This window comes from Burkholderia sp. Ac-20353 (assembly GCF_017104785.1).
Lineage (GTDB): Bacteria > Pseudomonadota > Gammaproteobacteria > Burkholderiales > Burkholderiaceae > Burkholderia.
The window spans coordinates 1-57671 of record NZ_JAAGPL010000022.1 but is presented as its reverse complement, the minus strand read 5'-3'; the positions used below and the strand labels follow the sequence as shown (position 1 = coordinate 57671).

General features: G+C 62.7%; 51 protein-coding genes and 2 pseudogenes (1 of these 53 running past the window's edge). 19 read left to right on the top strand and 34 right to left on the bottom strand.

Annotation, left to right across the window (positions count from 1 at the left end):
* From G3N94_RS10615 to G3N94_RS10605, 3 genes are all read left to right on the top strand, one after another.
* A protein-coding gene (locus tag G3N94_RS10615; RefSeq protein WP_205792333.1) for a DUF4147 domain-containing protein crosses the window boundary here: on the top strand, positions 1 to 336 show its final stretch. It extends 1074 nt beyond the left edge of the window; the window shows 336 of its 1410 coding nt (coding positions 1075-1410); its start codon lies off the left edge, out of view; its stop codon occupies positions 334 to 336.
* 1 nt (position 337) lies between these two features.
* Positions 338 to 1612: an enolase gene (locus tag G3N94_RS10610; RefSeq protein ID WP_205792332.1), complete on the top strand. Its 1275-nt coding sequence runs from the start codon at positions 338 to 340 to the stop codon at positions 1610 to 1612.
* A gap of 66 nt (positions 1613 to 1678) precedes the next feature.
* A complete protein-coding gene (locus G3N94_RS10605) occupies positions 1679 to 2800 on the top strand; it encodes a tyramine oxidase subunit B (protein ID WP_205792331.1) in 1122 nt (373 codons plus the stop codon).
* 252 nt (positions 2801 to 3052) lie between these two features.
* Here G3N94_RS10605 and G3N94_RS10600 read toward each other — a convergent pair whose 3' ends face one another.
* Together G3N94_RS10600 and G3N94_RS10595 are read right to left on the bottom strand one after the other, a co-directional pair.
* A complete protein-coding gene (locus G3N94_RS10600) occupies positions 3053 to 4780 on the bottom strand; it encodes a dihydroxy-acid dehydratase (RefSeq protein ID WP_205792330.1) in 1728 nt (575 codons plus the stop codon).
* A gap of 78 nt (positions 4781 to 4858) precedes the next feature.
* Positions 4859 to 5311, bottom strand: a pseudogene (locus G3N94_RS10595) (ATP-binding cassette domain-containing protein); the annotation flags it as partial.
* A gap of 337 nt (positions 5312 to 5648) precedes the next feature.
* Between G3N94_RS10595 and G3N94_RS10590 the strand changes: the two are divergent.
* Positions 5649 to 6335 carry a TetR/AcrR family transcriptional regulator gene (locus G3N94_RS10590; protein WP_346778684.1) on the top strand — a complete coding sequence of 229 codons (687 nt, stop codon included), beginning with the start codon at positions 5649 to 5651 and terminating at the stop codon, positions 6333 to 6335.
* A gap of 117 nt (positions 6336 to 6452) precedes the next feature.
* Here the strand turns inward: G3N94_RS10590 and G3N94_RS10585 are convergent, their stop codons facing one another.
* The 13 genes from G3N94_RS10585 to G3N94_RS10525 form a co-directional block, all read right to left on the bottom strand.
* Positions 6453 to 7589 (bottom strand): porin, encoded by a 1137-nt coding sequence (locus tag G3N94_RS10585; RefSeq protein WP_205792329.1) that lies wholly within the window; start codon positions 7587 to 7589, stop codon positions 6453 to 6455.
* A gap of 104 nt (positions 7590 to 7693) precedes the next feature.
* Positions 7694 to 8572 carry a ThiF family adenylyltransferase gene (locus G3N94_RS10580; protein ID WP_205792328.1) on the bottom strand — a complete coding sequence of 293 codons (879 nt, stop codon included), beginning with the start codon at positions 8570 to 8572 and terminating at the stop codon, positions 7694 to 7696.
* Positions 8573 to 8633: 61 nt separating this feature from the next.
* Positions 8634 to 9665, bottom strand: coding sequence for a proline racemase family protein (locus tag G3N94_RS10575; RefSeq protein WP_205792327.1), 1032 nt, complete (start codon positions 9663 to 9665; stop codon positions 8634 to 8636).
* A gap of 72 nt (positions 9666 to 9737) precedes the next feature.
* On the bottom strand, positions 9738 to 11018 hold the full coding sequence (locus G3N94_RS10570; protein WP_205792348.1) for an FAD-dependent oxidoreductase: 1281 nt from the start codon (positions 11016 to 11018) through the stop codon (positions 9738 to 9740).
* Positions 11019 to 11023: 5 nt separating this feature from the next.
* Complete coding sequence (locus G3N94_RS10565; RefSeq protein ID WP_205792326.1) at positions 11024 to 12040, bottom strand: 4-hydroxyproline epimerase; 1017 nt, start codon at positions 12038 to 12040, stop codon at positions 11024 to 11026.
* A 19-nt stretch (positions 12041 to 12059) separates the two neighbouring features.
* A complete protein-coding gene (locus tag G3N94_RS10560) occupies positions 12060 to 12725 on the bottom strand; it encodes an amino acid ABC transporter permease (protein WP_205792311.1) in 666 nt (221 codons plus the stop codon).
* Positions 12726 to 12736: 11 nt separating this feature from the next.
* Complete coding sequence (locus tag G3N94_RS10555) at positions 12737 to 13408, bottom strand: amino acid ABC transporter permease (RefSeq protein ID WP_205792310.1); 672 nt, start codon at positions 13406 to 13408, stop codon at positions 12737 to 12739.
* Between the two features lie 10 nt (positions 13409 to 13418).
* Positions 13419 to 14120 carry an amino acid ABC transporter ATP-binding protein gene (locus G3N94_RS10550; protein ID WP_205792346.1) on the bottom strand — a complete coding sequence of 234 codons (702 nt, stop codon included), beginning with the start codon at positions 14118 to 14120 and terminating at the stop codon, positions 13419 to 13421.
* A gap of 268 nt (positions 14121 to 14388) precedes the next feature.
* Positions 14389 to 15276, bottom strand: a complete 888-nt coding sequence (locus G3N94_RS10545) for a transporter substrate-binding domain-containing protein (protein WP_346778683.1) — start codon at positions 15274 to 15276, stop codon at positions 14389 to 14391.
* Between the two features lie 329 nt (positions 15277 to 15605).
* Positions 15606 to 16073, bottom strand: coding sequence for a RidA family protein (locus tag G3N94_RS10540; protein ID WP_205792324.1), 468 nt, complete (start codon positions 16071 to 16073; stop codon positions 15606 to 15608).
* Between the two features lie 14 nt (positions 16074 to 16087).
* Positions 16088 to 16927 carry a sugar phosphate isomerase/epimerase family protein gene (locus G3N94_RS10535; protein ID WP_205792323.1) on the bottom strand — a complete coding sequence of 280 codons (840 nt, stop codon included), beginning with the start codon at positions 16925 to 16927 and terminating at the stop codon, positions 16088 to 16090.
* A gap of 10 nt (positions 16928 to 16937) precedes the next feature.
* Positions 16938 to 18665, bottom strand: a complete 1728-nt coding sequence (locus G3N94_RS10530) for a hydantoinase B/oxoprolinase family protein (RefSeq protein WP_205792322.1) — start codon at positions 18663 to 18665, stop codon at positions 16938 to 16940.
* Between the two features lie 16 nt (positions 18666 to 18681).
* Entirely contained in the window at positions 18682 to 20763 is a 2082-nt protein-coding gene (locus G3N94_RS10525; RefSeq protein ID WP_205792321.1) for a hydantoinase/oxoprolinase family protein, read from the bottom strand.
* 498 nt (positions 20764 to 21261) lie between these two features.
* Here G3N94_RS10525 and G3N94_RS10520 point away from each other — a divergent pair, with 498 nt between their 5' ends.
* Positions 21262 to 21468 carry a tautomerase family protein gene (locus tag G3N94_RS10520; protein ID WP_205792320.1) on the top strand — a complete coding sequence of 69 codons (207 nt, stop codon included), beginning with the start codon at positions 21262 to 21264 and terminating at the stop codon, positions 21466 to 21468.
* A gap of 59 nt (positions 21469 to 21527) precedes the next feature.
* Here the strand turns inward: G3N94_RS10520 and G3N94_RS10515 are convergent, their stop codons facing one another.
* Positions 21528 to 22292 carry a GntR family transcriptional regulator gene (locus tag G3N94_RS10515; RefSeq protein WP_205792319.1) on the bottom strand — a complete coding sequence of 255 codons (765 nt, stop codon included), beginning with the start codon at positions 22290 to 22292 and terminating at the stop codon, positions 21528 to 21530.
* Between the two features lie 251 nt (positions 22293 to 22543).
* On the opposite strand from G3N94_RS10515, the gene G3N94_RS10510 reads away from it, so the two are divergent.
* Complete coding sequence (locus tag G3N94_RS10510; protein WP_205792318.1) at positions 22544 to 23293, top strand: SDR family oxidoreductase; 750 nt, start codon at positions 22544 to 22546, stop codon at positions 23291 to 23293.
* Between the two features lie 72 nt (positions 23294 to 23365).
* On the opposite strand, the gene G3N94_RS10505 is transcribed toward G3N94_RS10510, so the two are convergent.
* From G3N94_RS10505 to G3N94_RS10455, 11 genes are all read right to left on the bottom strand, one after another.
* Positions 23366 to 24073, bottom strand: a complete 708-nt coding sequence (locus tag G3N94_RS10505) for a GntR family transcriptional regulator (protein WP_205792317.1) — start codon at positions 24071 to 24073, stop codon at positions 23366 to 23368.
* Positions 24074 to 24135: 62 nt separating this feature from the next.
* The gene (locus G3N94_RS10500; RefSeq protein ID WP_205792316.1) at positions 24136 to 25173 is read right to left on the bottom strand and encodes a proline racemase family protein; all 1038 of its coding nucleotides are present in this window, start codon (positions 25171 to 25173) and stop codon (positions 24136 to 24138) included.
* A gap of 15 nt (positions 25174 to 25188) precedes the next feature.
* Positions 25189 to 26670 (bottom strand): aldehyde dehydrogenase family protein, encoded by a 1482-nt coding sequence (locus G3N94_RS10495; RefSeq protein WP_205792315.1) that lies wholly within the window; start codon positions 26668 to 26670, stop codon positions 25189 to 25191.
* The gene (locus G3N94_RS10490) at positions 26667 to 27743 is read right to left on the bottom strand and encodes a proline racemase family protein (RefSeq protein WP_205792314.1); all 1077 of its coding nucleotides are present in this window, start codon (positions 27741 to 27743) and stop codon (positions 26667 to 26669) included. Before G3N94_RS10490 ends, G3N94_RS10495 begins: the two co-directional genes overlap by 4 nt.
* Positions 27744 to 27772: 29 nt before the next feature.
* On the bottom strand, positions 27773 to 29059 hold the full coding sequence (locus G3N94_RS10485) for an FAD-dependent oxidoreductase (protein ID WP_241021742.1): 1287 nt from the start codon (positions 29057 to 29059) through the stop codon (positions 27773 to 27775).
* Positions 29060 to 29256: 197 nt separating this feature from the next.
* Positions 29257 to 30135: a dihydrodipicolinate synthase family protein gene (locus G3N94_RS10480; RefSeq protein WP_205792312.1), complete on the bottom strand. Its 879-nt coding sequence runs from the start codon at positions 30133 to 30135 to the stop codon at positions 29257 to 29259.
* Positions 30136 to 30198: 63 nt separating this feature from the next.
* Positions 30199 to 30864, bottom strand: a complete 666-nt coding sequence (locus G3N94_RS10475) for an amino acid ABC transporter permease (RefSeq protein ID WP_205792311.1) — start codon at positions 30862 to 30864, stop codon at positions 30199 to 30201.
* Between the two features lie 11 nt (positions 30865 to 30875).
* Complete coding sequence (locus G3N94_RS10470) at positions 30876 to 31547, bottom strand: amino acid ABC transporter permease (protein ID WP_205792310.1); 672 nt, start codon at positions 31545 to 31547, stop codon at positions 30876 to 30878.
* Between the two features lie 10 nt (positions 31548 to 31557).
* Positions 31558 to 32391, bottom strand: a complete 834-nt coding sequence (locus tag G3N94_RS10465) for an amino acid ABC transporter ATP-binding protein (protein ID WP_241021741.1) — start codon at positions 32389 to 32391, stop codon at positions 31558 to 31560.
* Positions 32392 to 32764: 373 nt separating this feature from the next.
* A complete protein-coding gene (locus G3N94_RS10460; protein WP_205792309.1) occupies positions 32765 to 33601 on the bottom strand; it encodes a transporter substrate-binding domain-containing protein in 837 nt (278 codons plus the stop codon).
* A gap of 479 nt (positions 33602 to 34080) precedes the next feature.
* Positions 34081 to 34953, bottom strand: coding sequence for an amidohydrolase family protein (locus tag G3N94_RS10455; protein ID WP_205792308.1), 873 nt, complete (start codon positions 34951 to 34953; stop codon positions 34081 to 34083).
* Between the two features lie 571 nt (positions 34954 to 35524).
* Between G3N94_RS10455 and G3N94_RS10450 the strand changes: the two genes are divergently transcribed.
* Together G3N94_RS10450 and G3N94_RS10445 are read left to right on the top strand one after the other, a co-directional pair.
* Positions 35525 to 35815: a DUF3331 domain-containing protein gene (locus G3N94_RS10450; RefSeq protein WP_205792307.1), complete on the top strand. Its 291-nt coding sequence runs from the start codon at positions 35525 to 35527 to the stop codon at positions 35813 to 35815.
* A gap of 398 nt (positions 35816 to 36213) precedes the next feature.
* The gene (locus G3N94_RS10445) at positions 36214 to 36516 is read left to right on the top strand and encodes a DUF4148 domain-containing protein (RefSeq protein WP_124599126.1); all 303 of its coding nucleotides are present in this window, start codon (positions 36214 to 36216) and stop codon (positions 36514 to 36516) included.
* Between the two features lie 221 nt (positions 36517 to 36737).
* Here the strand turns inward: G3N94_RS10445 and G3N94_RS10440 are convergent, their stop codons facing one another.
* The 5 genes from G3N94_RS10440 to G3N94_RS10420 form a co-directional block, all read right to left on the bottom strand.
* Complete coding sequence (locus G3N94_RS10440; RefSeq protein ID WP_205792306.1) at positions 36738 to 37667, bottom strand: alpha/beta hydrolase; 930 nt, start codon at positions 37665 to 37667, stop codon at positions 36738 to 36740.
* Positions 37668 to 37689: 22 nt separating this feature from the next.
* Complete coding sequence (locus G3N94_RS10435) at positions 37690 to 38178, bottom strand: thioesterase family protein (RefSeq protein ID WP_205792305.1); 489 nt, start codon at positions 38176 to 38178, stop codon at positions 37690 to 37692.
* Positions 38179 to 38192: 14 nt separating this feature from the next.
* Positions 38193 to 39158 (bottom strand): L-carnitine dehydrogenase, encoded by a 966-nt coding sequence (locus tag G3N94_RS10430; protein WP_205792304.1) that lies wholly within the window; start codon positions 39156 to 39158, stop codon positions 38193 to 38195.
* 76 nt (positions 39159 to 39234) lie between these two features.
* A complete protein-coding gene (locus G3N94_RS10425) occupies positions 39235 to 40164 on the bottom strand; it encodes a 3-keto-5-aminohexanoate cleavage protein (protein ID WP_205792303.1) in 930 nt (309 codons plus the stop codon).
* A 103-nt stretch (positions 40165 to 40267) separates the two neighbouring features.
* Entirely contained in the window at positions 40268 to 41221 is a 954-nt protein-coding gene (locus G3N94_RS10420) for a choline ABC transporter substrate-binding protein (RefSeq protein WP_205792302.1), read from the bottom strand.
* Positions 41222 to 41583: 362 nt separating this feature from the next.
* Between G3N94_RS10420 and tssI the strand changes: the two are divergent.
* The 4 genes and pseudogenes from tssI to G3N94_RS10400 all read left to right on the top strand — a co-directional run.
* Positions 41584 to 42876: pseudogene (tssI, locus tag G3N94_RS10415) on the top strand (type VI secretion system tip protein TssI/VgrG); the annotation flags it as partial.
* Positions 42877 to 42902: 26 nt separating this feature from the next.
* Positions 42903 to 43364: a DUF1795 domain-containing protein gene (locus tag G3N94_RS10410; protein ID WP_205792301.1), complete on the top strand. Its 462-nt coding sequence runs from the start codon at positions 42903 to 42905 to the stop codon at positions 43362 to 43364.
* Entirely contained in the window at positions 43361 to 47683 is a 4323-nt protein-coding gene (locus G3N94_RS10405) for an RHS repeat-associated core domain-containing protein (RefSeq protein ID WP_346778682.1), read from the top strand. Before G3N94_RS10410 ends, G3N94_RS10405 begins: the two co-directional genes overlap by 4 nt.
* Positions 47684 to 47692: 9 nt before the next feature.
* Positions 47693 to 48250: a hypothetical protein gene (locus tag G3N94_RS10400; protein WP_205792300.1), complete on the top strand. Its 558-nt coding sequence runs from the start codon at positions 47693 to 47695 to the stop codon at positions 48248 to 48250.
* 397 nt (positions 48251 to 48647) lie between these two features.
* Here the strand turns inward: G3N94_RS10400 and G3N94_RS10395 are convergent, their stop codons facing one another.
* On the bottom strand, positions 48648 to 49289 hold the full coding sequence (locus G3N94_RS10395; protein ID WP_205792299.1) for an HD domain-containing protein: 642 nt from the start codon (positions 49287 to 49289) through the stop codon (positions 48648 to 48650).
* Positions 49290 to 49541: 252 nt separating this feature from the next.
* On the opposite strand from G3N94_RS10395, the gene G3N94_RS10390 reads away from it, so the two are divergent.
* The 6 genes from G3N94_RS10390 to G3N94_RS10365 all read left to right on the top strand — a co-directional run bounded on the left by G3N94_RS10390 (position 49542) and on the right by G3N94_RS10365 (position 55544).
* Positions 49542 to 50513, top strand: a complete 972-nt coding sequence (locus tag G3N94_RS10390) for a GlxA family transcriptional regulator (RefSeq protein ID WP_205792298.1) — start codon at positions 49542 to 49544, stop codon at positions 50511 to 50513.
* A gap of 83 nt (positions 50514 to 50596) precedes the next feature.
* Entirely contained in the window at positions 50597 to 51541 is a 945-nt protein-coding gene (locus tag G3N94_RS10385; protein ID WP_205792344.1) for a GlxA family transcriptional regulator, read from the top strand.
* Positions 51542 to 51605: 64 nt separating this feature from the next.
* Positions 51606 to 51965, top strand: a complete 360-nt coding sequence (locus tag G3N94_RS10380) for a YbjQ family protein (RefSeq protein WP_205792297.1) — start codon at positions 51606 to 51608, stop codon at positions 51963 to 51965.
* A gap of 1074 nt (positions 51966 to 53039) precedes the next feature.
* Positions 53040 to 53870: a 2OG-Fe(II) oxygenase family protein gene (locus G3N94_RS10375; RefSeq protein WP_205792296.1), complete on the top strand. Its 831-nt coding sequence runs from the start codon at positions 53040 to 53042 to the stop codon at positions 53868 to 53870.
* A 26-nt stretch (positions 53871 to 53896) separates the two neighbouring features.
* Positions 53897 to 54523: a DUF47 family protein gene (locus G3N94_RS10370; protein WP_205792295.1), complete on the top strand. Its 627-nt coding sequence runs from the start codon at positions 53897 to 53899 to the stop codon at positions 54521 to 54523.
* A gap of 10 nt (positions 54524 to 54533) precedes the next feature.
* On the top strand, positions 54534 to 55544 hold the full coding sequence (locus G3N94_RS10365) for an inorganic phosphate transporter (RefSeq protein ID WP_205792294.1): 1011 nt from the start codon (positions 54534 to 54536) through the stop codon (positions 55542 to 55544).
* Positions 55545 to 55588: 44 nt separating this feature from the next.
* On the opposite strand, the gene G3N94_RS10360 is transcribed toward G3N94_RS10365, so the two are convergent.
* Entirely contained in the window at positions 55589 to 56485 is an 897-nt protein-coding gene (locus G3N94_RS10360; protein WP_205792293.1) for a LysR substrate-binding domain-containing protein, read from the bottom strand.
* Between the two features lie 132 nt (positions 56486 to 56617).
* On the opposite strand from G3N94_RS10360, the gene G3N94_RS10355 reads away from it, so the two are divergent.
* Positions 56618 to 57250 (top strand): NAD(P)H-dependent oxidoreductase, encoded by a 633-nt coding sequence (locus G3N94_RS10355; RefSeq protein ID WP_205792292.1) that lies wholly within the window; start codon positions 56618 to 56620, stop codon positions 57248 to 57250.
* Positions 57251 to 57671 lie beyond the last annotated feature (421 nt).

The window sequence follows — 57671 nt, the reverse complement described above, 5'->3', positions numbered from 1 at the left end:
ATCCTCGATAACAGCGTGATCAAGGGTCACGGCGGCCCGGGCCAGGAAATGGCCGTGAGTTTTGCCATCACGGCGGCCAAGACCAACGGCGCGTGCCTGCTGTCGATCGATAGCGAAGGCACGGACGGCACCGCCAAGGTCGCCGGCGGCATCACCGATTCCAGCAGCTTCAAGGCCGCGTCCGACAAGGGCATCAGCCTGTACCAGGCGCTGCGCGAGCACAGTTGCTTCGAGGCGCTCGACGCGATTGGTTCTGCCATTTTCACCGGCAACACCGGCACCAACCTGTGCGACCTGAACATTCTTTACGTTCCGGCACCGAACGGAGGCCAGTGACATGGAAGACCGCATCACATCCATCCGGGCCCAGCAGATCATCGACTGCAAATGCCGTCCCGCAGTCGAAGTCGAGATACGCACCGAGAGCGGTGCCATCGGCCTGGGGGCGGCGCCGACCGGCACGTCGGTCGGCATGCACGAGTCGTTTGTCCTGCGTGACGGCGACCCGTCGACCTATAAGGGGCTCAGTGTACACAAGGCCGTCGGCCACGCCGTCAGCACCATCGCTCCAGCGCTGATCGACATGAACGTGTTCGACCAGCGCGCGATCGACGAAAGGATGATCGCGCTCGACGGCACGCCGGACAAGCGGCGCCTCGGCGGCAATACGATCTACTCGGTATCGATCGCGGCATTTCGTGCGGCGGCGGCCGCGCGCAAGATCCCGCTCTACACGCATATCGCCGGTCGCAACATCCGGACCGTGCCGGTGCCCTGCTTCAACGTGATCAACGGCGGGCGATACGACGCGCTGACGCAGCCATTCAACGAGTTTCTGATCGTGCCCTACGGCACCGATAGCATCGATTTCGCGATCGAGATGGCGGTGGCCGTGTTTCAGAAGCTCGCCGATATCCTGACGGAGTATCTCGGACACAAGCCGCAGGTCGCCAGCTCCTACGGCTACGCCGCGCCATCGGACGATCCGGAAGTCGTGCTGACGTTGATGCAGAAAGCCATCGACGCGTGCGGTTATACAGGCCGGATCGCGTTCGCGCTCGATTGCGCGTCGAGCGAGATGTACGACAAGGAAACCCATACCTACCTGCTGAAAGGCAAGCGGGTTTCCTCCGATGCGCTGATCGCCTATGCACGGTATCTGACCGGGAAGTTCAACCTGGTCTTTGTCGAGGATCTGCTCGACGAGAACGACTGGGTGGGTTACAGCAACGCGGTTCAGGAACTTCGCCGCACCATCGTTCTCGGCGACGATCTCACTGTGACCAGCCTGCCATTGCTCAGGAAAGCTCATGAAACGCACGCTGTGGATGGCTTCATCCTCAAACCCAACCAGGTCGGCACCGTCACGGAGGCGCTGGATGCGTACCGGTTCGCCGAACGGCACGGGATGATCGCGGTGCCATCGGGCCGCTCCGGTGGCGTCGTGGACGACGTCGTGATGGATTTCTCGGTCGGCCTCGAAGTCCCGTTCCAGAAAAATGGCGCGCCGCGTTCCGGAGAGCGCATCGAAAAGCTGAATTTCCTGATGCGGGCCAATGCGCGAAGCCCCGGCTGTCGCCTCTATGACATTTCGCCACTTCTCAGATTCTGATCGACTAGACGCGTCTACGTCGACGAACTGAACAGAACGTCCACCCCTTGAAAAGAGGTTAGCCCTATGTATCCCAAGATCGACTTTCTCTATCTTTCCGAGCCCGACATGATCGCAGCCGGCGTTCTGGATGCGGCCCGCTGCGTGTCCGTGTGTGAAGAAACCTTCAGTCTGCTCGGCAAAGGCGACTATCTGATGGGTGGCGCCAATCACAACAATCACGGCATGAACATCGTCTTTCCGAAGGAGACGAAATTTCCGAACATGCCGGTGGCCGGCCCGGACCGTCGCTTTGCTGCGATGCCTGGTTATCTCGGTGGACGTTTCGATGTCTGTGGCAACAAATGGTATGGCTCGAATCACGCCAATGCCGAAAAGGGATTGCCGCGTTCGATTCTGACCATGATGCTCAATGACAAGGACACCGGCGCGCCGCTGGCCCTGATGTCGGCAAACCTGCTCAGTGCCGCGCGAACCGGGGCCGTGCCCGGCGTCGGCGCGAAGCATCTGGTCAACAAGGATGCGAAGACGATCTCGGTCATCGGCTGCGGTCCGATCAACAAAGCGTGCTTCACGTCGATCATCACGCAGCTCGGTTCGATCGAGAAGGCCATCTGCTTCGACGTCTTCCTGGACAAGGCCAACGAATTCGCGAGCTGGATCGAGGAAAAATACGGCATCAAAGCCATCGGCGTCGACGATGCCGAAAAGGGCTTCCGCGATGCCGACGTCATCACTGTCGCCGCATCACGCCTGAAGCCGCTCTATTTCAAGGACGAGTGGATCAGGGAAGGCGCAACCATTCTGGTGTCGGGTCCGTTCAATACCGACGAATCCTTCCTGACAAGTTGCAAGATCGTGTTCGATCACACGCCGCTGCAAGAAGCGTATGTCGAAGATGCCATCGCGTCGGGCAACAAGGACGCCTACTACAGCGGTGTGATCGGTGGCCCGTTCTATCGCCTGATCGACGCCGGCAAACTGCCGGCGCTCGCTGACTCGACTGGTCTGGGCGACGTCGTCAATGGCGTCAAACCGGGCCGGGAAAGTGCGAAAGAGCGCGTGATCTTCATTGCGTGCGGCATGTCGGTTTTCGACATCAGCTGGGGCCATGAAATGGTCGAGAGCGCGAAGCAAAAGGGGATTGGCCAGTCGCTGAATCTCTGGGACAAGCCCAGCGGGTTCTGATCAGGCTTGTCAAGGATGGCTTGGCGGCTCTGACTGAAGGGCCAAGCTTCCGGCGTGGCGGGCAACCGCCACGCTGAATGGGTTGATGCGATTGTCACGGCATGCAAGGTGACGGGCGACAACCTCAATCCGACCCGATAAAAGAAAGAGCGGCAAGAAGCCGCTCTTTCTCATACATCAACGCCAGCAGCATGTCCCCTCCCCTGATTGACCGGAAAAGGCCCGCTCCGGCGGGCCGACCTTCATGCTCGATTAGAAAGGACGTCGCAGCGGCGCCTCGTTACCGCTGTTTCCGACCAGGAAGTCGAAGTCGAGCCCCTTGTCGGCCTGCAGTACGTGCTCGATGAACAACCGCTCGTAGCCGCGGACGCTTGATGCTTGCGATGCCTGAAATGCGCTGCGGCGGCGCGCCAGTTCGTCATCGGACACCTGCAACTGCAACACACCTTGCTCGACATCGACAGAAATCATGTCGCCATCCTGAACGAGTGCCAACGGCCCGCCCACCGAGGATTCCGGTGAGACGTGCAACACCACGGTTCCATACGCGGTCCCGCTCATCCGGCCATCGGAAATTCGCACCATGTCGGTCACGCCAGCCGCAAGCAATTTCGCCGGAAGACGAATATTGCCAAGCTCGGGCATACCGGGGTAGCCGCGCGGTCCGATGCCTTTCAGCACGAGCACGCTATCGGCGTCCACGTCGAGATCCGGATCGTCGATCCGCGCATCGAGATCCTCGACGCTATCGAACACTACCGCCGGTCCCGTATGTTTCAGTAGTCTGGGACTCGCGGCAGATGGCTTGATGACCGCGCCGTTCGGCGCGAGGTTTCCGCGCAGGATCCGCAACGCGTTCTGGGGCTTGACCGGCTGCTCGATCGTCGAGATGACCGTCGCGTCAGCCGTTCGGATGCCTTCGAGGTTTTCGCCGACGGTCGTGCCCGACACGGTCAATGCGTCGAGATGCAGCTTGCTCCGCAGTTCTCCCATCAGCGCGCGTACACCGCCGGCGTGGTAAAACTCCTCGGCAAGAAACTTCCCGTTTGGCAGGACATTGGCCATCAGCGGAATGTCCGCACAGTTACTTTCGAAATCATCGAGCGTCAACTCGATGCCGAGCCGGCCGGCGAGCGCGATCAGATGGATGATCGCGTTCGTACTGCCGCCCAGCGCGGCATTCACGCGAATCGCATTTTCAAGTGCCCGGCGGTCGACGACTCGCGAGAATGTCAGATCCTCCCGAACCATTTCGACGATACGGCGGCCAGCCAGCTGAGACGAACCATAGCGCCGACCGTCGACCGCCGGGATCGCAGCGGTGCCAGTCAAACTGAGTCCGAGCGCTTCGGCAATCGCGCCCATCGTCGATGCCGTACCCATCGTATTGCAGTGGCCGTTGCTGCGCGACATGCCATATTCAGCGTCGAGAAACGCCGCCTTCGACATCCTGCCGCCGCGATAGTCGGCATGCATTCTGAAGATGTCGGTTCCGGAGCCCACGGCGCGATCTCCGACCCTGCCGCTGATCATCGCGCCACCATGTACAAGAATCGTGGGAAGGTCGACGCTTGCCGCACCCATCATGTAGGCGGGTGCGGTGTTGTCGCAGCCGGACAGCAACACGACCGCATCCAGCGGATTGGCGCGAAGCGTTGCTTCGAGTTCCATGCTCATCAGATTTCGGAACAGCATGCCGCTGGGCCGCATCAGCATGTCGCCGATCGACATCGTCGGGAACACCAATGGATAGCCTCCAGCCTCGAGCACACCTTTGGCGACGGCTTCCGCAATGCCCGTCAGGTGTGCATTGCACGGCACCAGATCCGATGCCGAATTCGCAATGCCGATCACCGGGCGCCCGTCGAACATGTCGGGGAGTGCGCCGCGGGCCTTCAGATGCGTCCGGTGCTCGAAACCCGTGTTATCGATGCGTCTGAACCAGGTCTCGCTACGGAGCGGACGTTTCGCTTGGGTCATGCTGCCTCCATATCAATGTCGTATCGACCATCGCTGGTCGGAATCCTTGCATGCACGTCCTGCCCGCACCGGCGAGCTTCAATGCGCGAGGATCTGCTTGAGAAACGCCTGGGTTCGAGGATGCTTCGGTTCACTGAAAAATTCCTTCGGCGCGCTGCTTTCGATGATCTGACCGCCATCCATGAACAGGACTCGATGCGCGACGGATTTCGCGAACCCCATCTCATGCGTGACGCAGATCATCGTGATGCCGTCCTCGGCCAAACCGATCATCGTGTCCAGCACCTCCTTGACCTTTTCGGGATCGAGGGCTGACGTAGGCTCATCAAAGAGCATGATCTTGGGATTCATGCACAGTGCGCGCGCGATCGCCACGCGCTGCTGCTGCCCGCCCGAAAGCTGGGCGGGATACTTGTGTGCCTGATCGGCGACCCTCACGCGCGCCAGATACTTCATCGCCCGCTCTTGCGCCTCGTCTTTCCCGATCTTCCGGACACGTCTCGGCGCAAGCATGCAGTTCTGAAGTCAGGTCGCGCGGGTGTCCCGTTCGCAGGAAACGATCTTCAATCGCTGCCAGCACCGAATCTGCCTCGAGGAGCCCTCCTCCGGACCCCGTGATTGCGATCGTTGCTCCATCGGGTATTTCCGCGACGGTCTCTTCCAGATTTTTCCATCGAGCCACGCTTCCTCCTAGCAGGTTTGATCGTTGCTCAGCCAAATACCGAACCGTATCGTTACTTGTGAAAGATCGTGCTCTCGACGAAAATGCATGTCAAGAAAAGATCTCGGGGCGCGGGTAAACGATAGATTTCGCCGTGCCCGCTTCCGTCCTTTACACTAGGCCGTTCTCCTGCATCGATATTCCGAGATGTCTACTTCCGCAGCAATTCGAGCCAGAAAAATGCGCTCTTCCGATGAGCATTCCGAGCCGCGCGCCAAGCAGATCCGCAACCCGGCGCTCACCAAGGAAAAGATTCTTGCCGCAGCCAGGGCCGAGTTTTCCGCGGTCGGACTTGGCGGTGCACGAATCGACTCCATCGCCGAAAGGGCCGGAGTCAACAAGCGATTGATCTACGAGTACTTCGAGAACAAGGACCAACTGTTCCAGTCGGTACTCGAAGAAACCTGGAGCGGGATACGGGAAGCGGAAGCGAAGCTCGACCTGAACCATCTGAGTCCGACAGAAGCGATCAAAAGGCTCATGACCTTTACATGGGACTACTATCTGGCGAATCCCGATTTCATGTCGCTGGTCAATAGCGCGAACCTCCACAAGGCACGCCACATCGTCGGTTCGAAACGGTTCAAGGAGTTGCATGTCGGTTTCATCGACATGCTTCAGGACATTCTTGACAGGGGCGTCGCTACCGGCGAGTTTCGCCCGGGCGTCGATGCTCGCCAGCTCCACATCACGCTTGCCGCGATTGCCTACTATTACCTCAACAACCGCTACACGAACGAGGTGATCTTCGGGTTCAGCTTCGTTGACAAGGAAAAACGCGCCGAGCGACTGGCGTTCAACATCGATACCGTACTTCGCCTTCTCGCTCCGTAGACGCGCGGAGGAGACCGTACCGGAAGCGAACACGCGCGGCGTATCGGCCGGATGAACGCAAAAAGCGGCTCCCGGACGGACGTCCGGGAGCCGTTCAACCTCGCGTGGAGAACGATCTCAGAACCGGTGACGCAAACCGACGGTCACGATTGCCTGGCTACTCTTGCCTGCATCGACATCGATCGATCCGATCACGGCTTGGGCCGAACCAGCGCCATTCTCGCCGCTTGCGTGGCCGTAAGACGCCACTGCATATACGTCGGTGCGTTTGCTGAAGTTATAGTCGGCCCCAAGACTGAATTGATGATACTTGGCCGACGAATCGCCCACCGAGCGCAGATAGTTGTAGCCGAGCTCCGTCAGCAATGCCGGGCTGGCTTGCCATACTGCATACACCGACCCGTTGTGATATTTCTCGGACCGAACAAACGCCGATGACGCATCCGGGTTGTACTGCGAGTAGCTGTAGTACCCTCCCAGTGTGAATGCACCCAGCGTGTATCGGCCACCGGCACGTGCGATATTGACGGACCGGGCGGATGCATAGGCCGCGTTGACGCTGCTGTTGAACAGCGAATCGGCCGATGTCTTCGTTCGCTGGGCTACGGAGCCGTTGCCGTTGTCGACGTGCAGGTAGCCGGCCGCCACGGCCAGCGGGCCATTCGTATACGCGGCTGCGCCGCTGTATGTCTGGCCGGAGCCAACGGTGCCGGCGACTCCGCCGAACGAATACATCGCGGAGAGCTGCAGGCCCGACCAGCTCGGACTCGACCATTTGACCGCATTGTTGATACGGACGCTGTTGTCGGCGTTGTCGATGTCACCCGGCGACGAGAAGAACCCGCCGAGGTAGTTGTCGCCTTGTACGGGTTGCACGAGATCGATGAGCGGATCGTACTGCCGGCCGAGCGTCACCGTACCCCACGCATTCGCATCGGAAAGTCCGACGTACGCCTGCCGGCCGAACATGCGACCACCTTGGCCGAGGCTTCCAGAAGTGGAATTGAAACCGTTCTCGATCTGAAAGATCGTCTTCAGCCCACCGCCAAGGTCTTCACTCCCCTTCAATCCCCAGCGCGAACCCGACTCGGTTCCGCTTGCCATCATGATCTGCGTTGCCTTTCCACCGCTGTTGTGGATGTACATGATTCCAGTGTCGACAATCCCGTACAGCGTCACCGAATTGTCCGCGTGGGCATTCGATGCAATGATGCAACAAGCAACAGCGATCGTTTTTACGTACGTAGTCCTCATTTAATCCCCTTAACCCTGTCTGTGATGTGATGCTAGTTGGGAAACGTCCTGGCGATGACCTTGTCGAAGCCCATCGCTGGATCTGCAAATTACAGCCACTCGCATCAGGCACTACGGCGGACCATATCCCGAAGTTCCGAAGGAAACAGCAGCTCACGAACCATCGAGTCGTCGCAGCGCAGCAATTCGGCCGCTTCCGGAACGCCGAAATAATCGAAGAACAACGGCGTTTGCAGAATCAGCATGTCGAAACCGGGCAGCACGGCACTGCCCCGCGACATTGCCGCCTGGAGCAGCGGCGTGGGCTGGTTCTTCATCAGAATGTCGCAGACCTGAGCTGCAGGCTCCAGACGCTCCGGCGGCACCGGCATCGGATCGGACGACTTGAGCCCGAGAGGCGACGCGTTGATGACCAGATCAAAACCGGCCGGATCGTTGCTGTCCTGGGCAGACGTGCTCACGCCATACTGCTGCTCGATCGAGCGCGCGAGCTGCTGCGACTTCGACATATCCGGATCGAAAATCGCGAGCCGCGAGACTTCGGCCGCTGCCAATGCCGTCGCGATCGCACAGCCAGCGCCTCCCGCACCAATCAACAACACGCGCTTTCCACGATAGTCCATCGAGTAGCGATCCATCGACTTGACGAAACCGATCCCGTCAAACAGTTCGCCCTCCAGTTCTCCCGCCGCGTTCCTCCTGATCGCGTTGACCGCATTGGCCGTCACCGCTCCCTTGGAGCAACGATCGACGAGCGCGGCAGCGGCAGCCTTATGGGGAATGGACAACACCATGCCGCGTGTCGTCGGCGAACGAAACACTGCGCGAACCGTATCGACGAGGTGATCCGGCTTGACATGAAGCGGGACCATCACCGCATCGATACCGCACAGCGGCAGCACCCGATTGAATATCTCAGGTGTCCGAACTTGATCGATCGGGTCCGCGACCATGAAGAAAACACCCGTTTTTCCAGTAATCATATGCCTTCACTTTCGAAATTGACGCGCTGACGTTTGCGCAAACAAGCGATCGCGTCGATCATTACGCTTCCGGGAACCCTTCGCCCCACGTATCGCTCAACATGAATCCGGCTGCCAGCGGATCATCGCTGTCGACGCCGACCTGCTCGACGCTGTAGACCCACGCACGGCCCGTGACGCGCGGCAATACCGCGGGTTTGCCGCCGATCTCGGTTTCCCCGAGCATCTCGATATGGAACTCGCTGCCGATCGTCGAGCGCGACTTCAGTTTTCCGCCTGCCTTGATCTTTCCGCGCGCCGACAGTGTTGCGAGGTTGGCCGAACTTCCGGTGCCGCACGGCGATCGGTCGATACGACCGGGCGGCAATGTTGTGCAGGTCTGATAGACCGTGTCATCGAGCCGGTTTCGAAACATCACGTAAGCGATCTGGTTGATCTTCGGATAAAGCGGATGCTGAACGTTCACTTGTTCATCGATCACTGCCCTGAGCTTGACCCCAAGATCCGCCAGCCGGCGCGCGTTCCGGGGGACGATTTCGAGTCCGACCTGATCCGCATCCACCAACGCGTAGTAGACGCCGCCGAATGCGATGTCAGCCCTGATCTCGCCGAACTCGTCGGTCTTGATCGGCACGTCGAGTTGCTCGACGAACGCGGGAACCATGTCGAGCGAAACGCCGACGCACCGTCCGTTGCGACAGGTCGCGCGCGCCGTGACGAGACCTGCCGGCGTATCGAGCACCACGGTGGTCTCCGGCTCCTGCATCGGGACCATCCCGAGTTCGAGAAGCGCAGTCACGACACAGATCGAATTGCTTCCGGACATCGGGTGGGCCTTGTCCGACTGAAGCACGATAAAACCCGCATGCGCGTCCGGCCTGGTGGGAGGCAGAAGCAGATTGACCGACATTTGCAGACACCCTCGCGGCTCGAGCACGACGAACCGGCGCAGACTGTCGTCCACCTCGTTGAGGTAGTTCATCTTGTCGAGCATCGTCTTGCCGGGGATATCGATGACGCCACCGGTAATGACCTTCCCGATTTCACCTTCGCAATGCACGCCGACGAGCTGCAACGTCTTTTTCCACTGCATGATTCACCTGATTCGGTTAATTGATTTATGTCGTCGGTTCGCGCGATGGCTGATTGACATCGCCAGTCCCGATCAGCTGAATCGATACGCACTGAACGGCGCAAGATCCTGCTTCGTTTGTCGACCGGCGGCCAGGTCGCCGATCAGACGGCCGGTTGTCGCGCCGAGCGTCAGGCCGAGCTGACCGTGGCCAAACGCCATGAGCACGTTCGGCAGCCGCCGTGAGCGATCGACGATCGGCTTCGTATCCGGAAGGAACGGGCGGTAACCGACGCCGTACTCGAACCCGTCCGTGCGCAACTCGGGCAGAACCCGCTTCGCTTTCTCGAGAATGATCTCGGCGCGCTTGAAATTCGGTTTCGCATCGCGCGCCGCAAACTCGATCGTGCCGCCGATCTGCAAACCGCGCGTGAACGGGCTGAAGCAGAAACCGCCGTCCGCATAAACCACCGAGTGCCGGAATGCGACGCCGGGATTCGGCAGTAGTGCCTGATAGCCCGCGACGCCTTCGAGCGGCACGTGCACGCCCAATGCATCGAAGAAGCGGCGCGAGCCCGTGCCCGCCGCAACAACCACGTGGGACGCCGCAATGCGCTTGCCATTCGCAAGCGTCACGCCTGTCGCGTGCCCCGACGATTCGTCGATGCGCGTCGCTTCCATGCGCACGCGGCGGCCGCCCTGCTCGATGAAGCTTTCAGTGAGTGCCGCGATGAATCCCTCGGTATCGCTCACCGCACGCCGGCCCGGAAACAGCACGCCGTGCTGAAACTTGCCGGCCAACGCCGGTTCCAGATCACCGATCTCGGCCGCATTCAGGCGCTGCGACCTGAACCCGAGTGTCGTACACAGATCCAGATGCGGCTGCTCATGCGCAATCCCGGCCGGATCGTCGAACACTTCGATGATCGGCCGTTCGCCGATCAGTGCCTTGTCTGCACATGCATCGAGCAGCGGCGCATAGTCGGCATAGACATCGTGTGTGAGCGTCGCCATCGCGCGCGCGATCGCCTCGAGCTTCGAATGCCGCGCGCACGCGGCGAAACGGAGGAACCACGGCAGAATGCCGGGCAGCGCGCTCGGCCTGAGCGCGAGCGGGCCCTGCTGGTCCATCAGCCAGCCCGGCACCTTCATCAGGATGCCCGGCTTCGACAGCGGAACGATGTCGCTGACCGCAATCTGGCCGCAGCTCCATTTCGCGGTGCTGTCGCCCGGCGCGGCCGGGTCGATCAGCGTGACCGCATACCCTTCACGCTGCAGATACAGCGCGCAGCAGACGCCGACGATTCCGCCGCCGATCACGACGGCGGACTCCTTCGCGGCAGTCTGCGCGTTCGGGATGGGTGATTGGAGAATCGCGCTCACTTCGCGAACTCCTGGAGACTGAAGCCGTGCGCGTAGGGTTCATCTTGCTCGACGAAGTGTTCGCCTCGACCCGTGATCCACGCGCGCCCCTCGATGCTCGGGTAGACAGCCGGCAAGCCGCTTTGCAGATGCGTCGTCGCCTCGACGCGCCCGACGAACCGGCTCCCGATAATGCTCTCGTGCCTGAACGCCTGGCCTGCGGCCAACAGTCCGCGCGCGAATCGCTGCGCGACCCGCGCGGACGTACCGGTGCCGCATGGGGAACGGTCGACGATCGTGTCACCGGCAATGACCACCGAGCGCCCGTCCGAATCGGCGGCCACGGGCTTGCCCGTCCACATGCAGTGTTTGACACCACGAATCCGCGGATTGTCAGGATGGACGACATCCAGCGCTTCGTTGACCCGTCTCTGCGTTTCCCGTCCCCACTCCAACAACTGGTCTGGCGAAAAATGCTCACATCCCGGGTAGTTGTCCTGCACTTCGACGATCGGATAGAAATTTCCACCGTAGGCAATGTCGACGACAAGTTTGCCGAAATGAGCGTGCGTGATCTCGACATCCCGATGGAGAAGGAAGCTGGGCACATTCGTGAAGCGAACCGACGTCACCCGGCCGTTCGACATCGTGTAACGCGCTTTCACCTGACCTGCCGGAACATCGACGACGACCAGCCCGGGCTGCTTCGGAATCACGAGCCCGGTCTCCAGTGCAAACGTAACCGATCCGATCGTGGCGTGACCGCACATCGGAAGGCAGCCCGATGTTTCGATGTACAGCAGGCTGAAATCGGCTTCAGCAGTGAGCGGCGGATAAAAGATCGTGCCCGACATGTTTCCGTGTCCGCGCGGTTCGAGGCACAACGACCGGCGAATCCAGTCGTACTTCTCGACGAAATACAGACGCCTGTCATTCATGGTTGCGCCCTGAAGATCCGGGCCACCTTCGATCACCATGCGTACCGGCATGCCTTCGGTATGACCTTCAATGCATTTGAACGTGTGTTTGGACATGGATTGGTATCTCTTTCGGTCAATAGGCAAAGCGCCTGAGGAATCGCGATTCCACCAAGCCGACAAGACGCGTCAGCGGGAAGGCAACCACGAAGTAGATGAGCGCCACAGTCGTCAGGAACTCCACCGGATGCGCGGTGCTGTTCGAAATGTTCTGGCCGACGAACATCAGATCCGCAATGCCGACCGACGATATCAGCGCACTCTCCTTGAACAGGCTCACGACATTCGACAGCAGCGGCGGTATCGCGCGCAGCAATGCCTGCGGAAAGATCACGTAGAGAATCTTCACGTGCGGCGTCAGGCTCAGCGCGATGCACGCGTCATGCTGCTCCGACGAGATCGACTTCAGCGCGCCGCGGAACGTCTCGCTCGTGATCGCCACCATGTACAGCGTCAGCGAGATCAGCACCGACAGGTACGGCGGTATCGGCAAACGGAAGATCACCGGAAAGCAGAAGAACACCCAGAACAGCTGGATCAGCAGCGGCGTGCCTCGGAAAAACTCCACATAGAGCGTCGTCAGCGCCTTCATCCAGCGCGACGGCGACATGCGCAGCAGACTCAGCACGAATCCGCCCACACTGCCGACAACCGCGCAGCCGCTGGTGATGGCCAACGTCAGCCACAGCCCTTTCAGCAACACCATCCAGTACGGCAGGACGATCGAAAAATCGAGTGACATGTGCTTGCTCCTCAGCGCTGCATCGCCGCGTCCTGGCGACGCTCGATCACGTGGACCAGCCGCGCGATCGGCAGCGACAGCGCGAAGTAAATCAACGCAACCACCGTGTAGGTCTCGAGCGGCCGGTACGCTTCGGTCGCCAGACTCTTGCCGACGTACATCAGGTCCGCCACCGCGACGATCGCCACCAGCGCACTCTGCTGCAGCGTGCCGATCCCGTTCGTCATCAGCACCGGCATCGCGCTGCGCAGCGCCTGCGGAAGCACGACGTAGAGCGTGCGTTGCCACGGCTTCAGCCCCAGCGCCACACACGCATCCAGATGCTCCTTCGGCACCGCCTGCACGCCCGCGCGATACGCTTCGGCGTTGAACGCGGTCAGATTCAGGCCGAGCGCGAGCACGCCCATCGCGATCGGATCGATGAACACGTCGACCATCATCGGGATGCAGTAGAAGAACCAGACGATCTGCAGCAGCGCCGGCGTGCAGCGGAAGAACTCGATGAACAGCTGCGCCGGCCACCGCACGATCGTCCAGCGGCTCATCACGATCAGGCACAGCACGAAGCCGAGCACGATGCCCATCACGTTCGCCGCCAGCGCAAGCTCGAGCGTCACCCAGAGACCATCCAGCAGCTTGCCGACGCTGCCGGCGAGGAAATTGAAATCGAATTGGTAGTTCATCGCGCCGACCTCAATCGAGATGCAGGACTTTAGTGAGAAAATCCCGCGTGCGTGCTTCCTTCGGACACTTGAACATCTCCGCCGGCGCCCCCTCCTCGACGATCTTGCCGCCCGCGCAGAACACCACGCGCGTCGCAATGTCGCGCGCAAAGTGCATGTCGTGCGTGACGATGATCATCGCCATCTTCTGCTCGGCGAGCTTCAGCATCACGTTCTGCACTTCGACGACCATCTCCGGATCGAGCGCCGACGTCACTTCGTCGAACAGCATCAGCTTCGGCTCGAGCATCAGCGCGCGCGCAATCGCGACACGCTGCTTCTGCCCGCCCGACAACTGGCTCGGGTACGCGTGCAGCTTGCTTTCGAGGCCGAGGCGCGCGAGATACGTGCGGGCCCGCTCGGTCGCCTCCGCCTTCGACATGCCGCCGGCCTTCACCGGTGCGAGGATCAGGTTGCCCAGCACCGACAGGTGCGGAAACAGCGTGTAGTGCTGGAACACCATGCCGATCTGCTTCTGCAGCTTCGCGTCGATGCGCTTCGTCCGGCCCGAATCCGCGCCATGGATGTACGGCTTGCCCTGGAACGCGATCTCGCCGCCCTGAATCCCTTCGAGCCCCATCATCACGCGCAGCAGCGAGCTCTTGCCGCTGCCGCTCGGACCGATGATCACGAGCCGGTCGTCCGCCCGCATGTCCAGATTCATCCGGTCCATCACCACCAGGTTCTCGCCGTACGACTTGTAGACGTCGCGCAGTTGCACGAAATCTGTCGATGTCGAAGGAATCGGATGAGTGGCGGGCCGAGCAGAGGACTGAACGACGTTCACCTGAGATGACGACATGTGATTTCCCAATAACCGAGCACGTAGTAGCGCTCAACGTGTAAGTCAAACGGACCGAAACCGACGCCCCTGCTCTCCCGGCCGTTACCTGGTCTGCGTGACGGTGTGGCCGACTTCACCGCACCGCCACGACCATCCGTTACTTGGCCTGCTCGAGCGTTTCCTTGACCGCAACCTTCACGAGGCGATCTCGCGCGCCCGACTTGATCTGCTCGTCGAGGTACCGGTTGAGGACGGCGATATCGGCTGCCGGCGTTTCCTTCCTCAGGCCGAAGCAAATGCCTTGCTGGGCGAGTGCCGGAGCTGGCTTGAAGGTGGCGGCCCAGTCAGGATGCGCTTCCGCCAGGAGCATGTTGGTCATGACGTCGTCAGCCAGCATGTCCGCGCGCTTCGACATCAATGCGAGCCGGGTTTCGTCGAAGCCCGGCAGGCGCATGATCTGTGCCTGCTTGAGCACGCCGGAAATGGCCTTGTCCTGCGCCGTACCGGACATCACCGTGACGACGAGACCAGGCTTGTCGATGTCGGCGATCGCATTGATTTTCTTCGGAAGCTTCGGATTGTTTTTGTTGTACGTAAACGTGACGCTATAGTCGATTGCCGGCTTCGAAAACGAAATGGCCTTCTCACGTTCAGGCGTATCGTTGAGCGACATCGCCAGATCCCATTTATCCGACTGCACGCCCGCGACGATGTTGTCCCAGGTCGTATCGACGAACTCAACCTTCACCTTCAGGACGTTTTCGCCAAACCCGCGGCACAATTCGGAAAAGAGCCCGCTGTACTTTCCGGTCTTCGGATCCTTCATCGTGTACGGAGGAGAAACGGCTGCGCCACATCGCAACACACCGGCCTTCTTGACGCTTTGCCATGCGGAACCATCATCTGCGCGCGACGGCACGCTCGCGAACAGCGAACCCAGTGTAGCGGCACACACCACGGCGTGACGTGCGAAACGAGACATCTGAATCATGTTGAACCTCTCTGGTGAAGGTAATCGCCTAGACGAATCGGAAGCAACGACCACACAACGTCGCAGTCCTTATTGCGTGAAACGTTGCGGAAATACTAGAAAGCCAAAATTTCTCATGTCAACCGGAAATTTCGATAATCCACCCATCGATATTCCCCCTTTGCCAGACGATTAATAGATAGTCCATCGAGCGCCAGAGCAACTCGATTCACGATCAATCGGGCCAGTCACGAACTACACGTCACGCAAACAATCAAATAGCCCTCTCCATTTCCGGTTTCAAGTGAAAATTCCGGATGACATTCCACCCATCGTTTCGCGACGAACGATGGAAATGGCAATCCGCCCATCCAGGCGCTGCTTGGCAATCGAAAGGCAACGCGTCAGTGACGAACTTCGAAGATGCCGTCGATTTCAACGGCGACATTACGCGGCAAACTGTTCGCCCCCACCGCAAAGCGGGTGTGCCGACCGGCCTCGCCAAGCGCTTGAACGATCAGATCCGATGCGCCGTTGATGACCTGCGGCTGCTGTCCGAAATCGGGCCCGCTGTTGACGAAGCCGCTGAGACGCACGCAACCGACGAGTCGCTCAAAACTTCCACCAAGGGCCGTGCGAACCTGGGAGAGCATGTTCAGCGCGCACAAGCGCGCCGCAGCCTGCCCTTGCTCGACGGTGAGGTCCTGCCCCACCTTCCCTGAGAACTTGTCTTCTCCATCGGCCGCGGGAATCTGCCCTGCGATGAACAGCAGGTTTCCGACCTGCTTGAACGGCACATAGTTGGCCTTCGGTGTCGGGCCCACCGGCAAGCTCAACCCGAGTTCCGCGAGGCGTTGTTCGATCTGGTCCATGTCGGCTCCTGTTTTCATTGAGGGATTCGGGGGCCCACATGCGGGCCGCAACGTTCGATCGCAATGCGTACGGTTTCTTCCGGGTCGCGCTGCCACCAGTCCAGTTCGGAGAAAATCTCGAGTTCGAACGGGCCGTCGTACCCGATGTCGTCGAGCCATCCCTTGATGCGGGGAATGTCGATGACGCCGTCGCCAACCATGCCGCGGTCACGCAAGTTGCGGGTCGGTACGAGCCAGTCGCAGTAGTGGAACGTCGGAATGCGAGCCGGGCCGGCTCGTCTCAGCTCGGACTCGAATTCCGGGTCCCACCAGCAGTGGTAGACGTCAGCCACGAGCGCAGCGCCATCGCCGAGTTCGTCGCAGAGATCGTTGGCCTGGCGAATGGAGTTCAGCACGCTGCGGTCCCCGGCGTACATCGGATGCAACGGCTCGAGGCCGAGCTTGACGCCGGACTGTCTTGCGTGAGGAAGCAGCTCGAACAGCGCATCGCGCACGCGGGCACGTTGGCCGGCGATGTCCTTGTCGCTGGAAACGCCACCGACCACCATCATCAGACATGGCGCACCTATTTCGGCCGCATGGTCGATGAGACGGCGATTCGTGTCGATCGAGCGCAGCATGTCGTGTTTGCTGTCGCCATTGAACCATTCGCTCGTGCACAAACTCGCGACCCACATGTCGTGAGCGCGCAGCGCCGATCGCGTTTCTGCAACGCCGTACTCCTCGAGGTACTTGCGCCAGACGGCAATGCCATGCACGCCTTGCCGCGCATATCCGTCGATCGCAGCCGGCATTGACCAGGTCGGCGTCGTAATCTGGTTGATCGCAAAGCGCGAGAGATCGAACGTCGTCATCAGTTTCTCCTCAGGCCCCAAGCGATTTGCGCTTGCGTTCGGTCGCGGTGCGATCGATCGCGCCCGCCGAATCGAGCACCACGCCGTGATGCAGCTCGGCGAATGCGGCCGTCACCTTGTCGTCGCGCAAATCCCGTTCGATCGCGTCGAGATCGCGTTCGAGCGGATTGCCATAACCGCCACCGCCCGCCTGCTCGTGACGAATCACGACGCCCGCATCCAGTTCCATCGTGAACTTGCTCGGCACGGCTTCGGCAGTCGTCGCGGGATTCAGCACGTTTCGGGACGGCGCGCCGGACGCGCCGCCGAACAACCCGTACGGCGCGTGATCGGCGCGGTCGGAGCGCACTTGCGCGACCACGCGCTTCGACAGCACACGGTACTGACGCACCAGCCCCATCCCGCCGCGATGACGGCCCGCGCCGCCCGAATCGGTTCGGAATCCGTACTCCTCCATCACGATCGGATAGCGCGACTCGAGCGTTTCGATCGGCATGTTCGACATGTTCTGGGACGGATTGGTCACCCCTTCGATGCCATCCTTGCCGAAACGGCCGCCCCACGCACCGTTGATCATGTCGACCAGGATGAAAGGCTCGCTCGCATCCTTGTCGTAACCGCTCAGCGCGATCACCGTATTGCCGCCCTCGCCCGCCGCCATCACCTTCTTCGGCGCGATCTGCGCAAGCGCGCCGAACACGCAGTCGACGACGCGATAGCCGGTGAGCGCGCGCGCAGCGACGGGCGCCGGCATGCGCGGGTTCAGGATGGAACCCTCGGGCGCAGTAATGTCGATGCAGCGGTAAACGCCTGCATTGTTCGGCACGTCGGCGTCGAGCACGCACCGGACGCTCAAATACGTCGCCGACTTGACGAACGACAGCGTCGAGTTGATCGCGCCACGCACCTGAGGCGACGAACCGGCAAAGTCGATCGACAGCCGGGAACCCGCGACCGTGATCGCGCACTTGATCGGAATCGGGTCGCTGGTAAAGCCGTCGTTGTCGATGTAGTCGGTGAATTCGTACGTGCCGTCCGGCCATGCTTCGATCGCCTGACGCGTCAGTCGCTCGCCGTAATCGAGCAACTCGTCGAAATAGAGACGCAGGTTGTCTTCGCCGTACCGGTCGAGCATGCGCAGCAGTTCACGCTCGCCGATATTGCACGTGGCAAGCTGCGCGTCGAGGTCGCCCAGGACGAGATCGGGCAGCCGGACGTTCTTCCTGATGATGTTGACCAGCGTTTCGTTCTGCTCACCGCGTACATAGAGCTTGGTCGGCGGGATGCGCAATCCTTCCTGGAAGATTTCCGTCGAGTCGGCCGCGTTCGAGCCCGGCACGCGGCCACCCACGTCGCAATGATGCGCGATGACGACGGAAAAACCCTGCAGCCGGTTCCGATAAAAGATCGGCTTGAACATGAAAATGTCCGGCAGGTGCATGCCGCCTTCGTACGGATCATTCAGGATGATCACATCACCCGGTTCGACGGTCGCCGCATACTTTTTGATCACGACATCGACGGCATCCGGCACCGCACCGAGATGCAGCGCGACTGTCTTCGCCTGCGCCAGAATCCGGCCCTGCGCATCGCACATCGTCACGGAGTAGTCGAGGACGTCGCGGATGATCGGCGAGCGTGCCGTCCGCATGACGGCGAACGCCATGTCGTCGACGATCGTGTCAAGCGCGTTCTTGACGACCGCAAAGGTAATGGGATCGACGTTACGTTGTGTCATGTTGGCTCCAATGGATTCAGTCGAGTGACGCGATCACGCAGCCGAGCTTGTCGGCACTGACACGCCAGTTGGGCGGAATCACGATCGTGGTGTCGGTGCTCTCGAGAATGACGGGACCGACGATTTCGTTGTCGAGCAGCGCTCGCGGCATGATCGGGGTATCGACCCAGCCGGTTTGGCGATCGAAGTACACGCGCCGCGTTTCGCGCTTGAGCTCCGCGTTCGCGGGTTGCGCGCTGCGGATATCCTTGAAGTCGAGCGTCTTCGGCGCAATGCCGCGCGCGAGAAGACGGACGTTCGCGCACTCGATCGCGTCCTTCGACGCGTAGCCGTACATCGCGGTGTAGGCCGACAGGAAACCATCGCGCAGTGTCTCGCGCGCCGCATCGTCGAGCTTGGCGGGAATGCGGACCGGAATCTCGTAGTCCTGGCCCCGGAAGCGCATGTCGAGGTCGAACACGAATTCGATTCGATCCGGCGAATAACCCTCGTCGGCAAGCGCGTTGCGCGCATCGTCGCGCATCTCCGCAATCTTGTCCTTCAGCGACGCGATGTCGAGCGTGTCGAGCAGATCGAGAGACGGCCTCACGAAATAGCGCTCCACCGCGCCGGCCAGCATGCCCATCGCCGTGAATACGCCGGGCGCTGCCGGGAAAATGACGCGCCGCATGTCGAGTGCGCGCGCGAGGTCGCACGCGTGCACGGGGCCCGATCCGCCAAACCCGACCAGCGTGAAGTCACGCGGGTCGACGCCGCGCTCGACGGTAACCGCCTTGATCGTGCGGGCCATGTTGACGTTCACGACTTCGCGGATCCCGACGGCCGCTTCCTCGGCGCTGATGCCGAGCGGCTTCGCGAGCAGTGTGTCGATCGCGTTGCGTGCAGCATCCAGCTTCAGTTCCATCGTGCCGCCGGCGAGTTTCTGCGGCAGGAACCCGAGCACGGCGTTCGCGTCCGTCACCGTCGGACGTTCGCCGCCGATACCGTAGCAAACCGGCCCCGGGAAAGCGCCGGCAGACACGGGACCAACGCTCAGCAGGCCGCCGCCGTCGATCCACGCAATCGAGCCCGCGCCGCTCCCCACTTCGGCAACGTCGATGGTCGGGACGCGCATCATGTAGCCGCCCGCCTTGATGAAGCGGCTCGGCGTCGAGATGCCCGCACGGAATTCGTATTCGTTCGTCCGGGCCAGTTGGCCGTCATGGATCAGCGATGCCGACGCGGTCGTGCCGCCCATGTCGAACACGACGAGTTCCTTGTTGCCCTGAGCCTCGCCGAGCCGTCCGGCACCCACGACGCCAGCCGAGCGTCCGGACGAAATGAAGAACACCGGCGTGTCTTGAGCCACCCGTGCGCTGGAAAGGCCGCCGTTCGAATTGCTCACGAGCAGCGGTGCGTTGACGCCAATCCGCTTCAGCCCGGTCTCGAGGCGGGTCAGATAGGTGCGCAAAGCCGGCAGCACGTACGCATTGACTACGGTGGTCGACGTGCGTTCGTATTCGCGCAGCTCAGGCAACACCGAGATCGACGCGGTCACGCTGATCTCGGGGAAAGCCTCCTGGAATGCAGCAAGCGCTGCTGCTTCGTTTTGCCCGTTCTTGTACGAGTTGATGAAGCAGATGGCGACCGATTCCACACCCTCACGACGGAAGAATTCACCGGCTTCGATGACTTCGTCGATCGGCGTGGGCTGCAATACCTGTCCCGATGCCAGCACGCGTTCATTGACTTCGATGCGGTACCGCCGCTCCACCAGCGGAATGGGCTTGTCCCACGACAGGTCGAACATCGTCGGCGTACGAACGCGGCCGATCTCGAGAATGTCGCGAAAGCCTTTGGTCGTGATGAGACCGCATTTGGCCCCGACCTTCTGAAGCATGGTGTTGGAACCCACCGTCGTGCCGTGCAACACCTCGGTGACATCGGAGGTGCGCAGTCCTGCCTGCTTCAGGATTCGTTCGACGCCGATCAGTACCGCTTCTTCGGGAGCGGCCGGGGTCGATGAGACTTTTGTGTAGGCGACTTGTCCGTTTTCGTCGAGAAGGACGAGATCGGTGAAAGTGCCGCCGATGTCAACGCCAATGCGTGCGCTTGCCATAGTTCCATCCGTTCAGTATTTGCGCGGTGCGAATGCCTCTACCCATTGCGTGGCAGTTCCAGACCAATCCGTGCGCAGGAGCGGCGCCTTTTTCGTGCTCCCGACATCGACTTCCTGGAGACTGTCAGCCACCATCACATTGTCGATCAAATGACGACATTGTCAACGGAGAAAAAAAGGATCTGACGAAGCGCGAGCCAGAAAAGGCTTGTGGAACAAGCCTTTGGGGTGGGTGATAGGGGTATACGAGGGCGGCGCAATCAGCGTCGTTTTCGGTCTGGTCGCACCAGACAATTGACACGGATTCCGTATGGCGCGACCATATGCCGACATTTTGTCGACTTAAGATCGTCAGACGGAACGGTATTGGCGATGCCGCCGGCAACGCGCAGACAAGATGTTCACGACGGCCACGGCTGTCGGACGGAGCCGGCCGGCGCGCGCGATCCCTGACGCAGTCAGGCGGAAATTTGACTATTGAAACCTAGCGGAGCTGTCATGCCCATTATTCATCTCGAGATGCTGTCAGGCAGAACGCACCAGCAGAAATCGGAGCTGGCCGAGGCGCTCACCCGGGAGACCGCGCGGATAGCCCGATGTGCGATCTCGGATGTGCAAGTCGTCATCAACGAAGTGGACCGTTCGCTTTGGGCCGTTGGCGGCGCACTTGGCGCCCCCGCTCCCGCAAGTTCGGCCGAGGGATGAGCCTGATGAGTAGCGGGAGCCAGAGCGTGCCGCGGTGATCAAGGCGGCACGAAAACCTGTCAGGACACTTCGGATTTCGAGCGTACGCGACTTGGGCGCTTGTATTCGAGTGGCACGCTGGCCGTCAGGTTGCGGTCCATGAATTCCATGAATCGCCCCTTGAATTGCACCGCATGGTGGTGAGCGTACTCTTCCGCACGGTCGGCATCGCGCATGTCGATCGCATTCACGATCTCCGTGTGGTCGCTCGCCATCTCCTGGGCGCTGATGTCGGGGTCGAGCGCCTTGAATTCGAAATGCAGGTGCATCATGCGGCGCCCTTCTTCGAGGAGTCTGCGATACAGATCGGCGAAGTACGTGTTCCGTCCCGCACTTGCGATGGCCATATGAAACTCGTAGTTCTTTTCGATCATGCCAAGACTGTCTCCCGACTTGATGCTCGCCGCTATCGCCTTTTCGTACGCCTTTTGTGCGTCGCGGATTTTTGCGAGATCCGCAGTCGTCCGGTGCAGTGCGGCCAATCGCGTCGTCACGCGCTGCAGGAGATCGAGCGCGTCGAGAAACTCGGGTACCCGGCCAAAGTCCATCGGTGCAACCATGGTGCTGCGATTCGCAAGAATCGTCACCAGCCCTTCAGCGGACAGGCGCACCAGCGCCTCGCGAATTGGAGAACGCGACATGTCGAAGCGCTCGGCGAGTCCCACCTCGTCCAGGGGAGTCCCTGGCGTGAGTTTCATCGTAAGGATCTCGTTGCGTAACGTCACGTAGACCCGAGCGGCCCCGGTTTCCTTGCCGGAGTGGTTTTCTGCTGCTGGCTTCGCCATCTGCCTTCCCTGAAATGAGCCCAATGCACAATGATACGGTGTTCTCCTCCGAATGCGCTGGTGTCTCGATGGCACCGGCAATACTTGCAGACGAGGACAAGTAGATGTTGATACTCCGATATGCAAAAGACTAATTGGCGTCCTGACGATGCGCAATACATTCGTCGACGACAGGCGCGCAATCCACGCCCCGATCAACGCGCGGCCACGCGTACCCATCCACATGCATTCACTCTGACAGGACAGAACACATGGACGAAAGGATCGTGCTGATTACCGGCGCAGCGACGGGAATCGGGGCTGCCACCGCGCTGCGGCTCGCGGGCAAATATCAGGGCCTCGTGCTTCACACCCGAAAGTCTCGCGAACAGCTTGATGGCATCGCCGATGCTGTCGCGTCAAAGGGAACGAAAGTTGTCACCGTATTGGGGGATCTGACCGACGAAGCGCTTGCGTCGAGACTCGTTGGCGCAGCGGCCACCGAGTTCGGGCGACTCGACGGGATTGTCGCGAATGCCGGTTTCCCGGTCATGAAGAGCTTTGACGAGGGCAGCTTCGCGGATCTCGACTACGCGTTCAGGGGAAACGTGTACAGCTTCTTCTCGCTGGCTCGCGCGGCGGCGCCCTATCTGATGCATTCGCCGGCAGCCCGGATGGTCGCCATTGGAAGCATCAATGCTCACGTGTTTCGCACGGATCTTTTCCAGGCTCCGCTGTCGGCGGCCTCCAAGGGGGCTCTTGAAACGGCTGTACGCAGCCTCGCATTGCATTTCGGGAAGGCCGGGATCACCGTCAACTGTGTCGTTCCAGGGTTCGTGCACAAGGATGCCGGCACCGAGCACCGGCTGACGGACGAGCAGATGGCCGAGACCGAGGCACGGATTCCGCTGCGCCGCGCAGGACAGCCGCGAGACGTTGCGGCCGCCATCGAATTCCTGCTCTCGCGCGATGCGGGCTATATCACCGGTCAGTCGTTGCATGTCAACGGCGGGCTCGTCTAGGGGGCCGTCGTTTTCGTATCTCCTATTGCGGCACGACACGACGCTTTCGCGGCTAGGGTCGTGCCGATTGCTTTACGCGACGGGCATCGACTCCAGCATGTTCTGCTTCATGTAATCGAGGAAACGCTTCTGGAACAGCATCGTATGTTCATGCGCAGCCTTTTCGGCGGCGTCGGCGTCGCGCTTCGCAATCGCCTCGATGATCTCGAGATGGTCGCGATCGAGCTTCGACGCGGTGGGTGACGTGACGGTGTAGTCGAAATGCAGATGGAGCAGCCGTTGCCCTTCTCCGAGCAACCGTTCGTAGTAGACGACGAAATACGGGTTGTTCGCCGCATGCGCAATGGCCATGTGAAACGCCTTGTTCGTCTCGGACATCGCCTGGAAATCGCCGCTGTCGATTGCCTTCATGTAGATATCGTCGGCGTTGCGGATCCGCTCGAGATCCGCGGCCGTCCTGTGCGTGGCCGCCAGACGCGTCACGGCTCGCTGAATCAGGTCGAGCGCCGAGATGTACTTCGGGAACTCCTCGATTTCGAACGGCGTAACGAGCGTCGTGCGGTTCGGCAGGATCGTCACCAGCCCTTCGCTGATGAGCCGGGCCAGCGCATCGCGCACCGGCGAGCGCGACAGGCCGAACTGGGCCGCAAGCGAGATTTCGTCGAGCGGGGCGCCCGGCTTCAGTTTCAGCGTGAGAATCTGCTTGCGCAGTTCCTCATAAACGTATCGCCCACCATGCCGACGACCAGCGCCCTCCGTCTCTTGTGCCTCTTTGTTCATCCTGCCACCCGTTCGATCATTAGCCCGCAAACCCGGACGTGCGCCCGAGTGTAACACCGCGCCTAACCCCCGGTGCCCGGGAAGCCGGCGCCCCATGTATCGCTCAGCATGAATCCGGCCGCGAGCGGATCGTCCGGATCGACACCGAGCTGCTGAATGCCGTACAGCCACGCCCGCCCGTGCACCCGCGGCAACACCGCCGGCTTGCCGCCGACCTCGGTCGTCCCCAGGCACTCGATCCGGAATTCGCCGCCGATCGTCGAACGCGACGTCAGGCGGCTGCCGGTCTGCACGCGGCCGCGCGCGGCGAGCGTCGCGAGATTGGCCGAGCTGCCGGTCCCGCATGGGGACCGGTCGACGCGCCCCGGCGGCAATGTCGTGCAGGTCTGGTACAGGTCGTCGCTCACGCGATTCCTGAACATCACGTAAGCGACCTCGTCGATCTGCGGGTACAGCGGATGCTGAACGCGGATCTGCCGATTGATCACGTCCTTCAGCCGCACCCCGAGGTCCGCGAGCTTCCGCGCATTTTCGGGCGCGATCTCGAGCGCGACCTGGTCGACGTCGATCAGCGCGTAGTAGACGCCGCCGAACGCGATATCGGCCGTGATGCTGCCGAGCGACTCGACCTCGAACGAGAAGTCGAGCCGTTCGACGAACGCCGGCACCATGTCCAGCGCGACACCGATACAACGCCCGTCCCGGCATGTCGCGCGTGCGGTCACGAGGCCCGCGGGCGTGTCCAGCACGACCTCCGTCTCCGGTTCCCGCATCGGCACCATGCCCAGCTCGAGCAGCGCTGTCACGACGCAGATCGCATTGCTGCCGGACATCGGATGCGCCTTGTCCGCCTGCAGCACGATGAAGCCGGCGTGCGCTTCCGGGCGCGTCGGCGGCAGCAGCAGATTGACCGACATCTGCAGGCAGCCGCGTGGCTCGAGAACCACGAGCCGACGCAGGCTGTCGTCAACTTCGTTGATGTAGTTCATCTTGTCGAGCATGGTCTTGCCGGGAACGTCGATCACGCCCCCGGTAATGACCTTGCCGATTTCGCCTTCGCAGTGGACGTCGACGAGTTGCAGCGTTTTCTTCCAGCGCATGATTACCCTCGATCGTTACCTGATGTACCAGCCCCACGGCTTGTCGCTGTCGTAGCGCGTAATCTGCTTGGTTTCGAGATAATTGTTCAAGCCCCATTCGCCGAGCTCGCGGCCGATGCCGCTTTGCTTGTAGCCGCCCCACGGCGCTTCGGTAAATGTCGGCTGCGAACAGTTGATCCAGACGATGCCGGCACGCAGCGCGCGCGCTACGCGCTCGCAACGATCGAGATCGCGCGACATGACTGCGGCCGCGAGTCCGAAGCGGGAATCGTTCGCCGAGCGCACGGCTTGCGTCTCGTCGTCGAAAGGCCGGACGCACACGACCGGCCCGAAGATTTCCTCCCGCCAGATCCAGCTGTCTTCCGGCACGTCGGCAAAGACGGCCGGCTCGATGAAATACCCTTGATCGAGATGCGCGGGGCGCGCGCCACCCGTGACGAGCCGGGCGCCTTCGGCCTTGCCGCGTTCGACGGCGGCCAGTACCTTGTCGTACTGCCCCCGGCTCACGATCGGCCCCATCAGCACGCCTGCTTCGAGCCCATTGCCAATCCGGATCTTGCGCGCTTCCTCTTCGAGCCGCGCAAGTACGCGCGCGTAAATGCCACGCTGCACGAGCACGCGCGAGGTTGCGGAGCACACCTCGCCCTGGTTCCAGAAAATGCCGAACATGATCCACTCGACGGCTGCGTCGATGTCGCTGTCGTCGAACACAATGAATGGCGACTTTCCACCGAGTTCCAGACTCACGTTCTTGATGTCGCGCGCGGCGGCCTGCATGATGCGGCTGCCGGTCGGCACGCTGCCGGTGAACGCGAGCTTGTCGATGCCGGGATGCTCGGCGAGCGGCGCACCCGCGTCCTGACCGAGACCGGTCACGACGTTCAGCACGCCAGCAGGAAGCCCTGCCGCGTCAGCAATCCCGGCCAGCTCGAGGGCGGTCAGCGGCGTCAGCTCCGACGGTTTCAACACCATCGTGCAGCCGGCGGCAAGCGCCGGCGCGACCTTCCACGCCGCCATCAGCATCGGGAAATTCCACGGGATGATCGCGCCGGCGACGCCGACCGGCTCCTTTCTCGCAATCGAGCTGAAGCGATCGTCGGCCAGTGCGACCGGCTTTTCCGCATTCGTGTCGAGCTGTTCAGCGAGACCGGCATAGAACTCGAAGCAGCCTGCCGCGTCGCCCAGATCCCACAGCGCCTCCGGCAGCGGCTTGCCGTTGTCGCGCACCTCGATCTCGGCCAATTCATCCAGGCGATCGCGAATTCCTGTGCCGATCGCCCGCAGCACCCGGGCGCGCTCGGCGCCGCTCATGCGCGGCCACGGCCCCTCGTCGAATGCATTTCGGGCAGCCGTCACCGCCAGGTCGATGTCTTCCGGTGTCGCTGCTGCGACTTTCGCAATGACCTTCTCGGTGCCGGGATCGACGGTGTCGAACGTTCCGCGCCTGACCGGCGCGACCCAGCCGCCGTTGATGAAAAGTTGGTCGTATGTGTTCATGTGTCCGATCCCTGCTTGCGTGATTTGACGAGTCTGTCGTCGACGGCTTCCAGCCACGTATCCGCCAACGTGAATCCGGTCTGGAATCGATCAGTCGGATCGACGCCGATTTGCGAAATCCCCGTAATCCAGGCCTGCCCCGAGACAACCGGCACAACCGCGGCAAGGTTTCCGACCTGCGTGGTTGAAGCGACACGGCTTTCGAATCTCGAGCCCGTGATCGATTCGTGGATGAAGGTTTCCCCGATGTCTATGAGACCTTTTGCGTGCATCACGGCAAGCCGCGCCGACGTACCGGTACCACAGGGCGAGCGATCGCAACGCCCCGGCGACACGATGACGGTGTTGCGGGCAAGAAGCTTCCCGTTTTCGTGTTTCAACGGGCCCATGAATTGCGTATTCGTCACGCCCTTGATCAACGGATTCAATGGGTGCGAGAACGGCAGTTGCTCCGCCGCGGCAGCCTTGATGTGTTGACCGAGTTCGCAGAGCTCGCGTGCCTCATCCGCCGTAATCCGGAAACCCAGCGATTCGGCATCGACCAGTACGTACGTCATCCCCCCGTACGCGACGTCGACCTTTATGTCACCAAGGCCCGGCACCTCGATATGCGCATCGAGATGCGCGACAAACGCTGGCTGATTGGTGAATTCGACGCGCGTTACCTTTCCGTCGGAGCAGTCGCAGCGTACCGCAATCAGTCCGGCTGGGGCCTCCAGAACGAGCTCGGTCACCGGCTCCGCCATCTTGACAATACCGGTCTCGAGCAGGACGGTTGCAACGCACATGGTATTCGAGCCGGACATCGCCACGTATTCCGTCGACTCGCCGATCACGTAGCCCATTTGCGCGCGTTCGTCCGTCGCAGGCAAGATGAAATTGACGTTGTGATTCACCGAACCACGCGGCTCGAAGAGACAGATCTTCCGCAATTCGTCTCCATGTTCCTCGAGATAGAGCATCTTCTCGAACATGGTCTTTCCGGGGACGTTGATAATCCCCCCCGTCACCACGTTGCCTACTTCGCCTTCCGCGTGGCAACTCACCATCGTGATTGTCCTGTTCCAGCGCATCACGTTCTCCGCTTTCCAATGCCGCCTGTTCAGAATCGATATGCGCTGAACGGTGCAAGATCCTGTTTCGTTTGTCGACCGGCGACCAGGTCGCCGATCAAGCGCCCCGTCGTCGCGCTGAGCGTGAGACCAAGCTGACCGTGGCCGAAGGCCATGAACACGTTCGGCAGCCGGCGCGAACGATCGATGATCGGCTTCGTATCCGGCAGGAACGGACGGTAACCGACGCCGTACTCGAACCCGTCCGTGCGCAACTCGGGCAGAACCCGCTTCGCTTTCTCGAGAATGATTTCCGCACGCCTGAAATTCGGTTTCGCATCGCGCCCCGCGAACTCGATCGTGCCGCCGATCTGCAACCCACGTGTAAACGGGCTGAAGCAGAAACCGCCATCCGCATAAATCACCGAGTGCCTGAATTCGACGCCCGGATGCGGCAGCACCGCCTGATAGCCGGCGATGCCTTCGAGCGGCACGTGCACGCCCAATGCATCGAAGAAGCGGCGCGAGCCCGTGCCTGCCGCGACGACGACATGCGCGGCGGCGATGCGCTCGCCATTCGCAAGCGTGACGCCCGTCGCGCGCCCCGACGATTCGTCGATGCGTGCTGCCTCCATGCGCACGCGGCGGCCGCCCTGCTCGATGAAGCTTTCGGTGAGTGCGGCGATGAACCCTTCGGTATCGCTGACTGCGCGCCAGTCCGGGAACAGCAGGCCGTGCTGAAACTTGCCGGCCAACGCCGGTTCCAGATCGCCGATCTCGGCCGCATTCAGGCGCTGCGACCTGAACCCGAGCGACGTACGCAAGTCCAGATGCGGCTGCTCATGCACAATCCCGGCCGGATCGTCGAACACTTCGATGATCGGCCGTTCGCCCATCAGTGCCTTGTCTGCACACGCATCGAGCAGCGGCGCAAAGTCCGCAAACACATCGTGCGTGAGCGTCGCCATCGCGCGCGCGATCGACTCGAGCTTCGAATGCCGCGCGCACGCGGCGAAGCGGAAGAACCACGGCAGAATGCCGGGCAGCGCGCTCGGCCTGAGCGCGAGCGGGCCCTTCTGATCCATCATCCAGCCCGGCACCTTCATCAGGATGCCCGGCTTCGACAACGGAATGATTTCGCTGACCGCGATCTGGCCGCAGCTCCATTTCGCGGTGCTGTCGCCTGGCGCGGCCGGGTCGATCAGCGTGACCGCATACCCTTCGCGCTGCAGATACAGTGCGCAGCAGACACCGACGATCCCGCCGCCGATCACAACGGCGGATGTCTTCCCGGCAGACTGCGCATTCGGGGCGGACGTTTGGGGAATCGCATTCAATTCATACACTCCAGCAAGTCGAAGCCCTGTGCGCAGGGTCGTGAATCGTCGACGTCGTGCAACACGGGCGCGCCGTCGATCGCCATGGGAACCGGCATCCGTTCGGTGTTGCGTTCGATGCATCGAAATACGTGTCGAGTCATTTCCGTCGTCTCGTTCAGTCGGCACCGGCACCCGACGATGCCGGCGCCACGGCATCAGGCCTGCGATGCTTCGAACACCTTGCGGAATGCAGCCTTCTCCGCATCGGTCAGCGGCTGCAGCGGCATGCGCGCGTTGCCAACCTTGAAGCCCGCGAGCTCGCAGCCATACTTCACCTTCTGGATGAACTTGCCCTCTTCCATGCTGGCCATCACCGGGAACAGCGAGACCATCACCGCCTGCGCGCCGCGAATATCGCCGGCCGAGAACTTGTTGTAGAAATCGACGACCGGCTTCACGAAGCAGTTCGCCGGTCCACAGATCCAGCTGCTCGCGCCCCACAGGAAAAAGTCGAGCGCCTGATCGTCGGAACCGCAAGACAGCTGGTAGTGATCCTTGTACTTCGTGCCGATCTCGATCGCGCGCAGCAGATTGCCGCTGCTTTCCTTGATGCCGATCACGCGCGGATTGTCCTTGAACGCGTCGAGCACACCGTAGCCCACTTCGACATTGGTGCGAACCGGGTAGTTGTACAGCACGACGTTCACGTCGGGGACAGCAGCGAGAATCGCGTCGTAGTGCGCGATCAGCTCGTCCTGCGACGGGAGTGCGTAGTACGGCGGCGCAATCAGCAGGTTGGTGAAGCCCGCATCGCGCGTCTGCTGGACCTGCTCGATCACCTCGCGCGTCGAGGAGCCATTCGCGCCCGCGATCAGGATGCCCCGGTCGCCAACGACTTCACGCACGGTCTTCAGGACTGCGCGGCGCTCGTCGTTCGTCAGCGCGTAGTACTCGCCGGTCGACCCGAGCGGAACAAACCCTTTGACGCCGGCCTTGAGCTGAAACTCGAGGATGTCGGCGAGCGTGTCGTGATCGACGGCGCCTGATGCATCAAACGGCGTGACGAGGGCGGGCAGGATACCTTTCAATTGCATGGGATTTCTCCAGCGTGAGAATGGGGGTCAACGGGGTCAACGGGGTCAACGGGGTCAACGGGGTCAATAGGCAAAGCGCCTGAGGAATCGCGATTCCACCAAGCCGACAAGACGCGTCAGCGGGAAGGCAACCACGAAGTAGATGAGCGCCACGGTCGTCAGGAACTCCACCGGATGCGCGGTGCTGTTCGAAATGTTCTGCCCGACGAACATCAGATCCGCAATGCCGACCGACGATATCAGCGCACTCTCCTTGAACAGGCTCACGACATTCGACAGCAGCGGCGGTATCGCGCGCAGCAATGCCTGCGGAAAGATCACGTAGAGTATCTTCACGTGCGGCGTCAGGCTCAGCGCGATGCACGCGTCATGCTGCTCCGACGAGATCGACTTCAGCGCGCCGCGGAACGTCTCGCTCGTGATCGCCACCATGTACAGCGTCAGCGAGATCAGCACCGACAGGTACGGCGGTATCGGCAAACGGAAGATCACCGGAAAGCAGAAGAACACCCAGAACAGCTGGATCAGCAGCGGCGTGCCTCGGAAAAACTCCACATAGAGCGTCGTCAGCGCCTTCATCCAGCGCGACGGCGACATGCGCAGCAGACTCAGCACGAATCCGCCCACACTGCCGACAACCGCGCAGCCGCTGGTGATGGCCAACGTCAGCCACAGCCCTTTCAGCAACACCATCCAGTACGGCAGGACGATCGAAAAATCGAGTGACATGTGCTTGCTCCTCAGCGCTGCATCGCCGCGTCCTGGCGACGCTCGATCACGTGGACCAGCCGCGCGATCGGCAGCGACAGCGCGAAGTAAATCAACGCAACCACCGTGTAGGTCTCGAGCGGCCGGTACGCTTCGGTCGCCAGACTCTTGCCGACGTACATCAGGTCCGCCACCGCGACGATCGCCACCAGCGCACTCTGCTGCAGCGTGCCGATCCCGTTCGTCATCAGCACCGGCATCGCGCTGCGCAGCGCCTGCGGAAGCACGACGTAGAGCGTGCGTTGCCACGGCTTCAGCCCCAGCGCCACACACGCATCCAGATGCTCCTTCGGCACCGCCTGCACGCCCGCGCGATACGCTTCGGCGTTGAACGCGGTCAGATTCAGGCCGAGCGCGAGCACGCCCATCGCGATCGGATCGATGAACACGTCGACCATCATCGGGATGCAGTAGAAGAACCAGACGATCTGCAGCAGCGCCGGCGTGCAGCGGAAGAACTCGATGAACAGCTGCGCCGGCCACCGCACGATCGTCCAGCGGCTCATCACGATCAGGCACAGCACGAAGCCGAGCACGATGCCCATCACGTTCGCCGCCAGCGCAAGCTCGAGCGTCACCCAGAGACCATCCAGCAGCTTGCCGACGCTGCCGGCGAGGAAATTGAAATCGAATTGGTAGTTCATCGCGCCGACCTCAATCGAGATGCAGGACTTTAGTGAGAAAATCCCGCGTGCGTGCTTCCTTCGGACACTTGAACATCTCCGCCGGCGCCCCCTCCTCGACGATCTTGCCGCCCGCGCAGAACACCACGCGCGTCGCAATGTCGCGCGCAAAGTGCATGTCGTGCGTGACGATGATCATCGCCATCTTCTGCTCGGCGAGCTTCAGCATCACGTTCTGCACTTCGACGACCATCTCCGGATCGAGCGCCGACGTCACTTCGTCGAACAGCATCAGCTTCGGCTCGAGCATCAGCGCGCGCGCAATCGCGACACGCTGCTTCTGCCCGCCCGACAACTGGCTCGGGTACGCGTGCAGCTTGCTTTCGAGGCCGAGGCGCGCGAGATACGTGCGGGCCCGCTCGGTCGCCTCCGCCTTCGACATGCCGCCGGCCTTCACCGGTGCGAGGATCAGGTTGCCCAGCACCGACAGGTGCGGAAACAGCGTGTAGTGCTGGAACACCATGCCGATCTGCTTCTGCAGCTTCGCGTCGATGCGCTTCGTCCGGCCCGAATCCGCGCCATGGATGTACGGCTTGCCCTGGAACGCGATCTCGCCGCCCTGAATCCCTTCGAGTCCCATCATTACGCGCAGCAGCGAGCTCTTGCCGCTGCCGCTCGGACCGATGATCACGAGCCGGTCGTCCGCCCGCATGTCCAGGTTCATCCGGTCCATCACCACCAGGTTCTCGCCGTACGACTTGTAGACCTCATGAAGCTGAACGAAATCGCCGCGCGCGGGATTTGAAGCGCCGCCGGCACTGACTGGGCTGGTCGGATGATCAACCGCGAATTGAGGTGACTGCATGGATATGTCTCCAGCGAAACGAATCTCAAACGCTTGATGGCCGGACCGGAACGCCGCGGCCCTCGGAATCCAGACAATTCTGCGCGCTTCATTGCATGCATCGATGTATGCATCGTAGGCGACCAAAATCTCGAGTGTCAACGGCTCGTTGCCGGACCGAGGGAAATCACTGAGATCGGAGAAGAACGAACGCCGCAGCGCGGAATGGAAGCGCCACCACGACAGGCACTGACGATGCAGGCCGAAACCGGCGATGCAAAAAAAACAGGGCACCCGGTGGACGAGTGCCCTGGCGTATGCGTCAGACAGGTGGTGCCCCGAATTTGACGTGGATGCCCGCACGACTTGCGATTCCACCCGGTCGCGACCGGGCTTATTTTTTCTGCTCGGCGAGCATCGACTGAACGGACGACTTGACGAGCCTGTCGACTGCGCCGGACTTCACCTGTTCATTGATCCATGTATTGAGAACTTTCATATCGGCAGGCGGCGTATCCTTGCGAACGCCAAAGGCGACTTCCTGCTGCGCGATTGCAGGTTGCGGATGAAATGCGACCGCCCATTCCGGATGCGCCTCCGTCAGCAGCATGTTGGTGATGTTCGCATCCGCGAGTAAATCGGCGCGTTTGGAGAGGAGTGCCAGGCGGATTTCGTCGTTGCCCGGCAAACGCATGATCGTGGCCTGCTTGAATAGCGGCGCAATCGCGCGATCCTGGGCAGAACCCGACATGTCGGCGATCACGACCCCCGGTTTGTCGATGTCGGCAATCGAACGGATCGATTTCGGGATCTTTGGATTGTTCTTGTTGTACACGAACGAGACATTGAAGTCCGTAGCGGGATCGGAAAACGAGATCGCCTTCTCTCGTTCAGGCGTGTCGTTCAATGCCATCGCCAGATCCCATTTGTCCGATTGCAGGCCAGCGACAATGTTGTCCCAGGTCGTGTCGACAAATTCAACCCTCACCTTCAGCACGTTCTGTCCGAAGTTGCGACAGAGCTCCGAAAAGAATCCGCTATATGCGCCGGTCTTCGGATCACGCATCACGTACGGCGGCGCCACGGCTGCACCGCAGCGCAAGACGCCCGCTTTCTTGACGTTTTGCCAAGCGCCGGCATCGTCCGCGTGGGACTGCATGCTGATGCCAAACGACGTCGCAGCCACGACGCACATCAGGGCCTGACGAGTAAAACGAGACAGCCGAACCATTGTTGATCCCTCCTGTATAGGGTAATCCCGGATACGACAAGCATCCACCACACATAATTGCACATTTATTTGTGTGCAGCGATGGATGCAATATTAGGAGGCCAGGCTTTTGACTGTCACCGGGAAAATCCCTTATTCGGGCGCTCGTTGCCGCTGGTCGGACAAGTCGGGGGCAGGCGTTGCCCACGAACACCAAGTGGAGGCGCGCGAAAGTCAATTGACTGAGGATTCAAGGAATCGGAAGTCGACTGCGGTGGCGGGAGCCACACTCATCCGATGTATCCAGTCTCGCGTCGGAAACGACGAAGCTGATTGCAGCAAACCACGCCTACCGCTCAGATCGGCCAGCAACTACCCGCCACATGACATCGTCCAGCCAAGCATGTCGCACCATGTTCAGGAACATCAACCGCGCGGTGCGGCCGACAATAGGCGTACGTGTCGCCCCGCCGTTGACGCTGCGCATCAATCCCGCGCGTTCACGCCGGCACCCCATAACAACGCGCCGCGCTGCCGCCCCACACGGCGCGCCGCTCGGCCACCGACAGGCGGCTCACCGCCCATCGTTCGACCAGCGACGCGACTTCGTCGTAGGACGCGGCGAGCAGGCAGACCGGCCAGTCGGAGCCGAACATCAGCCGCTGCGGGCCGAAGATTTCCAGTGCCGCGTCGAGGCACCGCTCGATGTGCCGGATATCCTGCGCCCGCAAGCCGCGCCGCCAGTCCGTTTCGGTGACGAGCCCGGACAGCTTGCACGCGACGTGCGGCAACGCGCCGAGCGCCTGCAGCGCAGCGCGCCAGCGCGCGAATGCGGTGTCGTCGCGGTTGAAATCGGCGAGCGCGGGCTTGCCGAGATGGTCGAGCACGAGCCAGTGCGCATCGTGGCGCGCGCAGAAATCGCGCACGTCCGGCAACTGGCGCTGAAACACGAGCACGTCGTACGCGTAGCCATGCGCCTGCAGCCACGCAACGCCGCGATTGAAATCCGGCTGCGCGACGAACGACGCGACATCGTGCTCATCCTGCACCTGATGGCGAAAGCCGCGCAGTTTCGGGCTGTTCCATTCGGCGACACGATCCGCGAGCTGTGGCGAGCCAAGATCCTCCCAGCCGACCACGCCGACGATGCGCGCATCGTCGCGCGCGAGATCGAGCAGGAACCGCGTGTCGTCGCGCCCGGCGCGCGCCTGCACGGCAATCGACGCGTTGAGCGCCTGGGTATGCAGCAGCGGCCACAGTTCGTCCGGCAGGCGATCGCGCGCGAGTGCGCTCATGCCCGTGCGGATCCACGGGTATTCGTCCGAACGATAGCGCCAGAAGTGCTGATGGGAATCGATGCGCAATGCGCCCATGGTGTCCTCGTGTTCGGGCGTCGCACGCCCACGCCGTACCATCGCCGTCCGGTCACCGCTTCTGTCATCGCGTGCCGCTCGCGCGCGGCACGCGACGACACACGATATCGCGCAATCGTACAGCGCCGCTGCCACATTCGGGCCGTCGATGGCGGAACGGGACAACCTGACAAGAACGTCACTTTCGTGTCAGCGTCCCAACGGCGCATTCCGACCATCATGACGTGCAGGGCCCGCCGACGGTAATGCGGCAACATCCGCCCGCCGCCAATCCCGGCGGGCGCTCCGTCCTCAGCGGCGTCCCCGTGCCTGAGCGAGCAGGCACGACGGCGCGGCCCGCTTTGCCGCCCCGGGCGTTCCGCGTCCGGGGCGTTTTTGTCTGCGGTTTCCCACGAAAATAAGCGTGGATTGTTTCTGAATCGGCAAAAGGTAATTTGAGCCAGACAGGATGTTTTTTCCGGTCACAGACGCTTACATTTAGCGCACCACTCATGGAAACCGCTACGGATTCGACTTCGGCCAGTGAGATCCACTGCCGGGCCGAAACCGCACGAGCTTTAGGAAACGGCAAATGAAGGCCTCCAAATCCCTGCCTGCGCTCGATCCCGCCGACGTCCACGTCGAAATTCTCGAACGTTCCGAAACGCTGCTCGTCGTCCGCTGGGTCGAACCCGGCCGCTGTCATTACGGCGAGCAACGCTGGCGCCGCCGCTTTGCGCAGCGCACCGGCACCTGCGCGCTGTCGCGCCAGGTGATCCAGCGCGGCGACGAAGTGTTCCGCCCCGCCGAGCGCCCGGCGCCCGCGAATGCGGCCGCGATGATCTCCGCCGCCGAAGTGTTCGCACTGGCGGGCGGGAAGTAATACCGGTTCAACACCGATTCGGCGTCCCGGCCCGTTTTCGCACATCCAGAAGCGCCCGCCTGTTTCCGTCGTTTGCCAGCGTCACGCGCGCACCTCTTCGTTACATCACGCAATGTAACGAAGGGGTGCGCGCGTCTGTCTGCGTCGGCACGGTTGCTCCGGCGCCGCGGCAGCTGCGCCGGACATCCGTTGATCGGCGCCCGCAAATTCTTCATACTTATTGCGCGACTTGAAACGAAAGCAGAATGAAAGACTACTCCGGCGCCGTATTTTTACCAATTGGGAAACAATCTTTAATCAAAGTCGGCGTTTACCCTGAAGCCCCCGGTGACTAAGATTTCATCAATCGCTTAAGACATGGTGTCGAGAGCGAACTCAATAAAATACCGGAGGTCATCATGAAATCGCTCGTTTATGCAGTCGTTGCCGCTACCGCCCTGTCCGCTTCGTTTGGCGCATTCGCACAAAGCACCGTGACCCGTGCGCAAGTGCGCAACGAGCTGGTCCAGCTCGAGAAGGCCGGTTACAAGCCGGGCGTGTCGAGCCCGTACTACCCGGAAGATATCCAGGCTGCGCAAGCGCGCGTGCATGGTGATGACAACAGCGGCTACGGCGCGCAAGCCGCTCCGGTCGTCCGCGCAGGCAGCCCGGCTGCCGCGACGACGTCGAACCCGCGCGACTCGGTCTTCTTCGGCCAGTAAGCCCCACGCGCCCGTTGCGGGCGCCGCGCATCGCGCATGAAGTGTCCGGACGAGCCCCACAGACGGGCTCGTCTTTTTTTGTGAGCTGCATACCTCCGCCGCTTCCGCAAGGGACGGCTTCGCCCGGGCGCGTTGCGTCCGGGCGCTTTTTCGCCGGCCACGGCGAATGCGTCGACGTCAACGGTTCGCGCGTTCGAATGCCCGCTGTTGCACGCAGCGGATCACGCGCGTGGCGCGACCACGAACGCCGCGATCTCGCGATGCATCCGCGCCGCCTGCGGACTCGTATCGAGCGCACGCCAGCAGCCGTGCACGAGCCCTTCCCCTAGCCAGAAACGCGCGACGCCACCTGCGTCGCGAATCCGTTCGACGTAGACCCGCGCATCGTCGCGCAGCGGATCGTGCTCCGCGCCGATCGCGAGAACCGGCGGCAAGCCGTAGAAGCGCGCGGCATCGAGCGGCACCGTCACGCGCGGCGGCGGCCCGTTTCCCCAGTACAGCGCGCGATAGCGATAGACATCGTCGAGCGTCAGCAGCGGCGCGTGCGCTTCGGTGTCACGCGCCGGCCGTTGCGGCTCGCTGCCCAGCATCGGATAGACGAGCGCGATGCCGTCGATCCCGCCCTCCGCTGCGTCGCGCAGCGACGTCGCGACAGCCGCCGCAAGCATACCGCCCGCGCTGTCGCCCGCGAGCGTCAGCGGGCGCGCGCAAGGCCCGAACGGCAGCCGCGCCGCGCGTGCCGCGCGAGCGATGGCCAGGCAGTCGTCGAGCGCGGCGGGCGCCGAATGCTCGGGCGCGAGCCGGTAATCCGTCGCGATCACGGCAAGCCCCGTGTCGGCCGCAAGACGCGCGGTGATCAACGCATGGCTGTCGAGCGAGCCGACGACGAAGCCCCCGCCATGGAAGAACAGCACCGTCCCGCGCGGCGCGTCGTGTGCGGGACGGTAGCAACGCAGCGCGATCGCACGTCCGTCCGGCGCATCGAATGTGGCGTCTTCCTGCACGATGCCATCCGGCAACGAGGCAGGCGTCCACGCCGCCGCGAAGCGCTCGTATAAGCGGCGTTGCTCGGCCGGTGTTTGCGCGGCGGCGTCCGCCGGATACCATGCGTCGACCGCTTCGACGAACGCCGCAATTTCAGGCTCGAGCATCGGCCAGGCTCCTTGTGCCGCGCTAACGGCGCACCGGCAAGCCAATCACGCGCCCCGCATACCCAGGCGGCGCGACATCGCGTTGCAACGCATGCAGCGCCGCGACCCGCTCCGCGACATCGGCATCGAACGGCGCCGACTTCGCGCCGTCGCGCGTATCGACGTGCAGCAACATCTGCTCGCTCGCCGACACCGGCTCGTCGAGCCCGTCCGCGAACAGTTCCAGATACAGATGCAGCCGCTTCGCGTCGTGCGCGAGCACGCGCGCATCGACACGCACGCGCCGGCCTTCCTTGATCTCGTGCAGGTAGTTGATGTGCGCCTCGAGCGTGTAGGCCGAGCGCCCCCGCGACTTGCGAGTCGCGTCGTCGAGACCGATGCGGTCCAGCAGCGCATCAGTCGCGAAGCTGAAGATCAGCAGGTAAAACGCATCGCGCAGGTGCCCGTTGTAGTCGACCCATTCGGGCCGCACGACGTCCCGGTATATCGTCAGCGGGGTATCGCCCGTCATCGTCAAGTCCTCGCCTAGTCCTCGAAACGCATCCCATGCCGCGCCTTCACCGCGGCGATCGCGCGCAGCACCTCGGTAATGCACTCGTCGCGATAGCGCTCGAGCTCCTTGATGCTGCGCGTGCCCTGCTGCTCGGTCGTGCCGTCGACGACGCGGTCGATCAATGCGTCGGTCAACTGCGGCGCGACGAGCTTCGTCCACGGCAGTTCGAGCGCCGGGCCGAACTGCTGCATGAAGTGTCGCATGCCCGCATCGCCGCCGGCGAGCGTGTAGGTCAGGAACGTACCCATGAACGACCAGCGGATGCCTGCGCCGAAACGGATCGCGTCGTCGATCTCGCCCGTCGTCGCGACGCCTTCGTTGACGAGATGCAGCGCCTCGCGCCACAGCGCCTCGAGCAGCCGGTCCGCGATGAAGCCCGGCACTTCCTTGCGCACGTGCAGCGGCCGCATCCCGAGGCGACGATAGATCGCGATCGCCGCTTCCACCGCTTCGGGCGACGTGCGCTCGCCGCCGAGCACCTCGACGAGCGGCAGCAGGTACACGGGATTGAACGGATGGCCGACCACGCAGCGCTCCGGATGCGTCGCGCGCGCATAGAAATCCGTCGGCAACAGCCCTGAAGTCGACGACGCGATGATCGCGTCCGGCTTCGCCGCGCGGCTGATCTGCTCGTGCAGCTCCAGCTTCAGCGCTTCGCGCTCGGGCGCGCTTTCCTGGATGAAGTCCGCGCCGGCGACGCATTCGTCGATCGTCGCGACGAAGCGCAGGCGCGCCGGATCGGCGCCCGGCGCGACGCCGACGCGTTCGAGCGCGGGCCACGCGTTCGCGACGTTCGCACGCAATTGCTTCTCCGCGCCGGGCGCGGGATCCCATACCACCACGTCGAGACCGTGGGCGAGCGCGCGGGCAACCCAGCCGCTGCCGATCACGCCGGTGCCGATTGCGGCGAACGTCTTGATGTCGGTAATCACAGCCATGACAAACGCATCCTTCTAATCGAGTGGAATCGGGTGGCGGCCGCTCACGCGCGCGCCGCCGTGATGCAGCGTGACTTCACGCAAATTCGGCAATCGCGCGGCGTTCGAGCGGACGCTCGCCGCGCGGCGGCAGGCCGAGCTTGCGGCGCCCTTCGGCCGGCGTCAGCACGCGGCCGCCGAGACGCTCGACGATTTCGCGCGCACGCTCGACGAGCGAGCCATTCGACGCAGGCACGCCGCGATCGAGCCACAGGTTGTCCTCGAGGCCGACACGCACATGGCCGCCGAGCAGCATCGCCTGCGCGACCATCGGCATCTGCATCCGGCCGATGCCGAAGCCGGCCCAGTGCGCGCCCGGCGGCAGGTTGTCGACCATCGCCTTCATCGTGCCGGTGTCGGCCGGCGCGCCCCACGGAATGCCGAGGCACAGCTGGAACAGCGGCGGATCGTCGAGCAGCCCCTCCTTCAGCAGCTGCTTCGCGAACCACAGATGCCCCGTGTCGAAGATCTCCAGCTCCGGCTTCACGCCAAGCTCCTGGATGCGCTTCGCGCCGGCGCGCAGCTGCGCGGGCGTCGACACGTAGATGTAGTCGCCGTCGCCGAAATTCAGCGTGCCGCAGTCGAGCGTGCAGATTTCCGGCAGCAGCTCCTCGACGTGCACGAGCCGCGTAAGCCCGCCGACGAGGTCGGTGCCTCGGCCGAAGCGCATCGGGTCCTCGCCCGGGCCGATCTCGAGATCGCCGCCCATGCCGGCCGTCAGGTTGATGATCACGTCGACGTCGGCCGAGCGGATCCGGTCGACCACTTCGCGATACAGGTTCGGGTCACGGCTGCCGCGCCCCGTCTGCGGATCGCGCACGTGGCAGTGCGCGACCGTCGCGCCGGCCTTCGCGGCCTCGATCGCGGCGGCCGCGATCTCCTTCGGCGTGACCGGAATCGCCGGGTGCCTGCCGACCGTATCGCCCGCGCCGGTCACGGCGCACGTCACGATGACTTCGTGGTTCATGCTGATTGCCTCGTTGGGTTCTGGTTGCTTCGTGGATCGTCGCGGCGCTGGGCCGCGCGCGGGGCCGTCACAGGCCGAGTCACAGCGCGAATCACAGGCCGGATCACAGCCCGAGATACGCCTTCACCGCCGGCAGGCCGTCCTTGCCGTCGAACGTCTTCACGCCCGCGAGCCACGGATCGAGCACCTGCGGGTTCTTCTTCAGGTAGGCCTTCGCGGCCTCGGCCGGCTTCGTCTTGTTCATCACCGCCTGCATCAGCTGGTTCTCGAGCTGCGTCGTGAAGCGCAGGTTCGTGACCAGCTTGCCGGCGTTCGGACAGCGTGCGATGAAGTCGGGCGCGGTCAGCGTGTACACGCGCGCTTCGCCGTAGTTCGGCCCGAACGACGCATCGCCGCCCGACAGATAGTTCATGCCGATCTGGATGTTCATCGGATGCGGTTCCCACCCGAGAAACACGACCCACTTCTTGTCGCGGATCGCGCGCTCGACCGTGACGAGCATCCCCGCCTCGCTCGATTCGACGAGCTTGAAGCCGCCGAGCCCGTACTGGTTCGTGTCGATCATCTTCTGGATCGTCGCGTTCGCGCTGCTGCCCGGCTCGATCCCGTAGATCTTGCCGTCGAGTTCCGCGCGATGCTTCGCGATGTCGTCGAAGGTCTTCAGGCCGGCCTGGTATTCGAAGCTCGGCACCGCGAGCGTCGCCTTCGCGCCGGACAGGTTCGGCGTCTCGACGACGTTGATCGACTTGCTGTCGAGGAACGGCTGCAGCTGCTTCTGCTGCACGGGCCACCAGTAGCCGAGCGACACGTCGAGCTGCTTGCTCTTGAGCCCCGCGAACGAGATCGGCACCGACGAAATCGTCGTGGACGGCTTGTAGCCGAGCGCCTCGAACACTGTCGACGCCATCGCGGTGGTCGACGTGATGTCGGTCCAGCCGATGTCGGCGAAGCGCACGGTGCGGCAGCTCTCCGGATCCTGCCCGGCCAGCGACGCGGTCGACCACACGCACGCCGCCAGCCACGCCGCGCCCAGCGCGGCAAACTTTCTCGACTTCATGGTTCCTCCCGGTTCGACGGAGCGAGCAGGCGGTTCGCGGGATGCGTCCCGGCCTGCATCGTGGCCTCAAAAGTAACGAGCCATATTCGCGGCAAAGCGACCGCTGGCGACCTGTTCTTGACCAGGTGCGACTATGCGTAAAAACCACTATATCGGGCCGATGCCTTGCCAGACGGCGCTCTGCGGATGATTGAACACGGTTCGTGCTTGTCTTGTTGCGCCGCGGGCGTTTGCGCACTGCCTCGATCCGACCCGGGCCGCTCGGCGGGGGTGATCGATGCGGATCGGCGCTGCGACGCGCGGGTTGCGCGGTCGAGCGCACCGATCAAATCCTATGCGTGGCGTCGGGATATCGGGGAGCGAACCTCGTGTTCCGGCCGATCGACGGGCTTGCGTCCGTGCCATACGCCGACAGCGCGTCGAGCGAGTACAACGGCATTGACCAGTTGCACGAAGGCCGCCGCTTCGGGGTCGGCAAGGTCACGTACCGCGACTTCAACCATCAGAATCCGGGCTCGCCGTTGATGCTGGCGGAGGCGTCGCCACAGACGCTCAAGCACGCGCGGCTCGAATCGACCGAGCGGTTCGAGCACCAGTCGCTGTACGACCACGGCGACGACGGCAACCGCTATGCGCGCTACGCGATGGAAGCGGAGGAAGCGCAGGCCCATCGTTTCACGGGTGGCGGTTTTGCGTGGCGCATGTCGGCCGCGTGCTGCGTGGCCGTGACGAATCACCCGGTGCTCGCAAACAACCAGGAATACGCGATCCTGCATGTGCGGCACGAAGCCGTGAACGACTACACGCAGCATACGGCGAAGCTACCCTATCGCAACAGCTTCGCGCTGCTGCCGAACAAGCTGCCGTACCGCGCGGCGCGGCATACGCCGAAGCCCGTGATCCATGGCACGCAGTCCGCGATCGTGGTCGGGCCCAAGGGCGAGGAAATCTATACCAACGGCAGCGCCGTGAAGCTGCACTTCCTGTGGGACCGTCGCGGCAAGCGGGACGGCTCGGATTCGATGTGGATCCGCGTGTCGCAGCCGTGGGCGGGCGAAGGCTGGGGCGCGGCCGCCATTCCGCGGATCAAGCAGGAAGTCCTCGTCGCGTTCAACCAGGGCGACCCCGACAACCCGGTGATCGTCGGGCGCGTCTACAACGGCGCGCAAGGCAACCCGTATCACGGGGCCGCCGGGCAGACGATGGGGATCAAGAGCCAGACGCACAAGGGAGCGGGCTCGAACGAGATCCGGATGACCGATACGAACGGCAAGCAGGAACTGTTCATGCACGCGCAGAAGGACATGAACACCGTGATCGAGGACAGCGAGACGCACCGTGTGATCGGCGGCTCGCGCACCGTGCTCGTCGCTGCCGGCGACGAAACCAAGCAGATCGCGCAAGGCAACCTGACCGAGGTGATCGCGCAGAAACGCAGCACCACCGCGTCGACGGTCGAGGTGCTCACGCCGGCGCAGGACGGCGGCGGCGGCACGCAGCAATACGAGGCCGAGCGCGGCGTGATGCTGAAGGTGAAGGACAGCTGCATCATGCTCGCGCCGGAAGGCATTCGCCTCGAGCACAAGGGCTCCGTGATCATGCTCGACGATTCGGGCGTGTCGATCAATGGTCAGCGCATCGATCTCAACAAGTAATACGCATAACCAACAAAAACGAAATCATGCACTACGCGATTCACGAAGGGACGTTCGTGTTGCCGGATGCGGCGCTGGACCGCACGGTCAACATCCTGATGCTCAACGTCGGCCCCGGCGGGCTGAATCTCGTGATCTCGCGCGGGCGACTGCGCGACGGCGAGGACCTCGATGCGTTCGTTGCCCGGGAATGGGCACTCGCGACCCGCGAAGCGCCAAAACTGACCGAGCAGTCGCGCCGGCAACTGACGGTCGGGGGACGGTCCGGTATCCAGATCGAAGCGACCCACGAGCTGGACGGCAAGCTCAGGCATCAGATTCAGACGGTGTTTCCGGCCGACGATGCGGGGCAGATGCTCGTGATGACGCTGACGAGCGCTGCGCCGTTGACCGATGAGCAGCGGGCGATTGCCGCGCAGATGCTCGACAGCTTCCAGCCGCGCACCGCGCGTCCGACCCTGCTCGGTCGCCCGGGCAACGCACCGTGAGCAGCGAACCGTTCGCCGCCGCCCGCGAACACGATCCGATCCAGCACACATCGTTGCTCGGCGACCTGCTCGGGATGGGCGGGTCGCTGCTCGGCGGGATGGCTGTCGGGTGGGCACTGACCACGCTCGTGGAAGGCGCCGTCGTGGTAGGTCTCGCCGCGCTGGAAATCGGCAGCGGTGGCCTGGCGACGCCGCTCGTCATCGGGATCGGCCTCGGCGTGGCCGCTGCAATGGAAGGCTCGGGACTCAACGACGAGATCGACCATGCGGCAAAGGCGCTGGGCAACGCCATCGCCCCGCCCGAGATCAAAGGCAAGATCAACAGCGGCTCGGGCAACGTGTTCGTGAACGGCCGTGCTGCCGCGCGGGCTGCCCAGCCCGCCGACGCGGACACGATCACCTGCGAGAACCATTCCGGCCCGCAGATGATTGCGGACGGCTCGACCAACGTCTACATCAACGACCAGCCCGCGGCCCGGGTGGGCGACAAGACCACCTGTGACGGCTCGATTGCCGAAGGGTCGGACAACGTGTTCATCGGCGGCGGCACGCAACGCGTGCGCGACGTCATGCCCGCCCGGAAATGGGTCTCGGCGCTCGGCGCCGCGATCGGTATCGCGCTGGCGCTGTGCGGCCGCGGCAAGATGAACTGGAGTTCGCTCAAGAGCGCGCTGCCGTGTCTGGCGATGAATTTCGCGGCCAGTGCGTTCGGCACTTACCTCGGCAGCCTGATGCGGCCGTCGGCCGGCCACCCGGTCAACGTGATCACCGGAGGCAAGATTCTCGATGGCGCGGACGATACCGACTTCGAGTTATCGAGCCCGCTGCCGATCGTCTGGCAGCGCTTTTACAGCAGCCACGATGACCGGACCGACAACCTGTTCGGCCGCGGCTGGAGCGTGCCGTTCAGCGTCGAGCTGCGGCTCGCGCGAGACAATGGCGAGATTGCGTCGATCACTTACTGGGACGAACAGGGGCGCGACATCGTATTCCCGGCCGTGATGCCCGGTGAAAGCCACTTCAGCGTGCCCGAAGGCATCTACCTGATCTGCACGACGGGCGGCCACTATGTGATCGAGACCGTCGATGGCCTGTACCGCGATTTCGGGCTGGCCGCGTCGCCCGATGCAGCCACGGAAAAGCTCGCATTGTGGCGGCTCGAGGATCGCAACGGCAACTGGATCGAGGTCGAGCGGGAAACCGCCGGCGACGTGACCCGCCCTGCCCGCCTCCATGACAGCGCGGGCCGCATGCTGACGCTGCGCTACGCTGCAGCGCTCCCGCAACGCATCGCTGCGATCGACCTGACGCACGGTGTCGACGGCGAGTTGCCGGAAACGCTGGTGCGCTATGGGTACACGCCTGCGGGCGAACTCGCGTCGGTGACCGACCGCAGCGGGCATACGCGACGGCACTTCGCGTACGAAAACGGCTTGATGACCGAGCACACGCTGCCCGGCGGCCTGCGGTGTTTCTACGCGTGGCAAGGCACCGGGCGCAACGCGCGCGTCGTGCGCCACTGGACCGACGACGGCGAGGCCTATACGTTCGACGCCGACCTCGACAAGCGCGCGGTGACGATCACCGACCAGTTGGGCCGCGTCACGCGCTGGACCTGGAACGAGGACCAGCAGCCGACCAGCCACACGGATGCGGAAGGTCATGTGTGGCGCTTCGAATGGAACGCGATGCGACAGCTCGTCAGCGCGACCGATCCGGCCGGCCACACCACGAAATTCGAGTACGACGAGCGCGGCCGCCAGACGGTGCGCATCGATGCGCTCGGCCAGGTCGAACGCACCGAATGGAACGGCTTCTTCGACCTGCCGGTCGCGGAGACCGACCCGACGAACGCGCGCTGGCTCTACCGCTACGACACGCGCGGCAACCTGACGATGACGCGCGATCCGGCCGGATTCGCGACCGAATACCACCGGGACGAACGCGGCCTCGTGCACACGATTCGCGACGCGCGCGGCGGTTACAAGCATCTCGCGTGGAATGCCCGTGCGCAACTCACTGCCTACACGGACTGCTCGGGCAAGACCACGCGGTTTGCTTACGACACCCGCGGCGCGCTGGCGCGCGTGACGGATGCGGCGGGCCAGTCCACGGCCTACGAGACGGATGCGATGGGTCGTGTCACGGCGATCGCATCCGCTGACAGTGCGCGTCAAGCGTTCCGTTACGATGCGGCCGGCCGCCTGGTCGAGGTGGTCGATCCGAATCAGCGCAGCACACGCTACGAACTGAACCCTCGCGGGTTGTTGAAGTCGCGGACCGACGCGGCAGGCCGCGTCGTCAAGTTCGCGTATGACGACGCATTCCGGCTTTCCGCGCTGACCAACGAGAATCGCGAGACCTATCGCTTCCACTACGATCGCCGCGATCTGCTGGCCGAGGAAATCGGCCTCGATGGCAAGCGGCGCACGTACGCCTACGATGCGCGCGGACAGGGTGTCAGCGTGCGGGACGGGCAGCTCGAAACGCGATACGAACGCGACCCGCTCGGTCGACTGACGGCCAAGGAAGCCGGTCGCGAGCGATGCGAGTATCTGTACGACAAGGCCGGGCGGATTGCGTCGGCCGAACTGTATGCGCTGGCTGCGCGCGGGCCGTCGATGAAGAATCGGGTCAGCCTGAAGTATGGGTCGCGCGGCGAAGTGCTCGAGGAATTCACGCCGACCGGCTGGGTCGCGCATACGTATGACGAACTCGGCAACCGGATCAGCACGACGATTTCCGGCGAGCGCAAGATCGACTGGCTGCATTACGGCTCGGGGCACGTGCACCAGATCCGGTTCGACGGTGCCGCGGTCACGGACATCGAACGCGACGACCTGCATCGCGAAGTGTTGCGGACCCAGGGCCGACTCACCAGCCGGTTCGGCTACGACAGCGTCGGTCGCCGCGCGCAGCACACCGCGCAGCGCGGCGCGTCGCCCGACGCCCTCCTCGGCAAGCAATGGCAATACGACGCCGCGGGCGACGTGATCCAGAAGCGCGACCAGCGGTATGGCGCCATCTCCTATCGCTACGACCCGACCGGGCGCATCGAGCAGGCCACCGGGCCCGGGTTGCCGTCGGAGGTGTTCCGCTGGGATGCGGCCGCCAACCTCGTGTCGAGCGATCATCCGGGCGGTTTTGTCGAGCACAACCGGCTCACGATGTTCGAGGACAAGCGCTTCGAATACGACGCGTACGGGCGCTTGTCGCGCAAGCTGAGCGGGCACGGGCCGACGAAGCAACAGACCTTCGAATACGACGACTGGCACCAGCTCAAGAGCGTGGTGGTGAAGGATCGGCTCGGCGTGTCGACCACGCACTTCGAATACGACGCGTTCGGCCGTCGTATCCGCAAGCTCAACGGCAGCTATGCCAGCACCGATTTCCTGTGGGACGGGATGCGGCTCGTGCAGGAGACGTATCACGATCGGCAAGGGACGGATGCGCTGACCTACCTGTATGAATCGGACGGCTATGTGCCGCTCGCGCGGATCGATCATGCCGGGCCGGCGGCGAATGACGCCGCGGGACAGGACGCGGTCTATTATTTTCATAACGACGTGTCGGGGTTGCCGGAGGAACTGACCGACGCCGATGGCGCGCTGGTCTGGCAAGCGCGCTATAAGGTGTGGGGCAACACGGTGCAGGAGGAATGGGTCCAGCGGGCACCGCGGCGGGCAGCAGCGGCTTGGGGGGCGGTGCAGGCTGTCGCTGTGGCGCCGGGGCAGGTGCCGCGACCGCAGAATCTGCGCTTTCAAGGGCAGTATCTGGATCGCGAGACGGGGCTGCATTACAACACGTTCCGGTTTTATGATCCGGATGTTGGGAGATTCATCAATCCGGATCCGATTGGACTTGCGGGTGGTTCAAACCTGTATCGATATACGCCTAATCCATTGGTTTGGATCGATCCGTGGGGGTGGGCGTGCGGTGAGCTTAGTTCAAAAGCTCGTGAGGTGCACGGCTTGGCGCGCGATGACTGGGCGCTTCGGAATTCAACGGTGGCCATAGTCGAGGCGAAAGTGGGCGGCAAAACGGAGTTGTTTGCGTCTGCAAGCGGCGGGAAGGTAACCCCTGCTCAACGCGAAGCCCTAGAAAGACTAGGCGTTCCCAAAGAAAATATATTCTGGGGAGCAAAGGCAGTTAGCGGTTATGAAAGACTAGAAAACCATGCCGAGCGTATCATCTTGCGAAATTTACCAGATGGGGCAGAGGTTACTCGGTGGGGGATTTCGTGGGGCGGGCTACAACGGAACGCTTCCTGCATCCATTGTCAGCCGCACGTCGATGAGGCTGGCGGCATTTTCGATTAGGGGTATCGAATGACTACGGTTACCGAACATAAAGAGAACTTGGCGAGGGAACTGGTCAAGCTCAAATCTGAGGATCAACTGAAATTTGCCGCGTGGTGCTGCCTCGCACTTACCGGAGAAAGCTCAATATTTGATTTCCTGTCTCGTTACTCCAACTTGTTAGCGCCAGAGCTCCACACGCATATCCTCGATGGGTTGAATAGTGTTTGGGCGGGAAATGAATCCGATTCGGATTTATCGGAACTAAGAATTCGCGAATGGGATATGGACGATATCAGCATGGATGATGATGCTGATGCGCAAGGAGCAGCAGATCTATTATCTGCGATATCTTTTCTTACTGCGTGGGTGCGTTCTCATTCGGTAATTGAACTGGTGAGTTGTGCCGAGCAGGTCATCAATAGGGTCGACTATCTGGAGGGGTTCGAAATTCTTCCGGCTGGCATCAAAAATCCAGTTGAATCAGAGATTCGCGCACAAACGAAATTTATTGATGATCTTGAGAGTGGGGTGGTAACGGATGATGATAAGCTAAAATATCATGAGTGGCTGTTTCCAAAATCATGAAATCTGATCAACTCTAAATACGAACAAGACCCGCTCGGTCGACTGACGGCCAAGGAAGCCGTTCGCGAGCGATGCGAGTATCTGTCCGACAAGGTCGGGCGGATTGCGTCGGCCGAACTGTATGCGCTGGCTGCGCGCGGGGGCCTTCGCCGAAGAATCGGGTCAGCCGGAAGTACGGGTCGCTCGGCGAAGTGCTCGAGGAATACACGCCGACCGGTTGGCTCGCGCATACGCACGACGAACTCGGCAACCGGATCAGCACGACGATTTCCGGCGAGCGCAAGATCGACTGGCTGCATTACGGTTCGGGGCACGTGCATCAGATCCGGTTCGACGGTGCGGCAGTCATGCACGACCAAAGCCTCTCCGCCGAAACCCCGCATCGCACGAAGCAAACTCACCCCACCCAACCCGAAGCCCGAATCACACTGCAGAAATTCCCTGCATGAAAATGCGGATCCTTGTCCGCCAGCACATCCGCCTTCACATTACCGAACGTCGAATCCGGCTTGTGTTTGATCCCGTCGTAGAACGCCTGGATGATGTCCTCCTTGAAGTGACGCGTACGCGGATGTGCACGAACGACAGCCTCGCGTTCGACGTCGCTGTATTCCGCATACGTGAGCCCGAGCACATCCATTTCGACGCCGGCCGTCACGAGAGCGATAACGGGATGCATGTGCTGCGGAATCCCCGGCGTCGTGTGCAGCGCAATCGCCGTCCACACCACGTCGATGTCGTGCTGGGCAATGCCCTTGCTTCCGAGGAAATCTCGCGCGGCATTGGCGCCGTCCACCTCGAAGCGCTCGCACTCGCTACTGTGCGTGTGCGTCAGCCCCATGTCATGAAACATGCACCCGCAGTAGAGCAGCTCGGGATCGTACTTGAGCCCGCGACGCTGCCCTGCCAGCGCGGCAAAGTAGTAGACGCGGCTCGAGTGGTGGAACAGCAAAGGCGACGCCGTATCGCGAACCAGCTCCGTGATCTCGCGAGTCAACTGGCTATCGGGAATGGTGATGCCGGCAACGTTCACAGTCATGATCGACCTCCATGGAAAACCCCTTCAATTCTCCGGATTCGATAGCTGTCTTCAATAGACGCGTCACGACAAATCCTGCCATCTTGCGTGACTGACGGACACGGCGCCGGAATCGCAAGACAAGCAATACGTGCCTGGTTCGCACACTGGTCGCGCGGCCAATCAGGATCGAATAGCGGCAACGTGACGTGCACCACTGGGCGTCTATACTGCTACCCGTCACGTTCGTCGCACCACCTCTCAGATCCGGTCATGCCGAAAGTCGTGGGTATCTTCGCCGTCCCTGGCGTCCAGCTGCTCGATGTCTCCGCTCCGCTCGACGTATTCGCACAAGCGAACGCCGAGCTCGGCAAGGCGTTCTATACGTTGCGGATCATCGCCAGCGAACCGGGCCCGCTCCGCAGTTCTTCCGGCGCGAAAATTCTGGCGGATTGGGTGATCCCCAATATCCCCGAACGCATCGACACACTGCTTGTCGCCGGTGCGCCGAGCGCCGGCCAAGTCGCGCTTCGCGCCGATGTGCTCGCATGGCTGCGATCGACGGCTGTCCAAAGCAAACGCTACGGTTCGATCTGCACTGGCGCATTCATACTCGCGGCGACCGGCCTGCTGAAAGGGCGTCGCCTGACCACGCATTGGGCCGCAGCCGCAGCGTTGGCTCAGGCCTATCCATCGCTCTCGGTCGACGAAGATGCGCTGTACGTGCGCGACGGCAAGCTGCGAACGGGCGCCGGCGTGACAGCCGGCCTGGATCTCGCGCTGGCCCTCGTGGAAGAGGATCTCGGCCAGGACATTGCACGGCGCGTCGCGGCGCAACTGGTGATGTTCTTCAAGCGCCCTGGCGGGCAGCTCCAGTTCAGTCGCAAGGGCGAAGCGCGTCCGGTCGGGCGCTCCGTGCTGCAGGAGGTCCAGCGATGGATCGCGGCCAACCCGGAGCTTGACCACTCCGTCGCGGAAATGGCAAAGCACGCGGGAATGAGCGCCCGGCACTTCGCCCGGCTGTTCCGCTCGGAAGTCGGCATGACGCCCGCCGCATGGGTCGAGACAACCCGCATATCCGCGGCCCGCAAACTGCTGGAGAATGGACACGACACGCCGAAGCAGGTCGCCGCAAAGTGCGGCTTCGCAAACATCGACACGCTGAGGCGGAGTTTTGCAAAACATGTCGGCATCACCCCTGCCGAATATCGAAAGCGCCAGTCCTTCACGTCGGAACAACCCTGATACGACGCCGCGAAAGCGACATGCGGCCTCGCAACCGCAGCGAAGCACAAGCGCTGTCCGCATCTGATCCAGACCCGCCCGCCATGCCCGAGGATTTCCATTTCCTGCTGCTGCCCGGTTTCTCCGCACTCGGCTTCATGTCCGCACTCGAACCGTTGCGCGTCGCGAACCGCTTTCGCACCGAGCTCTATCGCTGGCACGTGCTCAGCGCGGACGGTGCGCCGGTGCCCGCGAGCAACGGCATTCCGCTCGCCGCGGAAGCCGCGTATGCGGACGTCGAGCGCGTCGACACGGTGTTCGTCGTCGCGGGTTTCGATCCGCTCGTCTGCTACACGCGCGCGCTCGGCGACTGGCTGCGGCGTCAGCATCGGCACGGCGCAACGCTCGGCGGGATTGACACCGGCAGCTTCGTGCTCGCCGAAGCCGGGCTGTTCGGTCGGTCGGATACGCTCACGCTGCATTGGGAAGCGCTCGCCGCATTCCGCGAGCGCTATCCGGACCTGAAGGCGACGCAAGAACTGTTCGAGATCGGCGAGCGGCGCATCACGTGCGCGGGCGGCACCGCATCGATCGACCTGATGCTCGATCTGATCGGCCGGCGGCACGGTGCGGATCTCGCGGCCGCGATTTCGGAGCAGTTCGTCGTCAGCCGGATCCGCCAGCGCTCGGACAGCCAGCGGCTCGAAATCGCCGCCCGCTATGGCGTGCACAACCGCAAGCTGATCCAGGTGATCGGCACGATGCAGCGGCACATGGAGAATCCGCTCGGGCCCGACGCACTCGCCGACGAAGTCTCGATCACGCGCCGCCAGCTCGAGCGGCTGTTCAGCGCGACGCTGAACGACACGCCGACACGCTTCTACCTGAACCTGCGGCTCGACCGCGCGCGCGAACTGCTGCAGCAGACCGACATGACGATCACCGCGATCTGCGTCGCGTGCGGCTTCGAATCGCCGTCGCATTTCTCGCGCACCTATCGCACCCGCTTCGGCATCAGCCCGCGCAGCGACCGTCGCGCGCTGCGTTGATGCACGCGCGCATCAGGCTAGAATCGTCGCTCGATCACCTCGCGCGACCCCGCGCCTTCCCGCCATGCACGACACCCTCCGCTCCAATGACGAACTCACCCCGGCACGCGTCACGACCGCGTTCGACCTGCCCGGCCACACGACCGTCCGTTCGCTCGGCGTCGCGCAGGGCATCATCGTGCGCTCGCGCTCGATCGTCGGTTCGTTCGGCGCATCGCTGCAGACGCTGTTCGGCGGCAACATCACGCTCTATACGTCGCTCTGCGAAAAAGCTCGCCAGCACGCGTTCGAGAAGATGCTCGACGACGCGCGCAAGCTCGGTGCGAACGCGGTCGTCGCGATGCGCTACGACTCGACTGAAATCGGCACGGGCGTCACCGAAGTGATCTGCTACGGCACGGCCGTCATCGTCAGACAGGCGTGATGCGCGGCGCGTTTCGCGCATACACGCACATCGATCGCAGGTGCGGTACGTACGGCAGTCTCGACGCGGCCGAGCCTGCCGACCGCGCAGCACACCACTATCTCAATTTTGTTCGTTTTACTTGACAATTGGCATCGTTCGGCGCCGCGCTCCCGCCATCGGCGCAATCGGATCCAACGGATTTCGACGCCGGCAAAGCCCGTGCGCGCCGGAACGAAAATCCGCAGGAATCGTCAACGACGCCCGCGAAGTTTTTGATTGACGCGCTGCGCGATTCCCTCTTACCATTGCGCTCGTTTCAACACATGGAGGCTGCTGTGCCTACCGATGCGAGTTGTAGTTGGTCCTGCACCAACCTGACTGCCGACTGAGGAAGCTTCGCAGAGCCTTGTCTTCTGCCGCATCCCCGGAAAGCAGGATGCGGTGTCTTTCCGGTTCGGCCATCCCGCCGATCCGAAATTCCCGTGCTACACATTTCAGTTGCCGTTCGACCCGTCGAGCGGCGTCCGTGCGTGACCCGCGTCACGTGCTCGCCTTCGGCCGCATGCCTGTGCATGCGCGGCGCAGGCGCGCGCACGTGCCGTTACGATCGACAGGAGTTCGAAATGGATGACGACAGTAGCCGATTACCGCTCGCCGGGGCGCGCACGCGCGCCATTCCGGCGAGCGCTCCCCTTCCTTACCTTCATCAGCCAATCGCGCCGAACGCGGCGCGGCGGGACGCGCTCGTCCGTCGTTGACGCCGTGACGCTCCTGCCGCGCGATGCCAGGCGCCAGGAGCTTCACATGACACTACGCAACACTTCCGGGCACCCGTGCGGGCCCATCCACTTCCGCCGCGACGACGTTCAGTCGCTCCACGCTCGCGCGCATCGCCGCGACGATCGCTATCCGCCGCAAACCGCCGCGGGTTCATTGCACGTTTCACGTTGAGGCCATCCGACTCGCATCCGCTGCGACGCGACTGCTTGTTGCGGCTGCTGTTGCGCCCCAGCGAAGCGAATACGCGTGACTGCCAGATTCGCCGCTGACCGGGCCTCCACCGATCAACATCCGATGTGCCGGGAGAACACCATGCAGACCAGTATGAAGCTCTATGCAAGCCGTCTGATCCGGGATAGCTACGTCTACTTCAAGATGCCCTACGCGATGCTCATGCATTTCAACCGGATCGTCGCGTCCTATGAAAGCCTGGATCGCCGGCAGAAGCGCGCTTTCTCGTTTCCGGAAGAGACCGACGGATTCCTGCCGTTCGGGCTCGAGTATTCGAATACACGTGAACGGCCAGACCTGTGCGAACGATTCTGCTATTGGGCTGCGCGGCGCGACGCCCATCAAGGCTTTCCGCTGGTCAAATCCGAGTTCTATCGCACGATGGCCGCGTACGAGACCTGCATCAACGAGGTCGCGCAAAACCTGCTCGATGCGGTATGCGAAAACCTGGGCGGCACGCCCCAACTGCCGGTCAGAAACAGTTCGTACCTTCAGTTCTGCGAATACAACCCGGATTACTGCCGCTACGACCGCGAATACCTGCAGGATCCGCACGAGGACGGCCATCTGCTGTCGTTCATCAAGCCGACCGCGCCCGGCCTGGTGCTGTTGCCCGATTCGGCGCCGGTGTCTGTAACGCCCCGGCCCGACGAAATCATCGTGCTGGCCGGCTCGCTCCTCGAAGCGCTCACCGACGGAGAAGTCCCGGCGATGCAGCACGCGGTCGAGCGGCCCCGCACGCCGACGCCGCGCAAGTCGCTGATGTACTTCGTCAATCCCGACCTGTCGGCGCAGCACACCAGTTCGATCGTCAATCGGCGGCCGCTCGACCTGCAGATCCTGGCGGATCGCCGGCACACCGCGTTCGGGAACAACACGCTGCGCGACCCGCGCGCGGCCGAACTCGAATAACCCCCTCACCCTTTCCCGGAGAAACCATGCTTGGGCGACTTCTTCCCGTCGAGAACAAGTTTTTCGACATCTTCAATACACACGCACAGCACATCGTGTCGGCGGCCGGCGAGCTTCAGATGCTCATCGACAATCTCGCCGACACCGAGATGCGGATGACCAACGTCGAGGCAGCCGAACGGGCCGGCGACAAGCTGGCGCGCGACGCGCTGGAAGCGTTGCACCGGACCTTCATCACGCCGATCGACCGCGACGAGATCCACAAGCTGATCACGACGCTCGACGACATCCTGGACCTGATGGAAGACGTCGTCACGACCGTCGCGGTCTACGACCTGAAATCCGTGACCTCGGAAGCGAGCGAGCTCGCGCATATCGTCACGCAATCGGCGCTGCAGACGCAGCAGGCGGTCAAGTTGCTGTCCGACATGAAGCAGTCGGCGCTGATTCTCAAGGCCTGCGAGGAGATCGACGCGCTGGAGACCCGCGCCGATCGGGTGCTGCGCTCCGCGACATCGAAGCTCTTTCGCGAAGAGGACGACGTGAAGACGTTGATCAAGCTGAAGGGCGTGTATGACCTGCTCGAACGCATCACCGACAAATTCGAGGATGTCGCAAACATCGTCGAAGGCATCGTGCTGGAAAACGCCTGAGTGAGACGCGATGCATTCAATACAACTCGCCCTATGGATGGTCGCGGCGCTCGTGCTCGTCGCGCTCGTATTCGACTTCATGAACGGTTTTCACGACGCGGCGAACTCGATCGCCACCGTCGTGTCCACCGGCGTGCTGAAGCCGCAGCAGGCGGTGGCATTTGCCGCCGTGTTCAACGTCATCGCCTACTTCATCTTCCACCTGAAGGTCGCGCAGACCGTCGGCAAAGGCACGATCGACCCTGAGATCGTCGACCACTACGTCGTGTTCGGCGCGCTGATCGGCGCGATCGGCTGGAACGTGATCACCTGGTACTACGGGATTCCGTCGAGCTCGTCGCATGCGCTGATCGGTGGCCTCGTCGGCGCGGCGCTTGCGAAGTCGGGCTGGGGATCGCTGAACATCGACGGGCTGATGAAGACGATCGCGTTCATCTTCATCTCGCCGCTGCTCGGCTTCATCCTCGGTTCGCTGTTCATGCTCGGCGTGTCGTGGCTGTTTTTCCGCTCGCCGCCGAGCAAGGTCGACCGCCGCTTCCGCCGGCTGCAACTGCTGTCGGCCGGGCTGTACAGCCTTGGTCACGGCGGCAACGATGCGCAGAAGACGATCGGCATCATCTGGATGCTGCTGATCGCGACCGGCTACGCCGCGACGACCTCCGATGCGCCGCCGGCGTGGGTGATCGGCGCGTGCTACCTGTCGATGGGTCTCGGCACACTGTTCGGTGGCTGGCGAATCGTCCGCACGATGGGCCAGAAGATCACGAAGCTGAAGCCGGTCGGCGGGTTCTGCGCCGAAACGGGCGGCGCGATGACGCTGTTCATCGCATCGTGGCTCGGCATCCCGGTGTCGACGACGCACACGATCACTGGCGCGATCGTCGGCGTCGGCGCAACGCGCAAGCTGTCGGCGGTGCGCTGGGGCGTCGCCGGCAACATCGTGTGGGCGTGGGTGCTGACGATCCCGGCGTCCGCATTGCTTGCTGCCGGCGGGTGGTGGATCGGCCAGCGCGTGTTCTGACACGCGCCTGACACGACCGACATGCTCGGCACGCGCGATTGCCGTCAGGACAATCGCGCGTGCACTTTCTCAGCCGGCAGCCCACCGCCAAGCGGCCGCATCTCGAACTCGTCCCGAATCGTCTGCGCGAGTTCGCGCACGATCGCCCCGCCGGCGTCGTGCATCAGCACGTATTCGACGCTCGGAAGCGGCGGCAGGCCATCCACCGACGTCAGCTCCCGCAACCCGTCATCGATCGCGCTGCGCGGCAGCGGCGTTACCGCGAACCCGGCCCGCGCCGCCGCCTTCACACCGGCCATGCTCGGGCTGACGCACGCGATGCGCGACGCGACCTCGGCGCGGGCGAGCGCCGTGAGCGCCGCCTCGCGGAACGGACATGGCTCGGGAATGCACGCGAGCGGCAGCGCGCCTTCCGGCAACGGTTCATGGCGCGCGAACGCCCACACGAGCGGCTCGGCGCCGAGGCGGATGCCCCGCTCGTCGTGCTCGCAACGGCCACCGACCACCAGATCGAAGCGGCCCGCGTCGAACGCCTGAACCAGATTGCCCGGCACGTCGACGGCGAGCTCGAGCGCCAGCCCGCGATGGCGCGCGCCGAAGCGACGCAGGATGTCAGGCAGCCAGCCGCACGCAAACTCGTCCGACGCGCCGACGCGCAGCCGCCCCGGTGCGCCCGCGCCGCCCAGGCACGCCCTGGCCTCGGCACTGAGATTGAGCATCGCGCGCGCATAGCCGAGCAACAGCAGGCCCTGATCGGTCAGCGACACGGTGCGGGTATTGCGCATCAGCAGCATGCATCCTGCCTGCTCCTCGAGCCGCGCGACCTGCGCGCTGACCGCCGACTGGCTCAGATGCAGCCGGCGCCCCGCGCCGGTAAAGCTGCGCGCGTCCGCGACCGTGACGAACGTGTGGAGCAGCGCGGTATCGAGTGGCGTGTTCATTCATCACCAAATCAGGTAAGTGGCACGAATTAATATCGTTTCCGGATGATACGCCGCCCCGTTAGCCTTGTCGCTGTGTTCGCGGGCATCCGCTCGCGGCTTCCCCTCCTCCGTCGCACAGGAATGACCGACATGGCTCGACTGCTCTACATCGAATGCTCGCCGCGCAAGCGCGATTCAGCCTCCATCGACATCTGCCGCGCGTTTCTCGACGCGTACCTCGAAGCCCACCCGGCGGATACCGTCGAAACACTCGACGTCTGGAGTCTCGCGTTGCCGGAATTCGACGGCGACGCGATGGCGGCCAAGTACGCGGGGCTCTCAGGCGCCGCACTGACGCCGGCCCAGGCGACGGCCTGGACGCGCATCGAGGCGCTCGCAGCGCCCTTTCACGCGGCCGACAAGCTGCTGTTCGGCATCCCGCTGTGGAATTTCGGCATCCCGTACAAGCTCAAGCACCTGATCGACGTGATTTCGCAGAAGGACGTGCTGTTCACGTTCGACGGCACAGGGTTTGCGGGCAAGCTTGCCGGCAGGAAGGCGGCGGTCGTCTATGCGCGCGGGCTCGATTACGCGTCGCCGGGATCGTTCACACCGGCGCGCGAATACGATCTGCAGCGGCCGTATGTCGAGATGTGGCTGAAGTTCGTCGGCGTGACCGACGTGCAGGGCATCGTGGTCGAGAAGACGCTGCTCGGCGACGACGGGCGAGCAGGACGGCATGTGGCAGTGGAAGCCGCGCGTGCACTGGCGCGCGGCTTCTGACGCGGCGCCGTGGCCGTCAAGCGAAAGGGTTGAGCGCCGATTGTCGGGAAGCGGGGCGCAGACTGTCGGGGGGCGCCCAGTTGCGGTCAGTCGGCGCCGACCTTAAGATCGTCGGCAATCGGCACGGACGCGTGTGTTTGCCCTTCTTTGCTTGAGTTTCGTCCATTGGGAGGACTAGTGCGAGTTGAAGTTCAAATCTTGACATCCTTCTCCCCCTCTCGCTGACGCTCGCCGGCCAAAGGCCGGGAAGGGGGAGAATTCCTGCTGCGCTACGTGATGTTCTACATAGTCGCTTCGAATTAGAAAGGACTTTCCCGATCCCGTGGCATGCGGATATGCCACGATGGTTGGTGCTGGCAACCCATCTGAGAAGGGGAAAGTCATGGACAAGATTACTCGTATCGGCGTCGATCTGGCCAAG

Excerpts from the sequence above, each read along its gene's own strand:
- G3N94_RS10465 (WP_241021741.1), bottom strand. The coding sequence starts at position 32,391 with ATGCAGTCACCTCAATTCGCGGTTGATCATCCGACCAGCCCAGTCAGT.
- G3N94_RS10425 (WP_205792303.1), bottom strand. The coding sequence starts at position 40,164 with ATGAACCACGAAGTCATCGTGACGTGCGCCGTGACCGGCGCGGGCGAT.
- G3N94_RS10530 (WP_205792322.1), bottom strand. The coding sequence starts at position 18,665 with ATGACACAACGTAACGTCGATCCCATTACCTTTGCGGTCGTCAAGAAC.
- G3N94_RS10460 (WP_205792309.1), bottom strand. The coding sequence starts at position 33,601 with ATGGTTCGGCTGTCTCGTTTTACTCGTCAGGCCCTGATGTGCGTCGTG.
- G3N94_RS10575 (WP_205792327.1), bottom strand. The coding sequence starts at position 9,665 with ATGCAGTGGAAAAAGACGTTGCAGCTCGTCGGCGTGCATTGCGAAGGT.
- G3N94_RS10380 (WP_205792297.1), top strand. The coding sequence starts at position 51,606 with ATGCACGACACCCTCCGCTCCAATGACGAACTCACCCCGGCACGCGTC.
- G3N94_RS10540 (WP_205792324.1), bottom strand. The coding sequence starts at position 16,073 with ATGGACCAGATCGAACAACGCCTCGCGGAACTCGGGTTGAGCTTGCCG.
- G3N94_RS10600 (WP_205792330.1), bottom strand. The coding sequence starts at position 4,780 with ATGACCCAAGCGAAACGTCCGCTCCGTAGCGAGACCTGGTTCAGACGC.
- G3N94_RS10395 (WP_205792299.1), bottom strand. The coding sequence starts at position 49,289 with ATGACTGTGAACGTTGCCGGCATCACCATTCCCGATAGCCAGTTGACT.
- G3N94_RS10440 (WP_205792306.1), bottom strand. The coding sequence starts at position 37,667 with ATGCTCGAGCCTGAAATTGCGGCGTTCGTCGAAGCGGTCGACGCATGG.
- G3N94_RS10505 (WP_205792317.1), bottom strand. The coding sequence starts at position 24,073 with ATGAACAAAGAGGCACAAGAGACGGAGGGCGCTGGTCGTCGGCATGGT.
- G3N94_RS10550 (WP_205792346.1), bottom strand. The coding sequence starts at position 14,120 with ATGGACCGGATGAATCTGGACATGCGGGCGGACGACCGGCTCGTGATC.
- G3N94_RS10355 (WP_205792292.1), top strand. The coding sequence starts at position 56,618 with ATGGCTCGACTGCTCTACATCGAATGCTCGCCGCGCAAGCGCGATTCA.
- G3N94_RS10480 (WP_205792312.1), bottom strand. The coding sequence starts at position 30,135 with ATGCAATTGAAAGGTATCCTGCCCGCCCTCGTCACGCCGTTTGATGCA.
- G3N94_RS10435 (WP_205792305.1), bottom strand. The coding sequence starts at position 38,178 with ATGACGGGCGATACCCCGCTGACGATATACCGGGACGTCGTGCGGCCC.
- G3N94_RS10385 (WP_205792344.1), top strand. The coding sequence starts at position 50,597 with ATGCCCGAGGATTTCCATTTCCTGCTGCTGCCCGGTTTCTCCGCACTC.
- G3N94_RS10490 (WP_205792314.1), bottom strand. The coding sequence starts at position 27,743 with ATGCGCTGGAACAGGACAATCACGATGGTGAGTTGCCACGCGGAAGGC.
- G3N94_RS10450 (WP_205792307.1), top strand. The coding sequence starts at position 35,525 with ATGAAGGCCTCCAAATCCCTGCCTGCGCTCGATCCCGCCGACGTCCAC.
- G3N94_RS10410 (WP_205792301.1), top strand. The coding sequence starts at position 42,903 with ATGCACTACGCGATTCACGAAGGGACGTTCGTGTTGCCGGATGCGGCG.
- G3N94_RS10430 (WP_205792304.1), bottom strand. The coding sequence starts at position 39,158 with ATGGCTGTGATTACCGACATCAAGACGTTCGCCGCAATCGGCACCGGC.
- G3N94_RS10370 (WP_205792295.1), top strand. The coding sequence starts at position 53,897 with ATGCTTGGGCGACTTCTTCCCGTCGAGAACAAGTTTTTCGACATCTTC.
- G3N94_RS10520 (WP_205792320.1), top strand. The coding sequence starts at position 21,262 with ATGCCCATTATTCATCTCGAGATGCTGTCAGGCAGAACGCACCAGCAG.
- G3N94_RS10470 (WP_205792310.1), bottom strand. The coding sequence starts at position 31,547 with ATGAACTACCAATTCGATTTCAATTTCCTCGCCGGCAGCGTCGGCAAG.
- G3N94_RS10525 (WP_205792321.1), bottom strand. The coding sequence starts at position 20,763 with ATGGCAAGCGCACGCATTGGCGTTGACATCGGCGGCACTTTCACCGAT.
- G3N94_RS10360 (WP_205792293.1), bottom strand. The coding sequence starts at position 56,485 with ATGAACACGCCACTCGATACCGCGCTGCTCCACACGTTCGTCACGGTC.
- G3N94_RS10605 (WP_205792331.1), top strand. The coding sequence starts at position 1,679 with ATGTATCCCAAGATCGACTTTCTCTATCTTTCCGAGCCCGACATGATC.
- G3N94_RS10585 (WP_205792329.1), bottom strand. The coding sequence starts at position 7,589 with ATGAGGACTACGTACGTAAAAACGATCGCTGTTGCTTGTTGCATCATT.
- G3N94_RS10580 (WP_205792328.1), bottom strand. The coding sequence starts at position 8,572 with ATGATTACTGGAAAAACGGGTGTTTTCTTCATGGTCGCGGACCCGATC.
- G3N94_RS10375 (WP_205792296.1), top strand. The coding sequence starts at position 53,040 with ATGCAGACCAGTATGAAGCTCTATGCAAGCCGTCTGATCCGGGATAGC.
- G3N94_RS10515 (WP_205792319.1), bottom strand. The coding sequence starts at position 22,292 with ATGGCGAAGCCAGCAGCAGAAAACCACTCCGGCAAGGAAACCGGGGCC.
- G3N94_RS10565 (WP_205792326.1), bottom strand. The coding sequence starts at position 12,040 with ATGTCCAAACACACGTTCAAATGCATTGAAGGTCATACCGAAGGCATG.
- G3N94_RS10475 (WP_205792311.1), bottom strand. The coding sequence starts at position 30,864 with ATGTCACTCGATTTTTCGATCGTCCTGCCGTACTGGATGGTGTTGCTG.
- G3N94_RS10420 (WP_205792302.1), bottom strand. The coding sequence starts at position 41,221 with ATGAAGTCGAGAAAGTTTGCCGCGCTGGGCGCGGCGTGGCTGGCGGCG.
- G3N94_RS10510 (WP_205792318.1), top strand. The coding sequence starts at position 22,544 with ATGGACGAAAGGATCGTGCTGATTACCGGCGCAGCGACGGGAATCGGG.
- G3N94_RS10500 (WP_205792316.1), bottom strand. The coding sequence starts at position 25,173 with ATGCGCTGGAAGAAAACGCTGCAACTCGTCGACGTCCACTGCGAAGGC.
- G3N94_RS10610 (WP_205792332.1), top strand. The coding sequence starts at position 338 with ATGGAAGACCGCATCACATCCATCCGGGCCCAGCAGATCATCGACTGC.
- G3N94_RS10455 (WP_205792308.1), bottom strand. The coding sequence starts at position 34,953 with ATGGGCGCATTGCGCATCGATTCCCATCAGCACTTCTGGCGCTATCGT.
- G3N94_RS10535 (WP_205792323.1), bottom strand. The coding sequence starts at position 16,927 with ATGACGACGTTCGATCTCTCGCGCTTTGCGATCAACCAGATTACGACG.
- G3N94_RS10445 (WP_124599126.1), top strand. The coding sequence starts at position 36,214 with ATGAAATCGCTCGTTTATGCAGTCGTTGCCGCTACCGCCCTGTCCGCT.
- G3N94_RS10400 (WP_205792300.1), top strand. The coding sequence starts at position 47,693 with ATGACTACGGTTACCGAACATAAAGAGAACTTGGCGAGGGAACTGGTC.
- G3N94_RS10495 (WP_205792315.1), bottom strand. The coding sequence starts at position 26,670 with ATGAACACATACGACCAACTTTTCATCAACGGCGGCTGGGTCGCGCCG.
- G3N94_RS10365 (WP_205792294.1), top strand. The coding sequence starts at position 54,534 with ATGCATTCAATACAACTCGCCCTATGGATGGTCGCGGCGCTCGTGCTC.
- G3N94_RS10390 (WP_205792298.1), top strand. The coding sequence starts at position 49,542 with ATGCCGAAAGTCGTGGGTATCTTCGCCGTCCCTGGCGTCCAGCTGCTC.
- G3N94_RS10560 (WP_205792311.1), bottom strand. The coding sequence starts at position 12,725 with ATGTCACTCGATTTTTCGATCGTCCTGCCGTACTGGATGGTGTTGCTG.
- G3N94_RS10555 (WP_205792310.1), bottom strand. The coding sequence starts at position 13,408 with ATGAACTACCAATTCGATTTCAATTTCCTCGCCGGCAGCGTCGGCAAG.
- G3N94_RS10590 (WP_346778684.1), top strand. The coding sequence starts at position 5,649 with ATGTCTACTTCCGCAGCAATTCGAGCCAGAAAAATGCGCTCTTCCGAT.